General features: G+C 62.9%; 52 protein-coding genes and 2 tRNA genes (1 of these 54 only partly in view). 24 read left to right on the top strand and 30 right to left on the bottom strand.

What is annotated here, in order from left to right:
• Positions 1–133 precede the first annotated feature (133 nt).
• Entirely contained in the window at positions 134–2,194 is a 2,061-nt protein-coding gene (gene parE, locus VB618_RS09095; RefSeq protein ID WP_329796303.1) for a DNA topoisomerase IV subunit B, read from the top strand.
• A gap of 138 nt (positions 2,195–2,332) precedes the next feature.
• Here the strand turns inward: parE and VB618_RS09090 are convergent, their stop codons facing one another.
• Positions 2,333–5,776: a calcium-binding protein gene (locus VB618_RS09090; RefSeq protein ID WP_329796302.1), complete on the bottom strand. Its 3,444-nt coding sequence runs from the start codon at positions 5,774–5,776 to the stop codon at positions 2,333–2,335.
• Positions 5,777–6,971: 1,195 nt separating this feature from the next.
• Here VB618_RS09090 and rnr point away from each other — a divergent pair.
• The 4 genes from rnr (at position 6,972) to rpmG (ending at position 10,823) form a co-directional block, all read left to right on the top strand.
• Positions 6,972–9,290 carry a ribonuclease R gene (rnr, locus tag VB618_RS09085; protein ID WP_329796301.1) on the top strand — a complete coding sequence of 773 codons (2,319 nt, stop codon included), beginning with the start codon at positions 6,972–6,974 and terminating at the stop codon, positions 9,288–9,290.
• Positions 9,291–9,305: 15 nt separating this feature from the next.
• Positions 9,306–9,734 carry a DUF983 domain-containing protein gene (locus VB618_RS09080; protein WP_329796300.1) on the top strand — a complete coding sequence of 143 codons (429 nt, stop codon included), beginning with the start codon at positions 9,306–9,308 and terminating at the stop codon, positions 9,732–9,734.
• A 29-nt stretch (positions 9,735–9,763) separates the two neighbouring features.
• Positions 9,764–10,489 carry an NUDIX hydrolase gene (locus VB618_RS09075; RefSeq protein WP_329796516.1) on the top strand — a complete coding sequence of 242 codons (726 nt, stop codon included), beginning with the start codon at positions 9,764–9,766 and terminating at the stop codon, positions 10,487–10,489.
• 166 nt (positions 10,490–10,655) lie between these two features.
• Complete coding sequence (gene rpmG / locus VB618_RS09070) at positions 10,656–10,823, top strand: 50S ribosomal protein L33 (RefSeq protein ID WP_009491004.1); 168 nt, start codon at positions 10,656–10,658, stop codon at positions 10,821–10,823.
• Between the two features lie 97 nt (positions 10,824–10,920).
• Here the strand turns inward: rpmG and VB618_RS09065 are convergent, their stop codons facing one another.
• The 3 genes from VB618_RS09065 to VB618_RS09055 form a co-directional block, all read right to left on the bottom strand.
• Positions 10,921–11,493 carry a hypothetical protein gene (locus tag VB618_RS09065; RefSeq protein WP_329796299.1) on the bottom strand — a complete coding sequence of 191 codons (573 nt, stop codon included), beginning with the start codon at positions 11,491–11,493 and terminating at the stop codon, positions 10,921–10,923.
• A 203-nt stretch (positions 11,494–11,696) separates the two neighbouring features.
• On the bottom strand, positions 11,697–12,332 hold the full coding sequence (locus VB618_RS09060; RefSeq protein ID WP_329796298.1) for an SGNH/GDSL hydrolase family protein: 636 nt from the start codon (positions 12,330–12,332) through the stop codon (positions 11,697–11,699).
• Complete coding sequence (locus VB618_RS09055) at positions 12,329–12,709, bottom strand: response regulator (protein ID WP_329796297.1); 381 nt, start codon at positions 12,707–12,709, stop codon at positions 12,329–12,331. Before VB618_RS09055 ends, VB618_RS09060 begins: the two co-directional genes overlap by 4 nt.
• A 151-nt stretch (positions 12,710–12,860) precedes the next feature.
• Here VB618_RS09055 and VB618_RS09050 point away from each other — a divergent pair, with 151 nt between their 5' ends.
• Complete coding sequence (locus VB618_RS09050; protein ID WP_329796296.1) at positions 12,861–13,118, top strand: hypothetical protein; 258 nt, start codon at positions 12,861–12,863, stop codon at positions 13,116–13,118.
• Positions 13,119–13,140: 22 nt separating this feature from the next.
• Here VB618_RS09050 and VB618_RS09045 read toward each other — a convergent pair whose 3' ends face one another.
• Complete coding sequence (locus VB618_RS09045) at positions 13,141–13,407, bottom strand: hypothetical protein (protein WP_329796295.1); 267 nt, start codon at positions 13,405–13,407, stop codon at positions 13,141–13,143.
• 258 nt (positions 13,408–13,665) lie between these two features.
• On the opposite strand from VB618_RS09045, the gene VB618_RS09040 reads away from it, so the two are divergent.
• The 5 genes from VB618_RS09040 (at position 13,666) to VB618_RS09020 (ending at position 16,607) form a co-directional block, all read left to right on the top strand.
• Positions 13,666–13,929, top strand: coding sequence for a glutathione S-transferase N-terminal domain-containing protein (locus VB618_RS09040; RefSeq protein WP_329796294.1), 264 nt, complete (start codon positions 13,666–13,668; stop codon positions 13,927–13,929).
• 10 nt (positions 13,930–13,939) lie between these two features.
• On the top strand, positions 13,940–14,314 hold the full coding sequence (locus VB618_RS09035; RefSeq protein WP_329796293.1) for an SPW repeat domain-containing protein: 375 nt from the start codon (positions 13,940–13,942) through the stop codon (positions 14,312–14,314).
• 70 nt (positions 14,315–14,384) lie between these two features.
• Positions 14,385–14,567, top strand: coding sequence for a hypothetical protein (locus VB618_RS09030; protein ID WP_329796292.1), 183 nt, complete (start codon positions 14,385–14,387; stop codon positions 14,565–14,567).
• Positions 14,568–14,640: 73 nt separating this feature from the next.
• A complete protein-coding gene (locus VB618_RS09025; RefSeq protein ID WP_329796291.1) occupies positions 14,641–15,723 on the top strand; it encodes an FUSC family protein in 1,083 nt (360 codons plus the stop codon).
• A gap of 74 nt (positions 15,724–15,797) precedes the next feature.
• Entirely contained in the window at positions 15,798–16,607 is an 810-nt protein-coding gene (locus tag VB618_RS09020) for an alpha/beta hydrolase (protein ID WP_329796290.1), read from the top strand.
• A 4-nt stretch (positions 16,608–16,611) separates the two neighbouring features.
• On the opposite strand, the gene VB618_RS09015 is transcribed toward VB618_RS09020, so the two are convergent.
• Together VB618_RS09015 and VB618_RS09010 are read right to left on the bottom strand one after the other, a co-directional pair.
• Positions 16,612–18,453 carry an adenine deaminase gene (locus VB618_RS09015; RefSeq protein ID WP_329796289.1) on the bottom strand — a complete coding sequence of 614 codons (1,842 nt, stop codon included), beginning with the start codon at positions 18,451–18,453 and terminating at the stop codon, positions 16,612–16,614.
• A gap of 514 nt (positions 18,454–18,967) precedes the next feature.
• Positions 18,968–19,351 (bottom strand): response regulator, encoded by a 384-nt coding sequence (locus VB618_RS09010; protein ID WP_027317281.1) that lies wholly within the window; start codon positions 19,349–19,351, stop codon positions 18,968–18,970.
• A gap of 99 nt (positions 19,352–19,450) precedes the next feature.
• Here VB618_RS09010 and VB618_RS09005 point away from each other — a divergent pair, with 99 nt between their 5' ends.
• Both VB618_RS09005 and VB618_RS09000 read left to right on the top strand, forming a co-directional pair.
• Complete coding sequence (locus tag VB618_RS09005) at positions 19,451–19,741, top strand: DUF3572 domain-containing protein (protein ID WP_329796288.1); 291 nt, start codon at positions 19,451–19,453, stop codon at positions 19,739–19,741.
• Between the two features lie 12 nt (positions 19,742–19,753).
• Positions 19,754–21,022, top strand: a complete 1,269-nt coding sequence (locus VB618_RS09000; RefSeq protein ID WP_329796287.1) for a DNA polymerase IV — start codon at positions 19,754–19,756, stop codon at positions 21,020–21,022.
• An 83-nt stretch (positions 21,023–21,105) separates the two neighbouring features.
• Here VB618_RS09000 and VB618_RS08995 read toward each other — a convergent pair whose 3' ends face one another.
• Positions 21,106–21,945: a cell envelope integrity EipB family protein gene (locus VB618_RS08995; RefSeq protein ID WP_329796285.1), complete on the bottom strand. Its 840-nt coding sequence runs from the start codon at positions 21,943–21,945 to the stop codon at positions 21,106–21,108.
• A 125-nt stretch (positions 21,946–22,070) separates the two neighbouring features.
• On the opposite strand from VB618_RS08995, the gene VB618_RS08990 reads away from it, so the two are divergent.
• The 3 genes from VB618_RS08990 to VB618_RS08980 all read left to right on the top strand — a co-directional run bounded on the left by VB618_RS08990 (position 22,071) and on the right by VB618_RS08980 (position 24,529).
• A complete protein-coding gene (locus VB618_RS08990) occupies positions 22,071–22,541 on the top strand; it encodes a RidA family protein (RefSeq protein WP_329796284.1) in 471 nt (156 codons plus the stop codon).
• The gene (locus VB618_RS08985) at positions 22,538–23,290 is read left to right on the top strand and encodes a glycerophosphodiester phosphodiesterase family protein (protein ID WP_329796283.1); all 753 of its coding nucleotides are present in this window, start codon (positions 22,538–22,540) and stop codon (positions 23,288–23,290) included. Before VB618_RS08990 ends, VB618_RS08985 begins: the two co-directional genes overlap by 4 nt.
• Positions 23,291–23,353: 63 nt before the next feature.
• Positions 23,354–24,529, top strand: a complete 1,176-nt coding sequence (locus VB618_RS08980; RefSeq protein ID WP_329796282.1) for a GNAT family N-acetyltransferase — start codon at positions 23,354–23,356, stop codon at positions 24,527–24,529.
• Here the strand turns inward: VB618_RS08980 and VB618_RS08975 are convergent.
• Positions 24,526–25,104, bottom strand: coding sequence for an NADPH-dependent FMN reductase (locus VB618_RS08975; RefSeq protein WP_329796281.1), 579 nt, complete (start codon positions 25,102–25,104; stop codon positions 24,526–24,528). The two genes, VB618_RS08980 and VB618_RS08975, sit on opposite strands and share 4 nt — an antisense overlap.
• 338 nt (positions 25,105–25,442) lie before the next feature.
• Here VB618_RS08975 and VB618_RS08970 point away from each other — a divergent pair, with 338 nt between their 5' ends.
• The gene (locus tag VB618_RS08970; RefSeq protein ID WP_329796280.1) at positions 25,443–27,788 is read left to right on the top strand and encodes an HWE histidine kinase domain-containing protein; all 2,346 of its coding nucleotides are present in this window, start codon (positions 25,443–25,445) and stop codon (positions 27,786–27,788) included.
• 180 nt (positions 27,789–27,968) lie between these two features.
• Here the strand turns inward: VB618_RS08970 and VB618_RS08965 are convergent, their stop codons facing one another.
• From VB618_RS08965 to VB618_RS08950, 4 genes are all read right to left on the bottom strand, one after another.
• Positions 27,969–28,220: a hypothetical protein gene (locus tag VB618_RS08965; RefSeq protein ID WP_329796279.1), complete on the bottom strand. Its 252-nt coding sequence runs from the start codon at positions 28,218–28,220 to the stop codon at positions 27,969–27,971.
• Positions 28,217–30,679: an ATP-dependent Clp protease ATP-binding subunit ClpA gene (gene clpA, locus VB618_RS08960; protein WP_329796278.1), complete on the bottom strand. Its 2,463-nt coding sequence runs from the start codon at positions 30,677–30,679 to the stop codon at positions 28,217–28,219. The genes VB618_RS08965 and clpA overlap by 4 nt, the downstream gene beginning before the upstream one ends.
• 28 nt (positions 30,680–30,707) lie before the next feature.
• Positions 30,708–31,112, bottom strand: coding sequence for an ATP-dependent Clp protease adapter ClpS (clpS, locus tag VB618_RS08955; RefSeq protein WP_036353324.1), 405 nt, complete (start codon positions 31,110–31,112; stop codon positions 30,708–30,710).
• A gap of 274 nt (positions 31,113–31,386) precedes the next feature.
• Positions 31,387–31,719, bottom strand: coding sequence for a phasin family protein (locus VB618_RS08950; RefSeq protein ID WP_329796277.1), 333 nt, complete (start codon positions 31,717–31,719; stop codon positions 31,387–31,389).
• A 255-nt stretch (positions 31,720–31,974) separates the two neighbouring features.
• Between VB618_RS08950 and VB618_RS08945 the strand changes: the two genes are divergently transcribed.
• Positions 31,975–33,579, top strand: a complete 1,605-nt coding sequence (locus VB618_RS08945; RefSeq protein WP_329796276.1) for an SPOR domain-containing protein — start codon at positions 31,975–31,977, stop codon at positions 33,577–33,579.
• Between the two features lie 80 nt (positions 33,580–33,659).
• Here the strand turns inward: VB618_RS08945 and VB618_RS08940 are convergent, their stop codons facing one another.
• From VB618_RS08940 to VB618_RS08915, 6 genes are all read right to left on the bottom strand, one after another.
• On the bottom strand, positions 33,660–34,370 hold the full coding sequence (locus VB618_RS08940) for a DnaJ domain-containing protein (RefSeq protein ID WP_329796275.1): 711 nt from the start codon (positions 34,368–34,370) through the stop codon (positions 33,660–33,662).
• A gap of 82 nt (positions 34,371–34,452) precedes the next feature.
• Positions 34,453–35,160, bottom strand: coding sequence for a glutathione S-transferase N-terminal domain-containing protein (locus tag VB618_RS08935; RefSeq protein ID WP_329796274.1), 708 nt, complete (start codon positions 35,158–35,160; stop codon positions 34,453–34,455).
• 93 nt (positions 35,161–35,253) lie between these two features.
• A complete protein-coding gene (locus VB618_RS08930) occupies positions 35,254–35,610 on the bottom strand; it encodes a hypothetical protein (protein WP_329796273.1) in 357 nt (118 codons plus the stop codon).
• An 80-nt stretch (positions 35,611–35,690) separates the two neighbouring features.
• Positions 35,691–35,951: a hypothetical protein gene (locus VB618_RS08925; RefSeq protein WP_329796272.1), complete on the bottom strand. Its 261-nt coding sequence runs from the start codon at positions 35,949–35,951 to the stop codon at positions 35,691–35,693.
• A 27-nt stretch (positions 35,952–35,978) separates the two neighbouring features.
• Positions 35,979–36,416 (bottom strand): DUF1489 family protein, encoded by a 438-nt coding sequence (locus VB618_RS08920; RefSeq protein ID WP_329796271.1) that lies wholly within the window; start codon positions 36,414–36,416, stop codon positions 35,979–35,981.
• Positions 36,417–36,470: 54 nt separating this feature from the next.
• Positions 36,471–38,447, bottom strand: a complete 1,977-nt coding sequence (locus VB618_RS08915; protein WP_329796270.1) for an acetyl/propionyl/methylcrotonyl-CoA carboxylase subunit alpha — start codon at positions 38,445–38,447, stop codon at positions 36,471–36,473.
• A gap of 227 nt (positions 38,448–38,674) precedes the next feature.
• Between VB618_RS08915 and VB618_RS08910 the strand changes: the two genes are divergently transcribed.
• Positions 38,675–40,021 (top strand): Nramp family divalent metal transporter, encoded by a 1,347-nt coding sequence (locus tag VB618_RS08910; RefSeq protein WP_329796269.1) that lies wholly within the window; start codon positions 38,675–38,677, stop codon positions 40,019–40,021.
• 224 nt (positions 40,022–40,245) lie between these two features.
• Here the strand turns inward: VB618_RS08910 and VB618_RS08905 are convergent, their stop codons facing one another.
• The 5 genes from VB618_RS08905 to VB618_RS08885 form a co-directional block, all read right to left on the bottom strand.
• On the bottom strand, positions 40,246–42,954 hold the full coding sequence (locus VB618_RS08905; protein WP_329796268.1) for a valine--tRNA ligase: 2,709 nt from the start codon (positions 42,952–42,954) through the stop codon (positions 40,246–40,248).
• Positions 42,955–43,045: 91 nt separating this feature from the next.
• Positions 43,046–43,576, bottom strand: a complete 531-nt coding sequence (locus tag VB618_RS08900; protein WP_329796267.1) for a PopZ family protein — start codon at positions 43,574–43,576, stop codon at positions 43,046–43,048.
• Between the two features lie 157 nt (positions 43,577–43,733).
• Positions 43,734–45,179: a TolC family outer membrane protein gene (locus VB618_RS08895; RefSeq protein ID WP_442931740.1), complete on the bottom strand. Its 1,446-nt coding sequence runs from the start codon at positions 45,177–45,179 to the stop codon at positions 43,734–43,736.
• A gap of 153 nt (positions 45,180–45,332) precedes the next feature.
• Positions 45,333–45,995 carry a protein-L-isoaspartate O-methyltransferase family protein gene (locus VB618_RS08890; protein ID WP_329796266.1) on the bottom strand — a complete coding sequence of 221 codons (663 nt, stop codon included), beginning with the start codon at positions 45,993–45,995 and terminating at the stop codon, positions 45,333–45,335.
• Between the two features lie 22 nt (positions 45,996–46,017).
• A tRNA-Cys gene (locus VB618_RS08885) sits at positions 46,018–46,091 on the bottom strand.
• Between the two features lie 210 nt (positions 46,092–46,301).
• Here VB618_RS08885 and VB618_RS08880 point away from each other — a divergent pair.
• The 4 genes from VB618_RS08880 (at position 46,302) to sseA (ending at position 49,651) form a co-directional block, all read left to right on the top strand.
• Positions 46,302–46,376 (top strand) — tRNA-Asn (locus VB618_RS08880).
• Between the two features lie 84 nt (positions 46,377–46,460).
• A complete protein-coding gene (locus tag VB618_RS08875; protein WP_329796265.1) occupies positions 46,461–47,942 on the top strand; it encodes a cryptochrome/photolyase family protein in 1,482 nt (493 codons plus the stop codon).
• A 104-nt stretch (positions 47,943–48,046) separates the two neighbouring features.
• Positions 48,047–48,766: an alanyl-tRNA editing protein gene (locus tag VB618_RS08870; protein WP_329796264.1), complete on the top strand. Its 720-nt coding sequence runs from the start codon at positions 48,047–48,049 to the stop codon at positions 48,764–48,766.
• A 30-nt stretch (positions 48,767–48,796) separates the two neighbouring features.
• Complete coding sequence (gene sseA, locus VB618_RS08865; RefSeq protein WP_329796263.1) at positions 48,797–49,651, top strand: 3-mercaptopyruvate sulfurtransferase; 855 nt, start codon at positions 48,797–48,799, stop codon at positions 49,649–49,651.
• 74 nt (positions 49,652–49,725) lie between these two features.
• On the opposite strand, the gene VB618_RS08860 is transcribed toward sseA, so the two are convergent.
• The 4 genes from VB618_RS08860 to VB618_RS08845 form a co-directional block, all read right to left on the bottom strand.
• The gene (locus VB618_RS08860; RefSeq protein WP_442931739.1) at positions 49,726–50,442 is read right to left on the bottom strand and encodes an amino acid ABC transporter ATP-binding protein; all 717 of its coding nucleotides are present in this window, start codon (positions 50,440–50,442) and stop codon (positions 49,726–49,728) included.
• Positions 50,443–50,520: 78 nt separating this feature from the next.
• The gene (locus VB618_RS08855; protein WP_329796261.1) at positions 50,521–51,840 is read right to left on the bottom strand and encodes an amino acid ABC transporter permease; all 1,320 of its coding nucleotides are present in this window, start codon (positions 51,838–51,840) and stop codon (positions 50,521–50,523) included.
• Between the two features lie 8 nt (positions 51,841–51,848).
• Positions 51,849–53,060 carry an amino acid ABC transporter permease gene (locus VB618_RS08850; RefSeq protein WP_329796260.1) on the bottom strand — a complete coding sequence of 404 codons (1,212 nt, stop codon included), beginning with the start codon at positions 53,058–53,060 and terminating at the stop codon, positions 51,849–51,851.
• A 125-nt stretch (positions 53,061–53,185) separates the two neighbouring features.
• On the bottom strand, positions 53,186–54,205 hold the full coding sequence (locus VB618_RS08845; protein WP_329796259.1) for an amino acid ABC transporter substrate-binding protein: 1,020 nt from the start codon (positions 54,203–54,205) through the stop codon (positions 53,186–53,188).
• Positions 54,206–54,433: 228 nt separating this feature from the next.
• Here VB618_RS08845 and metC point away from each other — a divergent pair, with 228 nt between their 5' ends.
• Positions 54,434–55,618, top strand: coding sequence for a cystathionine beta-lyase (gene metC, locus VB618_RS08840; protein ID WP_329796258.1), 1,185 nt, complete (start codon positions 54,434–54,436; stop codon positions 55,616–55,618).
• Between the two features lie 44 nt (positions 55,619–55,662).
• Here the strand turns inward: metC and VB618_RS08835 are convergent, their stop codons facing one another.
• Together VB618_RS08835 and VB618_RS08830 are read right to left on the bottom strand one after the other, a co-directional pair.
• On the bottom strand, positions 55,663–56,004 hold the full coding sequence (locus VB618_RS08835) for a lipid-A-disaccharide synthase N-terminal domain-containing protein (RefSeq protein ID WP_329796257.1): 342 nt from the start codon (positions 56,002–56,004) through the stop codon (positions 55,663–55,665).
• Positions 56,004–56,711, bottom strand: the 3' portion of a protein-coding gene (locus VB618_RS08830) for a glycosyltransferase family 2 protein (RefSeq protein WP_329796514.1). 27 nt of this gene lie beyond the right edge of the window; the window shows 708 of its 735 coding nt (coding positions 28–735); its start codon lies off the right edge, out of view; the stop codon is at positions 56,004–56,006. The genes VB618_RS08835 and VB618_RS08830 overlap by 1 nt, the downstream gene beginning before the upstream one ends.

Raw genomic sequence — 56,711 nt, 5'->3', positions numbered from 1 at the left:
TGAACTAGGCTCCAGGTCGAATTTCTGGCTTATAACTGAAAATCACCTTCACGTTTCCGTTTTGTTCTCGTATAAAAACGGGATGAGAAATAGTGTAAAGAAGCGCGAATCATCATCCCGGACCAAGGTCCCAATGACAGATAACGACGATCTCTTCGGGGGCGCCGCGGCCAAGCGCGCCGCGCCTGCCACGGCCCGCAACGCCGCCGTCAAGGTCTCCCGCCAGGCGCCTTCCCAGGGCACGCCGGGCGAGGACGGCTATGACGCGTCGGCCATCGAGGTGCTGGAGGGGCTCGAGCCCGTCCGCCGCCGGCCGGGCATGTATATCGGCGGCACGGACGAGAAAGCCCTGCACCATCTCTTCGCCGAGGTGATCGACAACTCCATGGACGAGGCGGTCGCGGGCCACGCGACCTTCATCGAGGTGGAGCTGGAAGAAGGCGGCTGGCTGTCCGTGACCGACAACGGGCGCGGCATCCCGGTCGATCCGCACCCCAAGTTCCCGAAGAAGTCGGCGCTCGAAGTGATCATGACCACGCTCCACGCGGGCGGCAAGTTCGACTCGAAGGTCTACGAGACATCGGGCGGCCTGCACGGCGTCGGTGTGTCGGTGGTGAACGCGCTGTCCGAGATCCTCGAGGTCGAGGTCGCCCGCGGCCAGACCCTGTACCGGCAGATCTTCTCCCGCGGCATCCCGCAGGGCAAGATCGAGACCGTGGGCCGTGTGCTCAACCGGCGCGGCACCAAGGTGCGCTTCAAGCCCGACTGGCAGATCTTCGGCAAGGAGGCTCTTTTCCAGCCCCGCCGCCTGTTCAAGATGGCCCGCTCCAAGGCCTATCTGTTCGGCGGCGTTGAGATCCGCTGGAAATGCGCCCCGTCGCTGGTCGAGGGCGTCGCCAACGTTCCGGCGGAAGCGACCTTCAAGTTCCCGAACGGCCTGAAGGACTACCTGCTCCACGACATCGAGGGCAAGGACCTGGTCACGGACCAGATCTTCTCCGGCAAGATCACCAAGCCCGGCGGCCACGGCTCGCTGGAATGGGCGGTCGCCTGGATGACGAACGAGGACGGATTCTCCACCTCGTACTGCAACACGGTGCCCACCCCTGAGGGCGGCACGCACGATAACGGTCTGCGCATTGCTCTGCTCCGCGGCCTGCGCGAGCACGCCGAGCGCGTGAACCAGGCCAAGCGCATGGCGGCGGTGACCACCGACGACGTCATGGCGACCTGCGCGTCCATGCTGTCCGTCTTCATCCGCGAGCCGGAATTCCAGGGCCAGACCAAGGACAAGCTGGCGACGGTCGAGGCTGGCCGCATCGTCGAGAACTCGATCCGCGACACCTTCGACCACTGGCTCGCGGCTTCCCCGCAGCAGGCCAACAAGCTCCTCGACTGGGTGATCGACCGGGCCGAGGAACGCCTGCGCCGCCGCCAGGAGAAGGAGGTTGCGCGTAAGACTGCAACCCGCAAGCTGCGCCTGCCCGGTAAGCTGGCGGATTGCTCGAACGCCGGCGCCAAGGGCTCCGAGCTCTTCCTGGTCGAGGGCGACTCGGCCGGCGGCTCCGCCAAGCAGGCCCGCGACCGCGCCACCCAGGCGGTGCTGCCCCTGCGCGGAAAAATCCTGAACGTGGCCTCGGCCGGGCGGGACAAGCTGCACCAGAACCAGCAGATTTCTGATCTCGTTCAGGCGCTCGGCTGCGGCCAGGGCTCCCAGTACCGCGAGACCGATCTTCGCTACGAGAAGGTCGTCATCATGACCGACGCAGACGTGGACGGCGCCCACATCGCCACCCTGCTGATCACGTTCTTCTACCGGCAGATGCCGAAGCTCATCGACGGCGGCCACCTCTATCTGGCGGTCCCGCCGCTCTACCGGCTGACGCAAGGAGCGAAGTCGGCCTATGCCCGTGACGAGGCCGACCGCGAACGCCTGATGAAGACGGTGTTCAAGGGCAACGGCAAGATCGAGATCAGCCGCTTCAAGGGTCTCGGCGAGATGCTGCCGGCACAGCTCAAGGAAACCACCATGGACCCGAAGAAGCGCCTGCTTCTGAAGGTGGTGGTGACCGACGAGGAGAGGCTGGACGCCAACGATGTTGTGGAGCGCCTGATGGGCAACAAGCCCGAGGCCCGCTTCGCCTTCATCCAGGAACGCGCGGCGTTTGCCGACGAGGCGGATCTGGATATCTAAGCGAAGGTCGACGCGGAGGGCACTTCGCGGCTCTTCGTGGCAGAGTTGGCTTCGCATGCCATTCACCTGCATGAATGCGAAGAGCCGGCGATTGCTCGCCGGCTCTTGTGTTGTCAGGTCAGGTTTTGCGAGCCGCCGCTACAGCGTGTAGAGGCTGAAGTTGGCGGCCGACAGGGCCGTGCCGGCGGTGAGCTGCGCGAACTGCACCTGGGCCACATTACCAAGACTGTTGCCTGTGCCGTCCGCATCGTAGAACAGCCCGCCCGTGGCCTGGTTGTACACGATCCGCTGCGCCGACGTGGTGGCCCAACCACCGAGGCCGAAGGCCGACGCCTTGAGCAGATGGTTCACGTAGTACGAGCCATACGTCGTCTCGACAAACGCCACGTCCTGGAAGCCGAAGATGTGCGTCTCCAGGGCGATCTTGTCGCCCTCGGCCGCGCTGAAGTCGGCAAGCGTGTCCACGTTGCCAGCCCCGAGCACCGCATCGAACTGGAACACGTCCGCCGCCGACCCGCCACTCAGGGTATCCGCCCCGGCGCCGCCGCTCAGCGTGTCATAATACAGGCCGCCGCTCAGGAAGTCGGCGCCTGCGCCGCCAACCAGCTCGTCATTGCCGTTCTGGCCGTAGAGGCTGTTGTTGCCGGCATCCCCGATCAGCACGTCGCTGAACTGCGAGCCGTTCAGCGCCTCGATGCTGCCGTAGACGTCACCGTAAGCCTCACCGGAGTTGATGGCAGAGTTGGCCAGGCTGACCCGCACGCCCGTGACGGCATTGAGGTAGGAGGCAAAGTCGTAGCCGTTGCCGCCGTCCATGGTGTCGGCGCCCCAGCCGCCCTCGAGCACGTCGTTGCTGTCGCCGGCCAGCAGGCGGTCGTTGCCATCCCTGCCTGAGAGCACGTCCTCGCCCCAGCCGCCGTAGAAGGTGTTGTCGGCGCTGTTGCCGGTGAGCGTGTCGGCAGCATTCGAGCCGTAGATGCCTTCGATCGACACGAACACGTCGCCGTAAGCCTCGCCGGTGTTGTAGGCCGCATTGGACATGTTGACCGTCACGCCGGTGGTGTAGGCGACAAAGTCGTAGCCGTTGCCGCCGTCGAGCCAATCGGCCCCTGCCCCGCCGTCGAGCACGTCGTTGCTGTCGCCGGCCAGCAGGTAATCGTTGCCGGCCATGCCCATCAGCACGTCCTCGCCCCAGCCGCCGTAGAAGGTGTTATTGACAGCATTGCCGGTCAGCTTGTCGGCATAGTTCGAGCCGTAGATGCCCTCGATGCCCTCATACGTGTCGCCCGCAGCCTCGCCGGTGTTCTGCGACGCATCGGTGAGGTTGGCGGTCACGCCTGTGGTGTAGGCCACGAAGTCGGTGCCGGCGCCGCCGATGAGCCAGTCGCCGTCGGCGCCGCCTTCGAGCACGTCGTCGCCGCCGCCGCCGACGATGTAGTCGCGGCCGGCCAGGCCTACCAGGCGGTCGTTGCCTTCGTGGCCGTAGAGATTGTTGCCTACCCCATTGCCGGTGAGCGTGTCGTTGAACTGCGAGCCGGCCAAGGCTTCGATGCTGCTGTAGATGTCGCCCGCCGCTTCGCCGCTGTTGCGCCAGCTCTCCGAGAGATTGGCCACCACGCCTTCTAACGCAAAGTAGTAGCTCGCAAAGTCGTAGCCTGCGCCGCCATAGAGCCAGTCCGCGCCGCCGCGGCCTTCCAACGTGTCGTCGCCGCCATTCCCGTAGAGCTCGTTGCCCAGGTGGTTGCCGGCCAGTTCGTCCTTGTAGTCCGAGCCGCCGATGCCCTCGATCGACACGTAGCTGTCGCCTGCGGCATCGCCCGTGTTGCGCCAGCTCCGCAGCAGATCGGCCACCACGCCTGATGTCGACGTAAAGTAGCCCGCATAGTCGAAGCCTTCACCGCCATCGAGATAATCGGAGCCAGCTCCACCAACGAGATTGTCGCTGCCGTTGCCGCCATCGAGCGTGTCGGCGCCTAAGCCGCCGTCGACCAGGTCGTTGCTGTCGCCGGCAAGCAGATGATCGTCACCGAGCAAGCCGGAGAGCGTATCCTCGCCCCAACCGCCGTAGATGGTATTGTTGAGGCCGTTGCCGATGAGCTTGTCGGCATAGTTCGATCCGTAGATGCCCTCGATGCTATCGTAGCTGTCGCCCGCCGCCTCACCGGTGTTGTGCCAGGCCTCCCAGAGATTGACCGTCACAGCCGTCGTATAGCTCACAAAGTCGATGCCGGCGCCGCCGATGAGCCAATCACCCTCGGCACCGCCTTCGAGCACGTCGTCGCCGCCACCGCCGACGATGTAGTCGCGCCCGGCCAAGCCGACCAACCGATCGTTGCCCTCATGGCCGTAGAGGTTATTGCCATCAGCATTACCGGTGAGCGTGTCGTCGAACCGTGAGCCTTCCAGCGCCTCGATGCTGATGTAGCCGTCCCCCGCTGCTTCGCCGGTGTTCAAAGCCCTGTTCGACAGATTGGCCACCACACCTGCGGTTGCATGGTAGTAGCTGGCAAAGTCGTAGCCGGCACCGCCGTCGAGCAGATCGGCACTGCTCCGCCCTTCCAGCGTGTCGTCGCCGCCCTTGCCGTAAAGCTCGTTAGCAGCATGGCTGCCTGCAAGCGCGTCGTTGTAGGCCGAGCCTACAACGCCTTCGATGGAAATATGGATGTCGCCGGCCGCGTCACCTCTATTGCGATAGTTTTTGCTTCTTATCAGATCCACCACGACGCGTTCTTTAGCGGTGGTGTAGTCAGCAAAATCGTAGCCTGCGCCACCATCGAGGCTGTCCGCGCCGCTGCCACCGATGAGAGTGTCGTAACCTTCGCTGCCAGACAGGCTATCGTCACCAGCCAAACCGGAGAGCGTATCTTCGCCGAAGCTTCCATGGAGGGCATTGCTAATGTCATCACCGGTCAATTCGTCATTGAACTTAGTACCAGCGATATTCTCAACGCCTGCGTAGAGATCGCCTGCAGCCGAGCCGGTGTTTTGCGAGGCATCGGACAGATTCACCGTCACGGCTTCACCTGCCTCGATGTAGCTTACCATGTCCCATCCGTCGCCGCCGACGAGCACGGAGTCATGGGCGTGGGCATGGAAGGAATCGTCTCCGTCAGCACCATAGAGCAGGCCCTGGCCCTGCATATGGTCATTGCCGACCGTGCCGATATGAGCCTCAATCACGGTGGTTCCGGTGTCCGACACCCGCTTCAGCATGCCATGCTTTTGCGTGGCCGAGGCCTGATCGCCTTCAGCAACGACAACGTCGGCCATCTGCTTATAAGACTCGATATCCCAGTAGGTCGGAAGTTCACCGCCCCTCTCGAATTCTCCCTCTGCAGGCATTCCATCGTCGAAATAGATGATATCGCGCGTCGTACTCGCCTCGTCCGGTCGGCCTGGCCGCTCGACCCTATCGATGGTGAAGACTTCCAAAGCAGGGCGGCCCTCATGCAGAATCGCCGTGGATGTTGACTCGCGGGTTTGGACGGTGTTGTCCGTCGAAGTGTGCCTGTCGATTGAGTGGGCGTACCATTTACCGATTTCGAAGCTCTCGTTCTGATACCTATACTCATAGAGCTTCATCTCCGGTCCAGTTGTTCCACTTCCAGATTCATTCAGATTATCTCCAAGAGTTGCGAGCGTGGTCTCTCTCTCGAAGGCCGTACCATTGATGTAGGTGGTTACAACTGTTCCCCAACTGTTGGCCTCGATCCTCTTTATGAGCGTATCGTTCTTATATTCGCTGCTAGTCACCCTTCCTAATATATAGTCTGCAACTTCAACAGTTGTAATGCCATCAACTGGCGCAGTAATAGTTATAGTTAGTGTAGGCTCGCCTTCCAAAGTTTGGTATTCATGTTGTACAACTGCACCAGGGACGTTCGTATACCTGTATATGAAATTGCCCTCGATATTTGACTCTACTATTACTATAGTGCCGTCAGTCCTAGTTGTCGTTTCAACTGCTGAACCATCGGGATATTCCTGAATAGTCGACACATTCCCGGTGACCACCGTGCCATTCGCGCGAATGCCGATCGGACCAGCTCCATCAGTCCCACCTGTGCCCGTCCCTGCCTGCGAACCACCATAGATGAGTGGCCCTCCGTAACCCTTGATGAGGTTATTAATCTCTTCTGCAAGCGTGTAAGGTCTGAGCATCAGTACCTCCCTGCCCCAATCTCGTCGGCGACGGCCAAGGCTGGGGGCATTCTGAGCAAGTAATTGGGGGCGGGTAACTCTCGCTACAGAGAGGATTGCGGGATTATTTGTCGGCTAAGCGCCTGATAAACGTATCAAAAATTTTATCTTCCCATACGTACCGCAACCCATGATGCGCACTGTCCTAACGACAACTCGTGATGGGTCTGCGGGCGCGCACTACCTGCCAATCAATGTTCCGTTTGACCATTCCTGCGACCAGAAAAAATTAAAAAATTTGGAACCACCTTTGAGCCGACGCGTTGTACAAGCTCACCGGCTCAATCTGCCCCCACGGGCCGGTACCTCAAAGGCTCCCCATCGGGAGCCTTATTTTTTGGCTGAACGGCCTGGCACCTCCGCATGGATCTCTTAGGCATCCCGTGCGTCATGACAATGACAGCCGCCGGGCTAGAGCATCGGACCCGAAAGTGGGGGTCACTTTCGGGTCCGATGCTCACCCTCTTTGCTGGCGCATCGTTCGGAGCGGAAAACCGGGTCCACTTTTCCGCACGATGCGCTGGTCGCGGCCAAGCTTGCATGCGACAAGACCCGGTCAACCGAACGAGCTCCTCCCTTGGCCAAACATCCCAACGCCGACACCCCGACCAGCCTGCCCTCCCGCGAGGATGTCGTGTCCTTCATCACCCATGCCCAGGGCAAGGTGAGCAAGCGGGAGATCGCCCATCACTTCAACATCAAGGGCAGCGACCGCATCTGGTTGAAGCAGATCCTGAAGGATCTCGAGATCGAGGGGGTTGTCGACCGCCGGGGCAAGACGGTCCACAAGGCCGGCCAGCTGCCGCCGGTCGTGATGGCGGACATCACCAAGCGCGACCGGGACGGCGAACTCATCGCGGTGCCGACCGAGTGGGACGAGGAGGAGCACGGCTCGATCCCCACGATCGTCATCGTGGCGCCGCGCAAGCCGCGGCCGGGGATGCCGGTGGCCGGCGTCGGCGATAGGGCGCTCCTGCGGGTCGATCCGCTCCGGCCCGGCGATATCCACCGCTATTCCGGCCGCGTCACCAAGATCATCGCCAAGAAGCAGGCGCAGGTGCTCGGCATCTTCCGCGGCCTGCCCGAGGGCGGCGGAAGGCTGATCCCGGTCGACAAGAAGTCGCGCGACCAGGAGCTGCAGATCAGGCCCGGCGACGAGGGCGAGGCCCAGGACGGCGACCTGATTGCCGTCTCCATCGTCAAGCACGGACGCTTCGGCCTGCCGACCGCGAAGGTGAAGGAGCGCCTCGGCTCCGTGAAATCCGAAAAGGCCGTGAGCCTCATCGCGATCTTCGCCCACAACATTCCCAACGAATTCCCGAAGGCGGTGCTGGACGAGGCAACCGCGGCGAAACCCGCCACCCTGGAGGGCCGCGAGGATTGGCGCACCCTGCCCCTCGTGACCATCGATCCGCCGGATGCCAAGGACCACGACGACGCCGTCCATGCGGTGCCGGACGACGACCCGAACAATTCCGGCGGCTTCATCGTCACTGTGGCGATTGCCGACGTGTCGGCCTATGTGCGCCCCGGCTCAGCCATGGACGGGCAAGCGCAGGAGCGCGGCAACTCGGTCTATTTCCCCGACCGGGTCGTGCCCATGCTGCCGGAGCGGATCTCCAACGATCTCTGCTCCTTGCGGCCGCGGGAGGATCGCCCAGCACTTGCGGTCCGCATGGTGATCGGCCCCGATGGGCGAAAGATCCGCCACAGCTTCCACCGGGTGATGATGCGCTCCGCTGAGAAGCTGTCCTACAGCCAAGCTCAAGCCGCCATCGACGGCCGCCCGGACGAGGTCACGACGCCGATCTATGAGACGATCCTGAAGCCCCTCTGGGCCGCCTACGAGCTGGTGAAGAAGGCGCGTGACATCCGCGAGCCGCTCTTTCTCGACCTGCCCGAGCGCAAGATCGTGCTGAAAGATGACGGCACCGTGGACCGGGTCTTCGTGCCGGAGCGGCTGGAAGCGCACAAGCTCATCGAGGAATTCATGATCCTCGCCAACGTGGCTGCGGCGGAGGCCCTGGAGCAGGCGAGTTCGGACCTCATCTACCGGGTCCACGACGAGCCCTCGCTGGAGAAAATGCGCTCTTTGAGCGAGGTGCTGGCCTCCATCGGCCTCAAGATCCCAGGACAAGGGCCGATCAGGCCGGAGCTGTTCAACCGGATCCTGCGCAGCGTCGAGGGCTCGGAGCACCAGCTCTTCATCAACGAGGTGGTGCTGCGCTCCCAATCCCAGGCCGAATACTCGGCGGAGAATTACGGCCATTTCGGCCTGAACCTGAAGCGCTACGCCCACTTCACCTCGCCCATCCGGCGCTATGCGGACCTCATCGTCCACCGGGCGCTCGTCTCTGCCCTGAAGTTCGGCCGGGACGGCCTGCCCGAGAGCACAACCCGGGCGGAGCTGATCGAGATCAGCGCCAAGATCTCGGCGGCCGAGCGGCGGGCCATGGCGGCGGAGCGTGAGACAATCGACCGCCTGATCGCGCACTTCCTGGCAGACCGGATCGGGGCCACATTCAATGGACAGATCTCAGGCGTGTCGAAGGCCGGGCTCTTCATCAAGCTGAGCGAGACCGGCGCGGACGGCTTCGTTCCGGCCGCCACCATCGGCAACGACTATTATCGCTATGACGAGACCACCCACTCGATGCGTGGCGAGGATACCGGCGAGACCTACCGCCTCGGCGACAAGGTGGAGGTAAAGCTGGTGGAAGCCGCGCCTGTGGCCGGGGCGCTTCGCTTCGAGCTGCTCACAAAGGGCCGATTCACCGGGAAGACCGGTGGCGGCGGCAGGAAGGGCGGCAAGCGGCCGGCCCGCCGGGCCAAGGCGGCGGAAGCCTCGGCCCGCTCCCCGACCAGGGTGAAGGTCAAACGGCGCGGGCGCGCCTGACGAAAAGGACTAGACATGTCTCTGACGATCAAGACCGCTATTCCGGTCGATGCGAACGAGGTGAAGGTCGTGCCCGCCATGCGGCGCGGCTTCCTGAACCGTTGCCCGGCCTGCAATCGAGGCCGCCTCTTCGGGCGCTTCCTGAAGGTCGTGGATCATTGTGAGGGCTGCGGGACGGAGTTTCACCATCACCGGGCCGACGACCTGCCGCCCTATCTGGTGATCTTCATCGTGAGCCATATCATCGGCTACGGCATCCTCATGACCGAGACCAAGATGGAGGTACCGATGTGGATGCATCTGGCCACGTGGCCGGCACTCACCCTGATCCTGTGCCTTGCCCTGCTCCAGCCCGTGAAAGGCGCTGTCGTGGGGCTGCAATACGCGCTAGGTATGCATGGCTTCGGGGCGGCCCGGGCCAAGAACGCCGACGAGGACAACTAAACGTGACGGATATCGAAACCCTGGCGAAGATGGATCGCCTCGTTTCCGCTGAGACCAACCCCAAGGCCCCCGTCCTTCGCCCTGTCGACGCCGCAACCCTCATCATCATCGACCGCAAGCCGAAAACCCCAAAGGTCCTCATGGGCAAGCGCCATGCGGGGCTCAAGTTCATGCCGGGCAAGTTCGTGTTCCCCGGCGGGCGCATCGAGGCCGGCGACCGCTCCATGACGGTGACGGGCGCGCTTCACCCCCGCGCGGAGCAGGCCCTCATGGCCCGGGTGACGCGTCCCTCCGCCCAGCGCTGCCGGGCCCTGGCTTTGGCATCCATCCGGGAGACCTTCGAGGAGACCGGGCTGATGCTCGGCACCAAGGAGTACGGCAGCCCGGAACGCGCGCCGGCCGGCACCGCTTGGACAGCGTTTCAGGAGCAGGGCGTTCTTCCTGATCTCGAATCCCTCCACTTCATCGGCCGGGCTATCACGCCTCCGAAGCGCGTCAGGCGCTTCGACACCCGATTCTTCGCTGTTGACCGGACTGCCATTGCGGACGAGGTCGGAGGTGTCATTGGGCCCGAAGCAGAGCTTGTGGAACTGGCCTGGGTGACCATCGATCAGGCCAAGGCCCTGGACCTGCCACCCATCACCACGGTGATCCTCGGCGAACTGGAGGCCCGCATCGCCGCCGGATTCGCCCCCCGGCTCCCGGTTCCGTTTTTCCACCAGCAGCGCGGCCGGTTCGTAAGGGAGCTGCTGTAGGGCTCCGGGGCCAGGAATTGCATCTCCCCTCGCCTGTCACCCTTGACTGGCTCACGATAATCGGGCATGGGAACCGCACGATTTTCCGGCCGGGTTCGCCCGGCCTTTGCGTTTCGGTGAGGCCTCAAAGCCAACCGAGCGCCTGAACCGAACAAGAGGTCCGACCATGGCCAAAGCCGCAACGATCAAAGTGAAGCTCGTCTCCACCGCCGACACGGGCTATTTCTACGTGACGAAGAAGAACTCGCGCACGATGACCGAGAAGCTCAACTTGAAGAAGTATGACCCGGTCGCGAAGAAGCACGTCGAGTTCAAGGAAGCCAAGATCAAGTAAGGCTCCCGGCAAAAATTCATATAAAAACCGCCCCACAAGGGCGGTTTTTTCGTCTCTGCACGATGGAAGGCAGCCCAGCAGGGGCTGCCTCCTTTGCTTAGCGGCTCGAGCGGGTGTCTTCCCACCGGCGGACCCGGTCCATCTCGCGGTTATGGCGGCGGAGCGAGCCGGTGACGACCACATCCCCGCGAGTGGTTCGATAGTAAGCCGCACGGTCGCGGTCACGATACACAACGCGGCTGCGATAGCGCGGTTCACGATAGACCACACGGGTCGCTACTCGCGGCTGACGGTAGACCACACGGGTCTGGTAGACGGGAGCCGGCTGGTAGACGACTCGTGTCACGGGCGCCGAGTAATACCCATAAGCCGGAGCGCTATAGGCCGGATAGGCTGCAGGATAGCCGTAGCCATAACCGTAGCTCGAACGATATCCATAGGCAGGAGCGCCGTAGGGATAATAGCCATAGCCGTAACCCGGATAGGCATAAGACGGGGTGGCTGCGGCGGTGAGCAGACCGCCGATCACGGCTCCGCCGATCAGGCCGGCCGCAACGGCGCCGCCGTTATTCCAGCCCCCGCGATGATAGCGCCGGTACTGAGCGTCGGCCGACCCAACACTTCCGACAGTGATGATGGCAACACTTGCCAGTAATGCGAACCTCTTCATGGTGAACCTCGTGAGAAGCGGCAAATACCCTTCAATATAAAATTAATTCAGAACTTGAGTTTTGGTTCAAAGCTTAGCTGCCAAACCCTTATCTTTCTTAGTGAAATCACGGTTTTCTGAAAGTTTGTTCAGAATTGCTCCGCGCCTGAAGCAACAGAAGTCCTGGACTCACGAGCCGGCAGCCCCTCGCGAGGCTGAACAGCTCACTGCGCATAGACCTGCGAGCGCGGGAAAATGGTGTTGCCAGCCACCACCTGGGCGATCACGCCGGCGATCTTGTCGCCGCCCTTCGCGGAGGGCTCGATGGGATTGGCGTAGTCGTCCGGCTCGTCGCAGATCAGCCGCAGGTCAATCAACGGGAGCCTGCGGGCAAAGGCCTCGCGGCTGATGACGTCGTTGAAGATGGACAGGGCCATCACGACAAGGCGCTGCTCCTGGGGATCGGGGAAACGGGCATCGTAGATGGTGCAAATAGCAGTCGGCAGGCGCTGATCGAGAATTCGGTCCAGCATGGCGCGGTAATTGTTGGCGAACTCGTCCTGCACGGCCGCAAATCTGCCGATCACCTCGGCAACGGAGCGTGCCTGCTCGCGCAGGATCCCGCTGTTGCGCAGGGCGTCGTTGCCCCCGACGCTCACAATGAGATAGCTTGCGTCCGACGGCACCCGGGATAGTTGGCTCAAGACCCCGGTTGTGACGGCGCCGTCGACCGCGCAGAGAGTTGCCCTCCAGCCTCCCGGAAGCTTCGCCTGAACCTGCTTCACCACATCGGGCTCGCCGCGCCGCACATAAGAGCCGTTGTCGAAGATGCTGTCGCCGAGCAGGACGACGTGGGTCATGAACCTCTCCCGAGCAGCCGGTTCAGGGTTGGGATCAGGTGGGTGGTCAAATACGGCTTGGCAACGAACTCAGCCCCAGGCGGCACAGGACCCGAGGTGGCGTCCGAATGACCCGACATCATCACCACCGCGAGGTTCGGCCAGCGCTTGCGTGCCTGATCGGCAAGCTCGTGCCCATCAATCCTGCCGGGCAGATGAGCGTCGGTTACGAGGCCATGAACCGCGTATGCGTTCTCAAGATGCTTCAGGGCCTCGTCCGAATCCTCTGCCTCCACGACCTCGAAGGAGGCCTCCCGCAGATGGCGGGCGGTGGCCTGCCGGATGGTCGGCTCCTCGTCCACCAGAACGATTACCAGGGATTGATCTTGCGAAGGCACCCGCACGTTCCTTGCCTCAAGAAGAAAGCGTGTCGCGACAACTGAGGCGGAGCAGTCCTTGTTCCGGCGCAGTCTCTGCATGCGTCCCCGGAACGGGGTGTCGCAGGCGGACGTTGATCCTATGCCCGATGTCGGGACGAGGAGAGATCAGATGATCGAAACGCTCAAGGTATCCCTGCTGACCATGATGCTGACTGTCTGGAGCACCATCGCCATGGCCCAGACAACGCCGGGCGGCACGCCTGGCACCCCTGGCGGTGGCACAACCTCTCCTGGGACGACGACGGGCGCTACTCCGGGCGCTGCTGCTGGGGAAGGCATGGACTGGGTCTGGATCATCGTCGCGGTCGTCGTCATTGCGGCCCTTCTCTACTACTTCCTCGGCCGCGGCCGCAGCACGCGGGTCTGATGACCCGCGCGATCAGTGCCGGTCAGGTTGGCGGCGGCTCGCTGCCAGCCTGAAAGAACGGCCGGAAGTTCTCCAGCCAGGATGCAAGCCAGAACTCGAGGGCTGTCCTGGCGGCCTGCTCCGTGGGTCCATAGCCCCACACGTCCTCCTGCAGGGGGGTCGACCAGATCCAGAACCGATTGCTGCCGTCATAGGCCACGCTGCCCACCTCGACGGACCCCACGAAGCCGACATGGCGGTTCAGCGGCACGCCAGCCACCTGATCCTGCCGCCACTCGATCCTGCTCATCCGGCGCTGCGCCCTCTCGCTGATGTCCGGCGAAGTAGAGCGGACGGGTGTCCGCACAAGGTCGAGCCCGCGCGGAACAGGCGCGCGCCCATGACGTTGGCGAACAGACCCTGAGGGAGAGATCCGATGGAAGGCGGCGCCATCTGGCTGATGACGATCGGAACGATCATCGTGCTGTCCGCCCTTATCGTCGGCATCGCCACGCTGCTTCGCCGGCGCCGCCGCTCCCTTAAGTAACAGCCCCGAAAGGACGCGACTTTGAAGCTTGAACTCATCCACAAATGGGCCTGCCCCTACTCGGCCCGCGTGCGCGATTTCATCGAAGAGCGCGGATTGAAAGACCAGATCGCATTCATGGAAGTCGATGAGATGGAAGGCGCGAAGGACAGGTTGGAGCAACTGACAGGAAAGACCCAGGTGCCCTGCCTCGTGGCCGATGGGGAGCCGATCCTGGAGAGCCGTGACATCATTCAGTGGCTCGACCAGAACCTTGGTGGTGCGCAAGGCGCTGCCCAGGCGTGAGAGCGTCATCATGCGTTTCCTCCCCACCCGTGTGCATGGCGTAGTCGATTACCTCTGGGGCATTGCGCTCATGGCAAGCCCATGGCTCTTCGGCTTTGCGGATGTGCCGGCCGCCACACGGGTGGCCGTCATATTCGGCGCGGGAGCGATCCTGTATTCCGTTCTGACGGCCTACGAACTCGGTCTCCTGAAAATCCTGCCGATGCCGATGCACCTGATCCTCGACGGGCTCGGCGGGATCGTACTGGTGGCCTCCCCGTTCCTGTTCGGCTTTGCCGACCGGGTGCTCTGGCCGCACGTTGTCTTCGGCCTGTTCTCCGTCGTGGCGTGCTTTGTCACACGTCTCGAACCCATACTGTCGACGGGCCGCCGGGAACCGGCCTGAATACCCAGAAAGCCTCGTTGACGGGCATTCCGGTCAGGCGCAGCATCATGGCGCCACAAGGGAGGCGGCCATGTTCGAGAGCATCGTCCAGGCGAGTGAGGCCCACCGCGAAAGCGCCCATCGGATGGTGGGATCCCTCAGGATGGCCATGAAGGGCTGCCCTGAATGCCGCACGTCGCAGATGATCGCGTCGCCCAGCCTCGGCATCTGCGACGATTGCGGATTGAGCTTGGTGGTGCTGCCGCGCGAATAGCCTCTCCTGGCTAGCCGCATCCCCGTAGCCTATCCTGTGAACCACCCTCTATGCTCGGCGTTCGGAGAGTCGGATGGCATTGACTGGGTGGATCGATCGGGCGGGCGAACGCATCGGCGCGCGAGGCGCGGAGCTGAAGCTGGCGTTGCGGGTGACCATCGCCGGTATCCTGGCCTATGGGGTCACCCGTTTCTTCGACATGCCACAGGGCTATTGGGCGGTCATCACCGCCGTCGTCGTGATGCAGGCGAGCGTCGGAGGCTCCCTCAAGGCTGCCGTCGAGCGGTTCAGCGGCACTCTCGCGGGAGCGGTCTATGGCGGCGTGATCGCTGCCTTCGTTCCGCACGGATCCGCTGTGACCCTCGGCATCACCATCATCGTGGCCCTGTTTCCCCTTGCGCTCCTCGCGGCCATCAAGCCGGCCTTCCGCGTGGCGCCCATCACGTCGCTCATCATGCTCCTGCCGCCTGCGGGGCAGGCCATCGGCCCCCTCGCCTCGGCCATCGACCGGGTGCTGGAGATTACGCTCGGCAACATCGTCGGCGTGCTCGTCGCCCTGTTCGTACTGCCGGCGCGGGCCCATACCCTGATGACGGAAGCCGCCGCCAAGGTCGTGTCGCTCAACGCGGAGCTCGTCAGCGTATTCATCGACGAGCTGACTGCGGGTCCCGAGGGGCGCGCATCACTGCAGAAGATCCATCCCCAGATCCGCTCGGCCCTTAAAAGGGCGGAAGCCGCCGCCGATGAAGCGGCGCGGGAGCGCCGGACCCACCTCACCGAGGCTCCCGATCCCGAGCCGCTCATTCGCACCCTCTACCGGGTGCGCCATGACCTCGTGATGATCGGACGCGCGGCTTCCGGTCCCCTGCCCGCCCCGGTTCTGGACAGGCTCAGGCCCTCGCTCACGATCCTCCATCAGGCCACCCGCACGCTGCTCCTGAATCTGGCCGACGCCCTCCAGCACCGTACGAAGCCGCCGGATCCGGAAGCCTTTCGAGCCGCCCTGGAGGCATTCACCAGCGAAGCGGACACGCTGCGAGCGAATGCGCTCGTCCGCAAATTGTCCGGAAAGGCGTTCGGACAGGTTTTTGCGTTGGGTTTTTGCCTTCGAGCAGTTCCAGAAGAACCTCGGCGACCTGCTTGCCCGCACCGATGAGCTCGCATCGGGACGCACCAAACTGGCTCCAGGGAGTTGATGTGCCTGTGGCTCGAATATCCAGGTCAGCACCGATGTGGCTTCTCATCCTCGTTCTCGGCATTGCCCTTCTCTATGCGAGCCTGGTGCTTGTCACGGCCTTGTTCCAGACCAGGATGCTGTTCCCGGCGCAGATGGCGGCTGCCAATCGCCCTCCGTTGCCGTCATCCGCGGAACGGCTTGAACTGATGACACCCGATGGCGATCGCCTCGTCGGCACGCGGCTTGGGAACATGTCGGGCGGGAAACCGCTCATGCTAGGCTTCGGCGGCAATGCCTGGAATGCGGATGCCGTCGCTCTCACCCTGCACGGGCTTTTCCCGGATCATGAAGTGATCGCCTTCCACTATCGTGGCTATCCGCCGAGCATCGGCGCGCCGAGCGCGAAGGCGCTGTTTGCGGATGCGCTGACGATCTTCGATCATCTGGAACGGGAGCGTCCCCGAAAGGTTGTGGCGGTGGGTTTCAGCATCGGCAGCGGTGTGGCGGCCTATCTTGCGCACCAGCGAACGGTTGCAGGCTTGATCCTGGTCACGCCGTTCGACTCGCTGAAGGCCCTGGCGCGCGAGCACTTCTCCTGGGCGCCAACGGGTGTCCTCCTGCGCCACCACATGCCGACCATCGATCTGGTGAAGGATCGGCAGACGCCGACAGCGCTGATTATGGCAGGTCGTGACACCATCGTGCCTGCGCGCCGCAGCGAGTCCCTGCGGAGCGCCATTCCCAATCTCGTACTGGATCGAACGATCGCAGATGCGGGACACAACGATCTCTACCAGCATCCCGCCTTCATGGCTGCGATACGCGAAGCGGTGGGCCTCTTCGAAGCCGCCGCTTCGCGCTGAGAGCTTACCCCTCGTAGAGCGGCACCAGTTCCATTTCGGGCACCAGCACCAGCCCCTTGTCGGTGATGCGGATCTCCGGGATCACCGACAACGGGATCAGGTTGAAGCCCATATAGGCGATCTTGCAGCCGGCCTTCTCCCACGCGGCCTTGAGCGTACGCGTCTCCTCGGCCACTTCTGTCACGCGCTTGTCGGAGAGAAGGCCCGCGATGGGCAGCGGCACCATGGCGACGACTTGGCCCTGATCGACCACACAGACGCCGCCCTGAGATTCGATGAGCGTCTCGAGCGCCACGCGCATGTCGGCCTCGTTGGTGCCGGCCACGATCACGTTATGCGAGTCGTGCCCGACGCTGCTCGCCACTGCACCGCTCTTCAGGCCGAAATCCTTGAGCAGTCCATGCGCCACGCCCTTGCCGCCCGTGCGGCCATGGCGCTCGATCACGGTGACGAAGGTGAGGTCGTTCTTCGTCAGCAGAGCGTCCCAGTTCTCTTCCTTCTGCAATTGCATCTTGTCGTGAAAGAGCACGATGCCCGGCAGCGCCACGCGGATCACGTTGGCCGTGCAGGCTTTTGTCGGCAGGTCCGGGATCAGCTTCGGGACGTTCGGAATGTGCACCGTGCGATAAGCTTTCTCCGGGTAGCGGTAGCGCTTGGAGAGCGCCTGATCGAGCACGAGCGTGATCTTTTTCGACTCGACCACGAGTTCGCCGCCGTACCAAGTGTTCTGCACGTCGAGATCGTCGTTGAGCAGCACGAGATCGGCGCGGCGTCCGCCGCCGAGGCCGCCGATCTCGCCATCCATGCCGAAGCGAGTGGCGGGATGGAGTGAGCCCATGCTCCACGCCTGCTCGCGGCTTAATCCCGCGCGGCGCGCTTCGCGTGTCACCCAGTCCATGCCGAACATCATGAGATCGTCCGCATCGCGATCATCGGTGCAGACGCAGATGCGCTTATGCGAGGAGCCGAGCTCCGTGATGGTCTTGATGGCCTCAGGCAGCGAATGCCAGGGCGTCGTGGGCGGGCCACCGCGCAGGAAGATCCACACGCCGGCATCGAGCAGGTCGTCGGCGATGTCCCGGTTGATCGCCTCATGCGTGTCGGTGACGCCGCTCGCCGCATAGGCTGCCACGAACTCGCGCCCGTAGATATGGCCCGACACCGGCTTGCCGCGCTCCAAAGCCGCCGCGAGGATTGCGTGGCTGCGCTCGTCGCCCATGGCCACGGGCACGAAATCCATCTTCTCGCCGAGCGCCGCCGCTTCCGGCCAGCGGTCGAACAGGGCTGCGATCTTTTCGGGGGTCAGGTCACCGCCGGCTGTTTCCAGCTCGGGCGATGTCGCCGGCACGGTGCTCGGCACGGTCAGGAAGATCGAGAGCGGGGCATGGCGCGCGTCTTCCAGCATCATCTCGATGCCGGCTGCATCCATCACGTTGCCGATCTCATGGCTGTCGCAGAAGATCGTCGTTGTGCCGTTGAGCAGTGCCGCCTCCGCATAGGCGCATGCCGTGATCATGCTGCTTTCGATATGGATGTGCGGATCGACCAGACCGGGCGCGATGATGCCGCCGCGGGCGTCATAGACCCGGCCCGGCGTGCCACCGACCTGCCGGTAGGAACCGGCCGGCTTCACGGCGGCGATGCGTCCGCCGGCGATCCACACCTCCCGCTCGGGCGCGATGCGTTCGCTGTAGGTGGACAGCACTCGGGCACCGGTGATCACGAGATCGGCGGGCGCGCGGCCGGATGCGACATCGGCCAGGCGCCGGGTCATGATGGACAAGGGAGAAACGGAAAAGCGGGTCAGCGCCGTCTTGGGCGGCAAGGAAGGTGTGCGGTGGTCCATGATCCCTCATCCCGATTGGAAAGCGTTGCCCTAAGCTAGCAGGGCGGGATCGGAACCGCATCCCGCATTGCACGGGAGGCAAGTTGACCTAACGGCATATTCCCTTACGGCCAAGCTTGGCTTAAACAGGAAAGTAGCTGATTCGTTTGAAGAAACAGGAGGTTCGAGCCGAACCCGCCTGAGGAGACAGCTGGCCAAAACAAAAGGCGCCTTGCGGCGCCTTATTGGAAAAGTTGGTGGCCAGCCGGGAGCAGCGTTGAGGAGGCAACGATCTGCTCCCAGGCTGGCCGTGCCTACGAAGTCCCAGGAGATGCGGCGGACCTGAGCATCCGTAGGGCATTTCTTCCGCTCTGGGCGGAAACTATTGACGAACGTATAAGAAACATGGGGCGATGCAAGCGTCCATGTGGCCAAAAAGCGGCATTTTCCCAGAAAATTTAAAGCCAAGGTATCTCAAGGAGATGAATCCGCTTGCTCAGGCGTCGGATTCACCCCGGCTAAGGATCTGGGCAAGTCATGCCGGCTTGCCGTCTGCCTCAAGGTAAGTTTTCACGGTCGCGATGAACTTGGCGACCGAGATTGGCTTGGACATATAGGCTTCGCAGCCGCCTTCCCGAATCCGCTCCTCGTCGCCTTTCATGGCGAACGCCGTGATGGCAATCACCGGGATCGACTTGAGCTCTTCATCCGCCTTGAGCCAGCGGGTCACCTCGAGACCGGAGACCTCAGGCAACTGGATATCCATGAGGATAAGATCCGGCTTGTGAGCCCGGGCCAGCTCCATGGCCTCGATGCCATGGCTGGTCTTGAGGGTCGCATAGCCATGGGCCTCGAGGAGATCGTTGAAGAGCTTCATGTTGAGTTCGTTATCCTCAACAATGAGCACGGTCTTCTTCATTGGCACTATCCCGGGGCCCAAAACGCACTTCACCGGCCCGAATTTTCGTCTGATGGTATAGTTAGGTCCAAACCTATTGATGAAATGCAAACTGACAGCATGAACACACCCTTAAAAAGAGTTACCCGCGAGGAGGCCGAAAATGTCGCAGTGGGGGCCTTTGCCTTCATCACGAGCGACGAGGAGCGCCTTGGGCGGTTCCTGGCCGTCTCAGGCCTCGGGCCGGACACTATTCGCTCCGCCGCCTCGTCTCCGGGCTTCTTCGCAGGCATCCTGGACTATGTTGTGTCCGACGAGCCGCTGCTGATCGCGCTCGCCAAGGAGATGAACACCAAGCCTGAGCACATCATGGGGGCCCGCTGGACCCTGTCTCCCTCCGAGTTCGAATAGCCTCAACAGCCCATGAGCGACGCGCCCTTCTGCCGTGACTGCCTGACACTGGCCGCCAGCCCCCTGGCGGCACGGTGCACGGCCTGCGGGTCCCCTCGCCTGCTGCGGCACAAGGAGCGTGACAGCCTCTCCATCGCGCATGTGGATTGCGATGCCTTCTTTGCCGCCGTGGAGAAACGGGATGATCCGAGCCTCGCCGACAAGCCGGTGATCATCGGCGGCGGCAAGCGCGGGGTCGTCGCGACCGCCTGCTACGTCGCGCGCACCTATGGGGTGCGCTCCGCTATGCCCATGTTCCAGGCCCTGAAGCTCTGCCCGCACGCGGCGGTGATCAAGCCGAACGGAGAGAAGTACAGCAAGGCAGGCCGCGAGGTCCGCCAGCTCATGCTGGAACTGACCCCGCTGGTGGAGCCCGTCTCCATCGACGAGGCCTTCCTGGACCTCACCGGAACGGAGCGGCTCCATCACGGCAGCCCCGCCCTGACGCTGGCGCGCTTTGCCCGCAAGGTGGAGAACGAGATCGGCATCTCGATCTCGGTCGGGCTCTCCTACAACAAGTTCCTGGCCAAGATCGCATCCGATCTCCAGAAGCCGCGCGGCTTCTCGATCATCGGCCGGGAGGACGCTGCCGACTTCCTGGCTGACAAGCCGGTCGGGATCATTCCCGGAATCGGTGGCTCAGCCCAGGCCCGACTCGCCAAGGTGGGCGTGACGCAGATCGCGCACCTGCGGGATGTCGATTTGAAGACCCTGTTCGGGGCGCTCGGCCGCGACTCGCAGCGCCTGTCCCGGCTTGCCTGGGGCGAGGACCACAGGAGTGTGACGCCGGAGCGGGAGACCAAGAGCATCTCGGCGGAAACAACCTTCGAGACGGACCTGCGGTCCTTCGATGATCTCGAGCCGATCCTCTGGCGGCTCTCCGAGAAGGTCTCGCGCCGCCTCAAGAAGGCGGGTTTGGCCGGGCGCAGCGTGACCCTGAAGCTGAAGGACAAGGACTTCCGGCTACTCACCCGGACCCGATCAGGTCTCGCCCCGACGCAGCTCGCGGCCCGCCTCTTCGACCCCGCGCGACAGCTCCTCAAAGCCTCCTGCGACGGCACCGCCTTCCGCCTCATCGGCATCGGTGCTGCCGATCTGTGCGATGCAGTGGACGCGGACAAGGGCGACCTCGCCGATCAGTCCGTGGTGCGGCAGGCCCATATGGAGGCTGCCATCGACAAGATCCGCGACAAGTTCGGTGTGGGCGCCGTGCAGAAGGGAATCGTGCTGCGCAAGCCTTAGAGCATCGTGCGGAAAAGTGGACCCGGTTTTCCGCCCGAACGATGCTCTAATTCAAAGAGAAAGCATCGGTCAGAGGCAGTGGGTCAGCGCGCGCAGCCGCTCGTCTTCTGGACGTCGAGGCTCTTGAGCTCGCCCTTCAGGGCGAAGTCGCCGTAATCGAGCTTGAGGTCCCGGCTGATACCGTTCTCGAAGAGTTCGAAGGAGATCCGGTAGACCGGGGTCCGATCGGCCTTGCCTTCCTCGAAATAGCTGATGGTGACCGGCCAGCGCGCCAGGGAGGCGAGGTCGTCCTTCCGGACGGCCTCCTCCAGCGAAGCGAGGGCAGCGCCCGGCTCGATCTTCCGTCCGATCAACCCGAGGGTGTCGTAAACCTTGTCGCCCTTGTTGGAGCCGTCATAGACCCTCACCGACAGGGTCGTATCGCCCCGGCGACCGGCCTCAATGAGGCGCTTAAGGTGCTCGGTCGGAAACACTGTCTCGCCGGTAGCACCAAACGCAGTCTTCTTCGGCTGCTTCAGGTCGACATTGAGCGTGCCGTCCGGGGTGATCTTGGCATCACCGTCGACCTCGCTGTCCTTAATCAAACCCTGCCGGAGCGACGTGGACTTGAAATGCATGGTGCGGCCGTCGCCGGTCTCATAGGTGGCCGTCTGGACGTCCATGGTGTTGGCGCCGGACTCGCTGCTGTTGAGGATCGTCACCTGACGGTACTTGAGGGTGTACCCGTCGCAGGCATCGCCGCCGAATTCCATGGCGATGCGTCCCCTCGCGCTCTCGACCCCATTGGATCCGCCCGCCCGCAGGAGCGAGAGATCATAGACGGCCCGATGGGGGGCCAATTGAACCGGGGTTTTCGCCGTTTCCGCGAAAGCGGGCATCAGCGAGGCGATAGACAGGCCGAAGGCCACAACGAACAAACGCATATCTTCTCCCGACGCAACGGTAGCCAAGATAGGCCCCTCTTGCGGACAGGGCAATGTTCCCGCTTGCGTCCTTCCGGCTCATCCGCCACTACTCCGTCCGGATGATGTCACACACGAGGCATTCAATGAGCGCAGTCGACAAGAAACTTCAGGAATTGGGGATCACCCTGCCGACCCCGGCGGCACCGGTGGCGAATTACGTGCCGTTCGTCCGAACCGGCAACTTGGTCATCATCTCCGGGCAGCTCTGCCTCGGGCTCGACGGCAAGATGGCCGATGCCCACAAGGGCAAGGTCGGGGCGGAGGTTTCGCCTGAGGTTGGCCAGCAGGCGGCCCGCCTTTGCGCCATCAATCTTCTCGCCCAGCTGAAGGCAGCCGTCGGCGACCTCGACAAGGTCACCCGCTGCGTGCGCCTCGGCGGCTTCATCAATGCGGTGCCGACGTTCGCCGCTCTCGCCCCCGTCATGAACGGCGCCTCGGACCTGATGGTCGAAGTGCTGGGCGATGCCGGCCGCCATGCCCGTTCCACCGTCGGCGTCGCCGAGCTGCCGCTCGATGCCTGTGTCGAAGTCGAAGGGATGTTCGAAGTCCAATGAGCATTCCAGGCTGGCTCGTCGCGAAGCCCATCGCCCATCGCGGCCTTCACAACAAGTCTGATGGCATCATCGAGAACACGGTCTCGGCCGCAGAAGCCGCCATTGCGCGCGGCTTTCCCATAGAGCTCGACGTTCAGCTGACCGCCGATAACGAGGCTGTGGTCTTCCACGATTTCGAGCTCGACCGCCTCACCGGCCAGACTGGACTGGTGGCCGAGCGCACGCTCTCAGACCTGACCCGGATCGGCATCGCAGGCGCCAAGGGGGGAGACAAGATTCCCTCGTTTACGGACTATCTCGGCACCATCGCCGGGCGCACGCCGCTGGTCGTCGAGATCAAGAGCAAGTTCAACGAGGACATGCGGCTGACGAAGCGGGTCATCGACATCCTCAAGGACTACAACGGCCCGTTCGTCATCAAGTCCTTCGATCCGGATATCGTCGCGCATCTGCGCGAGCATGCACCGCATATCACCCGCGGCTTCATCGGCGAGCTGGAATATGCGTCCAAGGCGGACAGCTACCTGACGCCTGAGAAAAAGCACCGTATGGCCAACCTGCTCCATTTCGGGGAGTCGCAGCCGCACTTCCTGTCCTGGCGCGTGAAGGACATCCCGTGCGCCTCGACGCATCTCAGCAGGCTCCTGGGCAACCTGCCCGTCATGACCTGGACCGTGCGGACGCCCGAGGAACGCGCCCATGCCGAGAAGCACGCGGACCAGATGGTCTTCGAGGGCTTCCTGCCCTAACGGTTGCAAGGACTCCGCCGAGTGATTAGCTCTTAATCCCTAACGGCGGGGTCCCTCCACCCAGTGAGCTTCCAAGTCAAAATCGCCCAGGGTCTGAAGGCGGTTCCTGCCGCCGATTGGGATGCCTGTGCCCAGGGCACAGGATCCGGCGACGACGATCCGTTCAATCCCTTCGTCTCCCACGCATTCCTCTCCGCGCTTGAGGATTCCGGCTGCGTCGGCGCCAAATCTGGATGGGCGCCCCTGCATGTTCTCGTCGAGGACGAAGTCGGGACAATGCTGGGCGCCGCGCCCTGCTATCTCAAGTCCCATTCCCAGGGCGAGTATGTCTTCGACCATTCCTGGGCGGACGCCTATAGCCGCACCGGCGGGCGCTACTATCCCAAGCTCCAGGTTTCAGTGCCGTTCACGCCGGTCACAGGCCCTCGCCTTCTCGTGCCGAGCGGGCCGCGGAGTGCAGAGATCCGCTCTTATGTGATCGCCGGTCTGCGGGCGCTCCGGGATCAGACCGGCGCCTCGTCCATCCATGCGACGTTCCTGCAGCAGGACGATCTCGAAGCACTCACCTCCGAAAATTTCCTGCGGCGGGACGACCAGCAGTTCCACTGGTTCAACGAAAGCTACGGCAGCTTCGAGGACTTTCTGGCGGCGCTTGCCTCCCGCAAGCGCAAGGCGATCCGCCGTGAGCGGCGCGATGCTCTTGGCCCTGGCATCACCATCGAGTGGGTGACGGGCAAGGACATCACGGAGGCGCATTGGGACGCGTTCTTCGCCTTCTACATGGATACCGGTTCCCGCAAATGGGGCAGGCCGTACCTCAACCGCCTCTTCTTCTCGCTCATCGGCGAGCGCATGGCCGACCGGGTACTGCTCGTCATGGCGAAGCGCGACGGCCGCTATATCGCAGGCGCAATCAACTTCATCGGCGACAAGCGCCTCTATGGGCGCAACTGGGGCTGCATCGAGGATCACCCGTTCCTGCATTTCGAGGTCTGCTACTATCAGGCCATCGAGTTCGCCATCGCACGCGGACTCGACCGGGTCGAGGCAGGAGCCCAGGGCGAGCACAAGCTGGCGCGAGGCTACAGGCCCGTGCTCACCTCATCGGCGCACGACATCGCCGATCCCGGACTGCGCCGCGCCATTGAGGCCTATCTCGATCAGGAACGTCTCTACGTGTCCGAAGCGGCGGAAGAGCTGGAAGAGGCTACCCCGTTCAAGCACCGGGAAGAGGATTAAGCCCTGGTAGCAGGCGCACCTTGCCGGGCAGCACGCGCGAAGGCGACGAAGCCTTCGAGAAATTTCCGAAGCTGATCCTCGATCTTCTGGTCTGCAAGGGTGCCGTCTTGATTGAACACGGTCCCGGCCCGCGACACCATCAGGCGACCGCCGGACCAGAAGTCGGCTTTCAGCGTGCGCAGGACCGGGAGCCATGCATTCTGGGACAGAATGGTGCCGAACCCGCCGGGCGAAGCACCTATCACAGCCACGGGCTTGTTCCCGAAAACGCGCTTGATGTCCGCGTCCGGACGGGACAGCCAGTCGATGGCGTTCTTGAACACGCCCGGGATCGAATTGTTGTACTCCGGCGTCACGAGAAGCAGGCCATCGGCAGCGGCAATCACATCCTTCAGAGCGGTCACCCTTTCCGGGATTCCCTCGGCCTCCAAGTCCGCATCGTAAAGCGGAATGCCCCGGATGGTCTCGACGACGAGTTCCGAACCTTCCGGCATCATGCCGGCGGCACTGCGAAGGAGTGCGGTGTTGTACGAGGCTTGCCGCAGGCTTCCCGATAGGCCGATCAGTTTCGTCATAGGGACCTCATGGCCATCCGAGCCCGTCGAGGATATTCCGCTGCGGAATCGGAGGCTCATTCAGGCTAGGGGCCGCTTGAGGTGAGGTCAAACCATGGAGGCTGGGCGAGACACTGCCGCTGGTCTCAAGGCGAAGACAAGTCAACGATGGAGTCCTAGAAATCACGGGATAACAGTTCATATGTGTCCTGCGGACCTCGAACCCTTCTTCCAACGTGTCGAGATTTCATGGAATTGTCTCCTCCCAGTCCCCGGTGCAGCCCAACAGAGACGATTGTCTGCCGCTTCAGGTTTCTAAATCCTTGGATGACGTCGAGCCAAACCCGCCGGAAGCTCCCATGATGCAGCATCGTCTCGCACCTCTGCCGGACTTCCTTGCCAATGGCGGCGCCATGGGCGAGCGCATCCGCCGTTTTGACTGGTCATCGACACTGATTGGCGCCATCGAGACATGGCCGCATTCCCTTCGCACGGCCGTGAGCATGATGCTCCATTCGAAGTTCCCGACCTTCATGGTCTGGGGACCGGAGCTGACCGCCTTCTACAATGACGCCTACAGGCCGATGCTGGGCACCAAGCCGGAGGCCCTCGGCCGCCCGTTTCGGGAAATCTGGTCGGAAGCCTGGAGCGTGATGGGGCCGATTGCCGAGCGGGCTCTCGCCGGCGAGGCAAGCTATTTCGAGGATCTGCCGATCATCCTCGAGCGGAAAGGATACCCGGAGCAGACATGGTGGACATTCTCCTACAGCCCGGTCCATGAGGAGACCGGCGATGTGGCGGGCGTTCTCTGCATCGTGCATGAAACGACCTCGAAGGTGCTGAGCGAGCAGCGTCTTGAGTTCCTTGTTCGCCTTAGCGACCGCCTACGCGGCTTGAACGAACCGATCGAGGTCATTACCGCTGCGCAGCAGATGCTGGGCGAGCACCTTGGGGTCAGCCGTGTTGGGTTCGGTGAGGTCGAGGAAACCGCTCGCTACTTCACCTCCGAGCGCAACTGGACGGATGGTACGGTAGCCCACCATACGGGAACCCATGATCTTGCGGCGTTCGGTCCGGAGATCCTTGGTGCGATGAGGCGCGGTGAGACCCTTGTCATTCATAACGCTGCGGAGGACCCCCGCGCCAACTCGCCGGAGCACCTGGCCACCTTCACCTACCTGGAATTCTCAGCCGCCATAACGGTCAGCCTGATCAAGCGGGGCCGCATGGTCGCGGCGATCTACGTGCACAACCGGACGCCACGCTTCTGGACCGATAGCGAAGTGAAGCTCATCGAGGACGTGGCGGAACGCCTCTGGGACGCCCTTGAGCGCGCCCGCGCGGAGACGGCGCTGCGGGCGAGCGAGGATCGCCTGCGACTGGCTATCGACGCGGGCCGCATGGCCGTGTGGGAGCATGAAACGGCGACCGACCGCATTACGGCGAGCCCGGAGCTCAATCGCATGCTCGGGTATCCGGTGGATGCGGAACTCGATATCGACGACCTTCGGACGCGGTATTACCCCGGAGACCGGGAGCGGCTGAGCGCCACCGCGATGGGTGCCCTCAAAAAGGGAGAGCGGTTCTTCGAGGTCGAGTATCGGTACTACCGTGTCGACGGATCGTTGCGCTGGCTTCTGATGCGCGCCGAGATGCTGCTCGGTCCAGACGGCTACCCGACCAGAACGATCGGCGTTCTTCTGGACATCACCGACCGCAAGGAAGCCGAGGAGGCGTTGATCGAGAGAGAGGCGGAGCTGATGGCTGCCCTCGAGGCCGGCTCGCTCGCCATCTTCGACTTCGATCACATCAAGCGCAGGATGAATCCCTCACCGCGCCTCAGTGAGCTTTACGGCTACCCGCCCGATCATGTGCTGACCCTTGCGGATATCCGGGCCCGCTATCATCCCGATGACATCGCGAAGATCCTCGACAAACGCGACAGGGAGCAGGAGGACACCAGCCTCCGCAATTTCGAATGGACGCTCCGCCTGACGATGCCCGACGGCACGATCCGGTGGGTGAACGGGCGGGGTGAGTATGTGCGGGACGAGAAGAACAGGATCATAAGATCCCGCGGCGTCGTCATGGACATCACCGAGCGCAAGCGGGCGGAGGAGCACCAGCAGCTCCTGATCCACGAGCTGAACCACCGGGTGAAAAACACCCTGGCCACTGTCCAGTCCATCGCTTCCCAGACCCTGCGCAATGCCGACACCACGGAGGGCGCACGCTCAGCCATGGAGGCGCGCCTGCTCGCCCTCTCCCGCGCACACGACGTGCTCACACGCGAGAACTGGGAAGGCGCAGGCCTCCTTGAGATCGTCCGGGAGGCCATGGCGCCCTACAGGCATGAGCGCGAGAGGCGCATCCATATGGATGGACCGGACGTCCGCCTCTCACCGCGCACGGCGCTGGCCCTCGCCATGGCCCTCCAGGAGCTCGCCACGAACGCGGTGAAGTACGGTGCCCTTTCCAATGAAGGCGGCGAGGTTCGGATTGCCTGGTCGGTGAGCGATGCCTCGGAAAAGCGCCTGCATCTTACCTGGGCCGAGGCAAACGGCCCATCGGTCAGAGTCCCGCAACGCAGAGGCTTCGGCACCCGTCTCATCGAGCGCAGCCTTGCTCAGGACCTCCATGGGCAAGCGACAATCGACTTCGCCCCGACCGGGATCGTCTGCACCGTCGATGCTCCGATTGCCTAGAGCATCGGACCCAAAAGTGGATTTGCACTTTTGGGTCCGATGCTCATGTCATTTGAAGAGCGCATCGTTCGGGCGGAAAACCGGATCCACTTTTCCGCACGATGCGCTAAGGCCAAAAGAAAAGCCGTACCGGACAGTGATCCGGTACGGCTCTATATGGACTCGGCTGGAAATTCCGCCTTAGAGGGTGGCTATAATGGCTTCGATGCCTTCCATGATCGCCGCCGGCGATGTGCCGAGAGCGCTCAGTCCCACTTCCAGAAACCAGTAACAGCCGAGGACGATTACCGGGACCAAGACCCACCCGAGGACCTCCTCGAGCCAGACGCGCCGGCGACGGCGCTGGTAGCGCTTCTCGCGCCATGACAGCTTCGCCGGAGCATCCAGGGTGCGGGACCCCTGGAGGGGTCCCTCGTGAATTTCAGTCGTCATGCTTTAACCAACGGAACCTTCGGGACGGTGCGGACACCTCCACCCCCATTACCATCGGACCCCTTCGGCTTCACGGACTTTTTTGCCTTTGAGGATGCGGACTTCGCCTTGGGTTTCCTCTTGGCGCTCTCCACGACCTTCTCGGGCTTCGGCTTCACGGGGCCTTCCATATACTCGAAGCCGAGGCTCTGCAGACCGATCTCGTCGGTCTTGACCACGACCTTGACCGCTCCGCCGTCCTTGAGGCGGCCGAAGAGAACCTCGTCCGCCAAGGATGTCTTGATGGTCGTCTGGATCAGACGGCCCATCGGGCGGGCGCCCATGGCCTCGTCGTAACCATGCTCGACGAGCCAATCGCGAGCCTCATCGGTGAGCTCGATCGACACGTTGCGGTCGGCGAGTTGGGCATCCAGCTGCATGACGAACTTGTCGACGACCTTCTGGACCACTTCCTTCGGCAGGTGACCGAACGAGATGATGGAATCGAGACGGTTGCGGAACTCCGGCGTGAACAGCTTGTTCACGGCCTCGGTGTCGTCGCCCTCCCGCTTGGTGCGGGTGAAGCCGTAGGCCGGACGGGCCATGTCGGCGGCGCCCGCATTCGTGGTCATGATGATGATCACGTTGCGGAAATCGACCTGCTTGCCGTTGTGGTCCGTCAGTTTCCCGTGGTCCATGACCTGGAGCAGGATGTTGAACAGATCCGGATGCGCCTTCTCGATCTCGTCGAGCAGGAGCACGCAGTGCGGATGCTGGTCGATGCCGTCGGTCAGGAGACCGCCCTGGTCGAAGCCTACATAGCCGGGAGGTGCGCCGATCAAGCGGCTGACCGTGTGGCGCTCCATGTATTCCGACATGTCGAAGCGCAGGAGCTCGACGCCAAGCGATACGGCGAGCTGCTTGGCCACCTCGGTCTTGCCGACGCCCGTGGGGCCGGCGAAGAGATAGGAGCCGATGGGCTTTTCCGCATCACGCAGGCCGGCACGGGCCAGCTTGATCGCCGAGGAGAGCGCCTCGATGGCCTTGTCCTGTCCGTAGACGACCCGCTTGAGGGTGTCCTGCAGGTGCGCGAGCACCTCCGCATCGTCCTTCGACACGGTCTTGGGCGGGATCCGGGCCATGGTGGCGATGGTCGCCTCGATCTCCTTGATGCCGATCGTCTTCTTGCGACGGCCCTCGGGCAGAAGCATCTGCGACGCGCCGGTCTCGTCGATCACGTCGATCGCCTTGTCCGGCAGCTTCCGGTCGTTGATGTAGCGGGCGGACAGCTCCACCGCCGCCTTCACGGCCTCGTTGGTGTATTTGAGCTTATGAAAGTCCTCGAAATAGGGCTTCAGGCCTTTCACGATCTCGATGGTATCCGGCACGGACGGCTCGTTCACGTCGATCTTCTGGAAGCGACGCACGAGAGCCCGGTCCTTCTCGAAATACTGGCGGTATTCCTTGTAGGTGGTCGAGCCGATGCAGCGGAGGCTGCCCTGAGCAAGGGCGGGCTTCAGGAGGTTGGAGGCATCCATGGCGCCACCGGAGGTGGCGCCGGCGCCGATCACCGTATGGATCTCATCGATGAACATGATGGCGTTCGGATGCGCCTCGATCTCCTTCATCACCTGCTTCAGGCGCTCTTCGAAGTCGCCCCGGTAGCGGGTGCCGGCGAGCAGCGTGCCCATGTCGAGGGAGAAGACGGTCGCGCCCTTCAGAACTTCCGGCACCTGGCCCTGGACGATCTTGCGGGCGAGACCTTCCGCGATGGCGGTCTTGCCGACGCCGGGATCGCCGACGAGGAGCGGGTTGTTCTTCTGGCGGCGGCACAGGACCTGAATGGTGCGCTGGACCTCGGATTCACGACCGATGAGCGGATCGATCCGGCCTTCCTTCGCCTTCTTGTTGAGATTGACGCAGTAAGCCTCGAGCGCATCGCCCTTCTTCTTAGTCCGTGCATCGCCCTCGTCCTGGGTCGGGCGCTCGGTCGACGGCTCCTCTTCGGAACCGCGCGGAGAGCGGCTCTCGGTAAGGCCCGGGCGCTTGGCGATGCCGTGGCTGATGTAGTTGACCGCGTCGTAGCGGGTCATGTCCTGCTCCTGCAGGAAGTAGGCGGCGTGGCTCTCGCGCTCGGCAAAGATGGCGACCAGCACGTTGGCGCCCGTCACTTCATCCCGCCCCGAGGACTGGACATGGATCACCGCCCGCTGAATCACGCGCTGGAAGCCGGCCGTCGGCTTGGAATCCTGGCGCCCGTCGGCAACAAGGTTGGCGAGTTCGCTGTCGACGTAGTCCACCAGGTTGCGGCGGAGAACGTCGATATCGACATTGCAGGCCCGCATGACGGCGGCCGCATCCTGGTCGTCGATCAGGGCCAGGAGAAGGTGTTCGAGGGTTGCGTATTCGTGGCGGCGCTCGCCGGCAAGAGCGAGGGCTCGGTGAAGGGCTTGTTCAAGACTGCGAGAAAAGCTCGGCAACGGCTTGTCCTTTATGAGCGGGGCTCGGCTAATTCTTTTCCATTACACACTGCAGAGGATGCTGGTGCTTCCGGGCGAAATCCATCACCTGGGTCACCTTGGTCTCGGCAATTTCGTAGGTAAAAACTCCACATTCCCCGACGCCGTTCTGGTGTACATGCAGCATGATCCGGGTCGCATCCTCCCGGTTCTTGTTGAAGAAACGCTCCAGCACATGCACCACGAACTCCATCGGGGTGTAATCATCGTTCAAGAGGAGAACGCGGTAAAGGTTCGGCCGTTTCGTGCGCGGCTTGGTTTTCGTAATGATGGCCGTGTTGGAGCGACCGCCATCATCGCCTCCAGGATCTCTCCCAGGAGGCTGCGACCCGCCAGCAGCCGAAATCGGAGACTGCCCCGACAGAGTCATTGTACCATAAGCTAACCGCAGCATCGTCGGACGACCGCCCCTTCTTCTCAACCTGGCTCTGGCCCGCAGGCACCATCCCGGTCGGAGCCAGAACACAAAGTCAAATGTATAGTCGCTCCATCCGGTTCGCCAGATCAACCAGATGGGTGGTCGCAGTATGGATGAAAAGAGCGACATCTTGGTCACGCCTTCGCGACCGGACCAAGCGACAACCAAACTCAGGTTCAGACCCGCCCAACGCAAAACGCCCGGCACGAGGCCGGGCGTTTCATCCTAAAGGATAGGGAACCTGGTTGCCTTAGGCAGCGGTCTTGGGCAGGAGGCCTTCGTAGGGCTTCAGCGCCTCAGTGGCGAGATTCGAGTAGAGCGAGCCCATCTTGGTCGACTGGCTGACAAGGTTGTCATAGGCGCCCTTCACGTAGGCCGTCTGGATTTCCACTGCCTTGTCCAGGGTCTGGACGCCGAGAAGCTTCTCGACCGTGGATGAGGTGTGCTCGAACGACTTGCGGGCGAACTCGGCTGCCTCGGTGGCAATGGCCTGAGAGGTGCTGGAGAAAGCGCCGAGCGCCTTCATGGTGGCGTCCAGGTTGTCCTGGCCGAGCTTCTGAATCTGGGTGAACGGCTGAAGCATTGTGAACCTCGACAATAAGGCGTTTAATGATGGTCGGCGCTGCTGAGCAGCCGACGGAGTCTTGTATGTGCACTGCACAAAAATTTGTCAAGTTCTATTGTGCACTGCACAAAAATCCATGCAAGAGAATCATCCCTGTTAACGCCCCCGTAACCGCAACCTCTTACCGTCAGAGGATGTGTTGCGCCGGCAACGGTTCCTTTTAGAGAGCCGGGCGCAAGGGCCTAAAACCAAACGAAACAGGGAATTTTCAGCATGAATTCGGTTTGGACAGGACACCGAAAGGCATGGGCTCTCATTGGTATCGCTGCCTCGTTTGCTGTCACGATCACCTCTCCCGCTGAGGCGGCCCGCCGCAGGGCTCCTGCCGGCGGCGGCTACGGCCCGCCCGCCGCGTCCATTGTCGTCGATGCCAAGACAGGCAAGGTCCTGCAGGGCGAGAATATCGATGCACCCCGCATTCCCGCCTCCATCACGAAGGTCATGAGCCTTTACCTGCTCTTCGAGCAGCTCGAGCGAGGCCGGATGAGCCTCAGCACTCCCCTGACGGTTTCGTCCTATGCCGCCAGCCAGCCGCCGACCAAACTCGGCCTGCGGCCCGGCTCGACCATTGAGGTCGACGATGCCATTAAGGCGATGGTCACGCTCTCGGCCAACGATGTCTCGGTCGTGGTAGCCGAGAACATCGCCGGGTCGGAAGAGGCATTCGCCCAGATGATGACCCGTAAGGCCCGGGAACTCGGCATGAGCTCGACTGCCTTCTACAACCCGCACGGCCTGCCGAACGATCCGCCGAACATCACCACCGCGCGCGACCTGTCGGTTCTCGGCCGCGCGATCCAGGACCGTTTCCCAAGATACTTCGCTTATTTCGAGACCCGCTCCTTCCAGTACGGAAGCCGCACCATCCGCGGCCATAACCGGCTCCTGGGCAAGGTCGAGGGCGTGGATGGGATCAAGACCGGCTATACACGTCTGTCGGGATTCAACCTGCTGACCTCGGTCAACACCGACAGCCGCAGCATCGTCGCCGTGGTGCTCGGCGGCCGCTCCGGGGCCTCGCGCGACCAGAAAATGGCCGGCTTGATCGACAATCACCTACCCCGCGCCTATGCCGGTGCCCGCATCACTCCGCCGGTGGTCGAAGGCTCCGCCCAGCCCGCCATGGTGGCCGAAGCTCCAGCTCCGCGTCCGGTCGAGCCGGCTCCCGTCCAGGCTCCGATCAGGGTCGCCTCTGCCACGCCGGAGGCTCCAATGGCCCAGGTCACGACGCCTCAACCTGCCCCGGAGCGCAAGCCGCTCGACCTGAACACCCTGCGTCCCGTGGTGGCATCCGCGACCGGCGCAAGCTCCACTACGACCCCCTCCTCCACCTCTTCGGTGCGCTGGCAGAAGGGTCAGGAGCCGCTGCCGCTGAACGCCCAGGCCTATGCCGCGCTGTCGCCTCAGGCTGCTCCGGCCCAGATCCCGGCATCGCAGAAGGCTGCTCTCGTGGCCAAGATCGAGGCGAAGCCCATCGAGGCAGTTCCCGCCGCATCGACCCCGACTGTGACCAAGACCGCTTCGCTCAAGGTCGAAGCCCCCGAGCCGAAGAAGGTCGAGCGCCCGGCAGTGTCTGGTTGGGTGATCCAGCTCGGCGCCACGGATGATGAGACAAAGGCCAAAGAGATGCTCGACACGGCCCGCAGCCGCTTCGGCAAGCTGCTGGGCAAGGCCTCGCCCTTCACCGAGAAGGTGACCGTTGACGGCAGCACCCTTTACCGCGCCCGCTTCTCCGGCTTCTCGGAATCGGATGACGCCGCGAAGACATGCAAGCAGCTCAAGAAGAGCGGCATGAACTGCTTCGCCTCCCGCGGTTGAGTCGGGATTGAAGAACCCTGAGACGGTGCGTGTGTTTGCATCGTCTCAGCTTGAATACCAACCGGATCGCGTGTGGAGTATCAGCGATGTCGGCCCAGCAGGACTTCTCTCGCCTCGTTGACGCGAGCCGCGAGGTACGCCGTCCCCCCATGGTCGGGATGGAGCCTCTTCATCAAGGTCCGATGCGCTTTTCGGATCTCGTCGAGGCTCGCACCCGGCTGAAGCCCCAGGATCTGGTAAGCTTCTTCTTTCGTCATTACGCCCGATTGCGCATGAGTGCGCGTCCGCGTGTCACGATCTCCCTGAGCGTTTTCACGCCAGCCGGTAAACCGGCGATCAAGATACGCCTCTAGCAGGGGGACGCCCTGCGGATCGTGGGCGCAGCATTCGTCATAGAGTCGGCGCAGGCTCGCCGGATCGAGGCTGGAGAGGCGCCTGCCCGCGAAGGCTCCGACCAGGACGCTGCCCTCGACGGCACCCGTTCCGTGATCGATCTCCATCTCGATCATGGCCGAGCGGATGCGGGAGAAGCGGCCCGGCTGGGGCTGAAATCGACGCCAGGGCCCGGAAAGGCTGAGGACGTTCCATCCCAGCGCCCAAGCGCCGAGCCCGCCGATGAGGAGCGCAAGGCCGGGCTGGCCTTTGACCCCCACCCACACGGCCGCGCCGAGAGCGGCCACTCCGCCGACAGTCCTGATGGCCTTCGCCAGTGCCTTTGGGTCTGCGCGCGTGTAAGTCTTGCCCAGCCACCACAGAAGGGCGAGGGCGGCGATTCCGAAAAGAAGCATCATGGTTCTACGTCCCCACCCCAACATGTGGGCCGGGATGGGGCGGTTGTAAATCGCCGCCTCAAAGAATGCGGCAGCCGCAGGCTCACTCCGGGCGTGCCGGAATGGCAAGGCCGCGCTGAACGGCCGGACGAGCCAGACCCCGCTCCAGCCACGCCGGCACCCGCTTGAGGCTGTCGAACTCGACCAGCTCCCCCGCGCCGTAGAAGCCGATCAGGTTGCGCACCCAGCCCAGCATGGAGATGTCGGCGATGGTGTAGTCCTCGCCCATGATCCAGTCGCGACCCTCGAGCCGGGTCTCAAGCACGCCGAGCAGGCGCTTGGACTCGTTGCGGTATCGTTCCAGCGGCCGCTTGTCCTCTATCTCGCGGCCGGCGAACTTATGAAAGAAGCCGAGCTGACCGAACATGGGGCCAACAGATGCCATCTGGAAGAACACCCACTGGATGGTCTCGTAGCGGCGCACGGGTTCGGACGGCAGGAGCTGACTGGTCTTTTCGGCGAGGTACAGGAGGATAGCGCCCGACTCGAACAGGGCAAACGGCTTCCCACCGGGGCCGTTAGGATCGATGATGGCCGGGATCTTGCCGTTCGGGTTCAGCGCCAGGTATTCGGGAATCCAGGTCTCGTTCTTGCCGATATCGATGAAGTGCGGCTCGTAGGGCAGTTCGGTCTCCTCCAGCATGATGGAGACCTTCACGCCGTTCGGCGTCGGCGTGGAATAGAGCTGGATGCGGTCGGGATGCTGGGCCGGCCAGCGGGTAGAAATCGGGAAGGCTGAGAGATCGGCCATGAAAACTCCATCATCGACATGAGTCGTGGTGGAGCGATGCTAGTGAGAAGGCAGCGGCTTGCAATCGCGAAGCCGCTGCCTAGCGATCAAGTTTCAGTGCAGCAGACGCACCGCGCCGCGCTGGCTTTCACGCTCCCAGGCCTGAACGACGATGCCGTTGATGCCGGAATCGTGCAGCCGGTCGCTCAGATCGATGAAGTGACGCTCGGTGGCTTCCACATCGAACTCGATCTGCTCGTCCTCCGACTGCTCCAGCTCGCAGGCTGCATACCTTTCATAGGCCGCCGACATTTCGGCATAGGCGAAGGCGACCGGAAGGGTGCGGAAGATGGTGGAGAATTCTTCATCCAGCTCCCCGGTCGTCAGGTCGCGCATCTGGACGAGATACCCGTCGTCATGCTCGCAGACCTCGTAACGCCAGTGCCGGCCTTCGGATGCACACATCAGCATCGGAACCTCCACTCAACTGAACTGCTGAGCCAATGCGCATCGCGCCAGCGAGGTTCCAGGAAGATCCCCAGCAAATAAGTCTAACGGCGAACACCGTATTCCGCCCGGACGCGGCCGCTGATCCGCACCTGCGTTCCGTTGCCGAGATCGATGAAGCCTTGCTCCGCCCTAAGGCTGTCGCGCCTTTCCCCCTTGGCGGGGCGAGCCGGGACAGGCTCCTCGCAGCCGGGCGGCAGCCTGACTTCCATGCCGGGCGGGAGGTGCGGCGTGCGGCACTCTTTCGCAAGCGCCGGGCCGGCTGCGCCAATCAGCAGCAGGGACAAGATGATCGGGAGCCTCATTGCAGCGCCTCCAGAGATTCACATAGGTTAGAGAAGGCCCAGTTCGGCCAGTTCCCGACGCATGTCCTCGGGCATCTTGGCGAGATCACCGGCCTTGCCATCGATATCACGTGGGGCGTCCTTGGCAACGAGATAGCGCCAGCCCTGGAACGGCCTGTAGGGCCTCGGCTCCACGGCGACCACCTTCGGGTCCAGCACCAACCGGCAACGGCCGATGCCGTCCCCGTCGGTGAAGGGCCGAACATCGAGAAGCGTCTGTCGAGCCGCAACCTGCCCTTTGATGACCCAGTACAGCGATCCGCCGCCCAGAAGCTCGTCCACACGCTTGGGCACCATGCGGGTCGTGTGCGTCTGCTCGTAATCGCGCCCGAGTCGGCGATGAACCGCGCGGTTCTCCTCGATCCATTCCTCGAGATCGGTGATCGAGTCGCAGCCGACGCAGAGTTTGATCAGGTGAAGGGCCATGTTCGCTTTCAACCATGCAGCTGCAGGACCGGAAATCCGGCGATGCGCCGCAGGCTATTCCTCTGTCTTTAGCACGATCAGTCGTGCGCCTTCCGCCACCTGCGCACCCGGTTCGGCGGCGATCTCCACCACCTCCGCATCGGAGGGCGACACCAGCACATGCTCCATCTTCATCGCCTCGACGATGGCGAGCCGCTGTCCCTTCTCGACCCGGTCGCCCGGTTGCACGAATACCGCAATCAGCTTGCCATGCATCGGGGCCTTCACCGAACCGCCCTCGTCCATGTGCTCGAGATCGACATCGAAGGGGTCATAAGGCTGCACCAGCGTCTGGCGTCCATGGCGCAGGATGTAGAAACCGTGCGGCGCCTCGATCTCCCGATCGATGTCCTCGTCGGCCCAGGGATCGCTCGTGCCGACCGCAACTGTGCTAGCGCCATGATGTTCGGCACTGAACACCTCTCGCACCTCGACTCGTTCGCCATCGACGAGAACAGGCACACCGGCGCTGCGGGCTCCGAGCAGCTGGAAGCCATCCGGGCTCGACCAGGGCGAGGACGGCTCGTCGCTCTTCTGCAGTTCGGCCATGCGCAGCCGCTCAATCTCCCGCGAGATGAGCGCCGCCGCGCCGAACGACACGGCGACATCGTCCCGCGGCTGAGGCCCGACACCGAGGGCGTCGAGATTGCGGTCGATGAAGCCCGTGTCGAACTGTCCTGCCCTGAAGCCTTCCGCCTCGCAAAGCTTTTTCAGGAAAGCCGCGTTGGTCTTCGGGCCAGCGACGATGGTGTAGCCAAGCGCCTCCGCAAGCCGGTCCAGCGCTTCCTCACGGGTCGCGCCATGCGCGATGACCTTGGCGATCATCGGATCGTAATAGGGCGTGACCTCCGCTCCGGCCTCGACGCCGGTGTCGATGCGGATGCCCTCGCCTTCCGGAAATTCGAGCGCCCAGAGCTTGCCAGTCGAAGGCAGGAATTCCTTCTCCGGATCCTCAGCATAGAGCCGCGCCTCGACCGCATGGCCGTTGATGGAGAGGTCTTCTTGCGAGAAAGGCAACGTCTCGCCGGAGGCGGCACGGAACTGCAGCTCCACGAGGTCGAGCCCCGTGATCGCCTCCGTGACCGGATGCTCCACCTGGAGGCGGGTGTTCATCTCCATGAAGTAGAAGCGATCCGGCCGCAGGCCCTCGCGTCCGTCGGCGATGAACTCGACGGTGCCAGCGCCCACATAGCCCACAGCGCGGGCGGCCTCGACGGCGGCCTGGCCCATCACGTCGCGCATTTCGGGCGGCATGCCGGGAGCCGGCGCCTCCTCGATCACCTTCTGATGGCGGCGCTGGAGCGAGCAGTCGCGCTCGAAGAGATGCACCACGTTGCCGTGGCTATCGGCGAAGACCTGGATCTCGATGTGGCGTGGCGAGAGGATGTATTTCTCCACCAGCACCCGCGGATCGCCGAAGGCGCTCGATGCTTCGCGCTGAGCACTTTCCAGGGCGGCATCGAAATCGGCAGCCTTCTCGACTCGCCGCATGCCCTTGCCGCCGCCACCGGCAACCGCCTTGATGAGGACTGGATAGCCGATCTCATAGGCTTTCTGGCGCAGGAAGTCCGGATCCTGCTTGGCGCCGTGATAGCCCGGCACCACCGGCACGCCGGCCTGCTGCACAAGGGCCTTGGCGGCATCCTTGAGGCCCATAGCCTTGATGGCGGAGGCCGGCGGACCGACAAACATGATGCCGTTCGCCGCGCAGGCCTCGGCAAACTCCGCCCGCTCGGACAGGAAGCCGTAGCCGGGGTGGATGGAGGCAGCTTTCGTGCGCTTGGCAACCTCGATGATCCGGTCGATCTGGAGATAGCTCTCGCGGGCGGGCGGCGGGCCAATGAGATGAGCCTCGTCGGCCATCTGCACGAACAGCGCGTCCGCATCCGCTTCCGAATAGACCGCGATGGTGCGCATTCCCAGCTGCCTGGCGGTGCGGATGATGCGGCACGCGATCTCACCGCGATTGGCAATCAGGACGCTCTCGAGCATGTCCATCCCTTATCTGATGTCCGTTCAGGTTTTGGGCAACCTAGAGCAAACCTCAAGCCTCTTGTCACGTAGGAACCATGACCATGGCTCCTCCTCCAACAGGCTGGATGACCCATCCGGGCTAAAGCCCCGGTGCTAATGCAACTTTGTGCAACTCTCCTCTTGCCGGGACGTTTGTTCCACGCTAGCCTTCTCTTGCAAATAATTTGCAACTGCAGAAAGTGACCATGGATCAGCCGGCCCCAGTTTCCCTCGTGCAGAAGGCCGCATGGCGGCGCTCTTCGGACCTGCCCTCCCTGCCCGAAGTCAACCGCTCGATTGCCGTGCGGCCGGGATCGACGTGGCGACGGGCGGCAGCCTTCCTCGGGCCCGGCTATCTGGTGGCCGTGGGCTACATGGACCCAGGCAACTGGGCGACCTCCCTCGCCGGCGGGTCGAAATACGGCTATGCGCTGCTCTCCGTAGCGCTGATCTCCAACATCATGGCGATCATCCTGCAGTCGCTCTGCGCACGGCTCGCGGTTGCCACCGGCCGCGACCTCGCCCAGGCCTGCCGGGACGCCTATCCGAGACCTGTCGCCTGGGGGCTATGGCTGCTGGCGGAACTCGCCATATGCGCCACGGATGTTGCCGAGGTCATCGGCACGGCCATCGGCCTCAACCTGCTCTTCGGCATCCCGCTGGAGATCGGCGTCATCATCACGGCGCTCGACGTGTTCCTGATCCTGTATCTGCAGAATCTCGGCTTCCGCTGGGTCGAGGCCTTTATCATCACTCTGCTCGGCGTGATCGCCGTCTGCTTCGGCATTCAGATCGCTATGGCCGATCCGGATTGGTCCGGCGTGATCACCGGCTTTGCCCCGACGACACAGATCGTCACCGACCCGGATATGCTCTACCTCGCGCTCGGCATCCTCGGCGCGACCGTGATGCCGCATAATCTCTACCTGCATTCCGGCATCGTGCAGACCCGCGCCTATGGCGACACCCTCACTGAGCGGCGCGAGGCCCTGCGCTTCGCCACCTGGGATTCCACCATTGCGCTGATGTTCGCATTGACCATCAATGCATCGCTGCTCATCCTGGCGGCCGCCGCCTTCCACGGTACGGGACGCACGGAGATCGCCGAGCTCGGCGAGGCGCACACCCTGCTCCAGCCGATCCTCGGCAGCGCCATCGCGCCGATGCTCTTCGGCCTGTCGCTCCTGTGCTGCGGCCTGAACTCCACCGTGACAGCCACCATGGCGGGCCAGATCGTCATGGAAGGCTTCATCAACTTCAAGATGGCGCCCTGGATGCGCCGTCTCGTCACCCGCGGCATCGCGATCATCCCGGCCGCCGCCGTCACCATCGCCTATGGCGAGGGCGGCACGGCGAAACTGCTGATCCTGAGCCAGGTGGTCCTGAGCCTCCAGCTCCCCTTCGCCATCATCCCGTTGGTGACGATGACCGCCTCGAAAGCCAAGATGGGCGCCCTCGTCACCCCGCGCTGGCTCACAGCCCTTGCCGGCTTCATCGCGGTGGTGATCGTGGCGCTGAACGTGAAGCTGCTGGTGGATTTCGTCCTAGGGTGAGGAAGTCCTCCGGAACATCTGCCTGTCATCCCCGCGCAGGCGGGGATCCATAACCACGACATCTAGAGAATGGGTGACGAGCCTCACGCATCGTTCTGCAACGTTAGCGTTTATGGATTCCGGGCTCCGCTGCGCGGCCCCGGAATGACAGCGGAAGCGCCTCACTGAAATCAAAAATGCCTGGCACTAAGGCCGGGCATCGGGTTCTCTTAGAGGCGAGCCTCTTACGCGTCCTTCAAACGCCCCAACGCCTCTTCCATCTTCGCCTTGCGCGTCAGGGAGTCCTCGCGGCGTTCGCGCTGCTCATCGACCACCTCTTCCGGCGCGCGTTTGATGAAGTCCGTGTTCCCGAGCTTCGCGTCGATCTTAGCCACATCCACATCGAGCTTCTGGATTTCCTTGGCGAGGCGGGCGCGCTCGGCATCGAGGTCGATCACGCCCTCCAGCGGCAGGGCCGCCATTTCACCGCGGATGAGGAGCTGGATTGAGCTCTTCGGAGCCGTATCGACAAAGGAGATGTCGGAGATGCGCGCCAGGCGCTTCACGATATCGCCCCAGCGGCCAGCACGGGCCTGCACATCGGCTGAGGATGCCACGAGCACCAGCGGGATCTGCGCGCCCGCAGGCACGTTCGTCTCAGAGCGGGCGGATCGGATCTCGTTGACGAGATCCACCACCCAACCGATCTCGGCCTCAGCCTGCGGATCAATCAGATCATCGAGGTTGGACCACGGAGCGAGCGCCAAGATCGTCTCGCGCCTCGGACCCTCCTGCCCCTTCACCGCCCACAGCTCCTCCGTGAGGAAGGGCATTATGGGGTGCAGAAGCTTGCAGATCTCGTCGAGAATGAACGCAATGGTGGCGCGAGTCTCATCCTTTGCAGGCGAGTCCGCGCCCTGCAGCACGGGCTTGGAGAGTTCGAGCGTCCAGTCGCAGAACACGTTCCACACGAAACGGTAGGCTGCGCCTGCGGCTTCATTGAACTTGTAGCTCTGGATTCCCGAAGCGACCTCGTTGATCGCCTTGGCGCATTCGCTGAGCGCCCACTTGTTGAGCGTCTCCTTGACGGCCTTCGGATCAAAGCCCTCGGAGCGGCGGCACTCGTTCATCTCGGCGAAGCGGGCCGCGTTCCAGATCTTGGTCGCGAAGTTGCGGTAGTTCTCGACACGCTGGACCGACAGCTTGATGTCGCGCCCCTGGGCTGCCATCGAGGTCAACGTCATTCGCAGAGCATCGGCGCCGTACTGCTCGATGACGTCGAGCGGATCGATGACGTTGCCTTTGGACTTCGACATCTTGGCGCCCTTCTCGTCGCGGACGAGGGCGTGGATGTAGACGGTGTCGAAGGGTACTTCGTCCATGAAGTGCAGGCCCATCATCATCATGCGGGCGACCCAGAAGAAGATGATGTCGAAGCCCGTGACCAGCGTGTTGGTCGGGTAATAGCGCTTCAGCTCCGGCGCATCGTCCGGCCAGCCCAGAGTCGAGAACGGCCACAGTGCGGACGAGAACCACGTGTCGAGCACGTCCTCGTCGCGCTTGAGCACAACGTCCTTCCCGTGCTTCGCACGCGCTTCGGCCCGAGCTTCCTCTTCGCTCATAGCCACGTAGGCATTGCCCTCATCGTCGTACCAGGCCGGGATCTGGTGACCCCACCAGAGTTGGCGCGAGACGCACCAGGGCTCGATGTTCTCCAGCCACTGGAAATAGGTCTTCTCCCAGTTCTCAGGCACAAACTTGGTCTGGCCCTTGCGCACCACGTCGAGAGCCCGGTCGGCGAGCGGCTTCACGTTCACGTACCACTGGTCCGTGAGGTAGGGCTCGATCACCACGTTCGAGCGGTCGCCGTGCGGCACCACGTGGGTGTTCGGCTCGATCTGGACGAGGATCTCGCGCTCTTCGAGCATGGCGATGATGCGCTTGCGTGCCTCGAAGCGATCCAATCCATCGAGGGCGAGAACGGCCTTGAGATCGTCCGCCTGCGCGAGCCCATCGAGGAAGTCTTCGTTGCCGGCGAGCGCGAGTTGCGCTTCCGTGCCGAAGATGTTGATGAGCGGCAGCTTGTGGCGCTTGCCGACCTCGAAGTCGTTGAAGTCGTGCGCGGGCGTGATTTTCACCGCGCCGGTGCCCTTCTCAGGGTCGGAATACTCGTCGGCGACAATCGGGATGCGGCGTCCGACGAGCGGGAGGATCGCGAACTGGCCGATCAGGTCCTTGTAGCGCTCATCCTCCGGGTGGACGGCCACGGCCACGTCGCCAAGCATCGTCTCGGGACGGGTGGTGGCGACCGTGATGGAGCGGTCGGGCTGGCCGTCGATGGTATAGCGGATGTGCCAGAGATTTCCCTTCACCTCGACCTGCTGCACCTCGAGGTCCGAGATGGCAGTCTGGAACTTCGGGTCCCAGTTCACGAGGCGTTTGTCCTTGTAGATGAGGCCCTGCTTATAAAGGTCTACGAAGACCTTCAACACGGCCTGGGACAGGCCCTCGTCCATGGTGAAGCGCTCGCGCGACCAGTCGCAGGAGGCGCCGAGGCGCTGGAGCTGGCTCTTGATCCTGCCGCCGGACTCTTCCTTCCAATCCCAGACGCGGTTGATGAATTCCTCGCGGCCGAGGTCGCGGCGCTGGATCTGGCGCTCGGCCAACTGGCGCTCCACGACCATCTGGGTGGCGATGCCGGCATGGTCCATGCCCGGCTGCCAGAGCACGTCCTTGCCACGCATCCGCTCGAAGCGGCAGAGTATGTCCTGGATCGTGTTGTTGAGGGCATGCCCCATATGGAGCGAGCCGGTCACGTTCGGCGGCGGGATGACGATGGTGTAGGGGACAGCGTTCTTGCGATCCTCGCGGCCGGCCTTGAAAGCCTCAGCCTCCTCCCAGTGGGTGGAAATGCGTGCTTCGACAGCGGAGGGATCGAACGTCTTGTCCATCATGATAGATACCGGCCTGTTGGCGCGAACAACGCGCAAGCAAGACGGCTACAAACCGGACGGACCGGCCGAAGTCAACAGACGTGAGGCAATCTCAGCCCCGGCTGCGGGTCACCCGTTCGATTTCGGTCCGGACCAAGCGTTCGACCATAGAAGGAAGATTGTCATCGAGCCATGTTTTCAGCATCGGCCGCAGCATTTCCTTCATCAAATCCTCGACAGTCTGAGGCTGCGCGGGCCTGATCGTCTCGCTCAGGCGACTGAAGGCGCTGGAGACCGAGGCACTGGTCTCGCCGGACAGGAGCCTATCGGCGGCGGCTGGAGCTGGCTTGACCGCAGACTTCAGGACAGGCTCAGGCACGACGATCGATGCGGGCGACGGCTCTTCCGGTGTATCAAAGGCCTTCCAGTCGAGATCGGATTCCGCCTCGGGAGCATCGCCTCGGCTCCAGGGGCCCAGAAGCGGCTCATTGGGACTCGTGCCAATAAGGGGAGACACATGGAGTTCCGCAATGTCCAGCACGTTCTTCAGGGGTGAGGAACTCGGCTCCTGGGGTTCGGAGGACGGCGGAACCTCCTGGTCATCGGAGATGATCCGCCGGATGGAAGCCAAAATATCTTCCATCGATGGCTCGTTAACTTTCAGGCTCGATGAACCCATAGCCGCATCCAAATCAAATTACGCTAAGAATCACATTCTCATGAATGTTCGTTAAGTATTTTACTCAAGCTTTAAGAAAACAAGCAGGGCCAGAACTAAAAAGCTCTGGCCCCGAAACTTATCAACGACCGTCAGGTGTAGATGTGCCGATCCAGAGATCCTTGACCTGATCGTAATGGATCTTCGGGCTGTAGTGATTCACCTTCAGGGCAAGGGCGCGGGAGTGGAGCCGCCCCATGGCATTAACGAGGCTGTAGGAAGCAACCACCCGGTCGCGCTGCGCCTGAATGAGATTGACGCGGGCGGTGAGAAGTTCCTGCTGGGCATTCAGCACGTCGAGGGTCGTGCGCTGGCCGACGCGGGCCTCTTCGCGCACGCCATTGAGCGCGGTTTCAGCGGCATCGATCTGTGCCTGAGCCGCCTGGATCTGTGCGCGGGCAGCCTCCAGGCGCCCCCAGGACGACTGCACGGCAGCGCGGACTTGGTCACGAACCGAGTCGGCCTCGAGGCGACGCTGCCCAGCCTCCTCCTTGGCCTGCCGGGTGGCCGAATAAACCTGACCACCCTCGTAGATCGGAACTGTCAGCCGCGCGACCACGGAAGCGGAAAACGTTTGATCTCCAGCCGACTGACTAGAATAGCGCTGGTCCACGGAACCAGCCACGCCCAATTGCGGCGCTAGCGCACCCTGGGCCACCTTCACCTGCAACTCGGCCACATCCACCGCATGCTGACGCGCCTTGATCGCCGGATGCTCGTTCAGGGCGACCTTCACAGCTGCATCGACCGACCGCGGCGTCAGACTGTCCAGAGGCCGTCCGGGCGCCAGTTGCTGGGGCTCAACCCCAACGACTTGGCGATAGACGGCGATGCTGTTGCGCAGATTGGCTTCGGCCAAGCTGGCCTCGGATCGGGAGGCGGCAAGGCGAGCCTCCGCCTGGGCGACGTCAGTCCGAGTCACCTCGCCGACATTGAAGCGGTCTCGCGTCTGCCGCAGTTGCTCGTCAATGACTTCGACATTGTTGCGCTGCAGATCGAGGATGGCCGTATCACGCAGGACGTCCATATAAGCGGTCGCGGCATCGAGCAGAACGCTCTGCTCGCTTGTGTTGAGCTGTTCTCTCGAGCCGAGCACACCAGACTCGGCCGCGCGAACGCGGTTGCTGGTCTGAAATCCGTCGAAGATCGACTGATTGATCTCAACACCGAATCCCCGAGGGGTGATTATATTACTACTTCTTGTTGCCCCCCCAAACACGCCTTGTCTACTGGCATCTGTATAGGTCTGGCCGTAATCCGCCGTTGCATTGACCCGCGGGCGATAGCCCGATTTCGCCTGTGCGACGTCCTCGTCCCGAACCCGGACGCCAGCCCGCTGGGCGTTCAATTCTGGATTGTTGCCATAGGCGCGCACCAAGGCGCTCTCCAAGGTTTCAGCCGACACCCCGCTGGCGCCCATCAGCACGAGCACCGGGGTCATCGCCCCAAAGAGCAAGCGATACGTCTTCTTGGAATTCTTTTCGTTCACGCGCACCTGCCCTACCGATTCAAAGCCATCGACCGCCATCGAGGCCATTTTAGAAATCGTTCCGACTCAAAGCGCAACAATAACCAAGGGAACGGAGTCGGCAACAACGCGCTGCGTTCAATTCCATTTTTGCGCTGGAGTGGCGCAAAAAAGCGACACCGGGAACCCTGGAAATTAAGGACTTAGAAAGGATTAGAACGTGAATCCCGGGGCCTGAACGAAAGGCGCCAGCAGGGGAGCTGCCGCTTCGAACAGGGCACGCTCGCCGATGGCATCGCCCGTGCGCACGTACAGGGTCGCCCGGGCCGCACGCCCGCGGCCTTTCACGCAGACGAGACGCCCACCATCGGCAAGCTGCTGGAGCAGTGCCTCCGGACGAACCTCAACGGCGCCATTGATAAGGATGGCGTCATAGGGAGCATTGGCCGCATGGCCCTGATCCAGAGGGCCCGTCACGACGGTGGCGCTTCCTGCGCCGGCCGCGCTCAGGCTCTCTCGCGCGACACCGGCAAGAGCATCGTCGGACTCGAGCGCCGTCACCCGGGCTCCAAGCTCACTGAATACAGCTGATGCGTAGCCGCGGCCGCAGGCCACGTCGAGGACGCGGTCCCCCGACTCGATCCCGAGAGCCTGAACCAGGCGTCCCAGGATCATGGGGGAGAGCATGTAGCGCCGCTCGGCACCGTCGCCGACGAGAATGTCTTGATCGATATAGGCAAGCTCTTCACGGCCCGGGAGCACGAAAAGCTCGCGCGGAACCGTGTCCATCGCGTCGAGCAGAGGCATGTCGTTCACATCGAAAGTGCGCAGCTGGCCATCAACCATGATACGGCGCGCTTGAGCGAAATCGACCATCGACAGTGCCTTTAGAAATTGATGGAGGCCTCGCCCGGAATCGAACCGGGGTGCAAGGATTTGCAGTCCTCTGCGTAACCACTCCGCCACGAGGCCGTCCGGGGCGTGCCGCGAACGCGACGGCTGCTCCATAGCAAGCGTCCCCCCAAAGAGCAACAGGCCCTTTTGAACTCCGGCGCCCCAACAAGGGGGTTGCAACGCTCGAAACCCGTGCTATATGCCTCCCACCTCGCCGGGGAACGGTCTTTGAAGACACCACGGCGCTCAAGACGCTGACGTTTCAGCTTCTTTGGAGGTTAGGCTTATTCCGGCGTGGCGCAGCGGTAGCGCAGCGGACTGTTAATCCGTTGGTCGTAGGTTCGAATCCTACCGCCGGAGCCAACCTCCCCTCTGCCCCGATCACAAACTGTCGATCTTATTGCCTTACGGTGTCGCGTCCTGCAAGCGGGGCTGTATTGTGCCGCGATGAACAGCGATTCACATGCCCCCGTCCTCGTCTGGTTCCGCGACGATCATCGCCTGAGCGACAACCCTGCCCTGACTGCAGCGACAGCAACCGGGTCGCAGGTTCTATGCTTCTATGTGCTGGACGATGTCTCAGAAGGAATTCGCCCGCTCGGAGGCGCTGCCCGGTGGTGGCTTCACGGATCGCTGAAGGCACTTGGCGATGCTTTGGAGCACGCCGGCTCCAACCTTCTTATCCTAAGAGGCCCCGCGCTCGAGCAGGTCGAGAACGTCGTGCGGGCAACCGGCGCTTCGGCTATCTACTGGAATCGCCGCTACGGCGCGGCCGAGATCGCCGTGAACAGCGCCATCAAGGCGCGCTTAGCCGATCGCGGTATCAAGGCTCACAGCTTCAATGGCCGCCTTCTGCACGAGCCTTGGGAGATCACCAACCAAGCCGGCAAGCCGTTTCAGGTCTTCACGCCCTACCTCCGGGCCTTGAACGCCCGGTCCATCAAGCCGCCGGTTCCAGCGCAACGACGACTTAAAGGGGGCGTCTGGCCGCCGTCGATCCTCGATAAGGCCGTTCCACTGGCGGAGCTTGGCCTCGAACCCTCGTCCCCTGATTGGGCCGTCGGTATCAGGCAGGAATGGCAGCCGGGTGAGCACGCCGCTCAGGCCCGGCTCTCCCAGTTCATCGAGACGGGCCTGAAGGGCTATGCCAAGGGGCGGGACAGGCCTTCGCAGGCGGGGACCTCGCGCCTGTCGCCGCATCTGCGCTTCGGGGAAGTCAGCCCGCGGCAGGTTTGGCATTCGGTCATGAACGCGGCCGCCGCCGAGCCCGGCCTGGGGCAGGATTCGGAGAAATTCCTGAGCGAACTCGCTTGGCGCGACTTCACCCACCAGCTGCTCCATTTCCACCCTCATCTGCCGGACAGGCCGCACAGCAGCCGGTTCGAAAACTTCCCCTGGATTGAGGATCGCCCGGTCCTCAGGGCTTGGCAGAAAGGACTCACCGGCTACCCCATCGTCGATGCCGGCATGCGCCAGCTCTGGCAGACGGGCTGGATGCACAACCGGGTGCGCATGATCACCGCCTCCTTTCTGGTGAAGCACCTGCTGACCGACTGGCGCCGGGGCGAGGCCTGGTTCTGGGACACGCTCGTCGATGCGGATCCCGCCAACAATGCTTTCAGCTGGCAGTGGATCGCAGGCTCCGGTCCGGACTCGGCTCCCTTCCACCGGATCTTCAATCCGGTGACGCAAGGCGAAAAGTTCGATCCCGAGGGGGAGTACATTCGGACCTATGTGCCCGAGCTCGCGCAGCTGCCGCCTGCCTTCATCCACAAGCCATGGGAGGCTCCGTCTGCAGCGCTTCACGAAGCAGGCGTAGTTCTGGATGAGACCTATCCAAAGCCGATCGTTCCCCATGGCCCCGCACGGGAACGCGCCCTTGAGGCCTTTCGCAGCCTACGAGGCCTGGCATCCAAACCCTCCGCATGACATCGGACGATGAGAATGGCTTGACCCGCCGCGCGCGTTGCCGTCAGCATTGCCCTCGCCTTTTCCGATAGGGCCACGCCGCACTTCCAAATGTTGAGACGCTCATGACCACCACGCTGCTTTTCCGCGACGATGCCTATGCCACCTCCTGCGACGCGCGGGTTGTCGGAACCACGCCGGAGGGCGGCGTTATTCTCGACCGCACGGTGTTCTACGTCCAGGGCGGCGGGCAGCCGGGGGATGTTGGCGCGCTTGTGAAGGCCAATGGCGACACGATCGAGATCACCAACACCGTCTACGGCGCGGACCGCTCGCAGGTGGCGCATCTGGTCGGAGCCGAGGCGGCATCCCGGCTGGCGGAGGGCGATACCGTCTCCGTGCAGCTCGACTGGCCGCGGCGTCTCAAGCGCATGCGCGTCCACACGGCGCTTCATCTGCTCAGCGTCGTGCTGCCCTACCCGGTCACCGGCGGCTCTATCGGTGATGGTGACGGGCGGCTCGATTTCGACATCCCGGATGCAGGCCTCGACAAGAGTGAGATCACCGAGAAGCTGAACGCGCTCGTCGCCCGCGATGCTCCCGTCACCGAGCGCTGGATCACCGACGAGGAGCTCGATGCCAATCCCGGCCTCGTGAAAACCATGTCGGTGAAGCCGCCGCGCGGGTCCGGACGGGTGCGTCTGGTGGAGATCGAGGGAATTGATCTTCAGCCCTGCGGCGGCACCCATGTGCGACGCACAAGCGAAATCGGAACTGTTGTCATCACTGACATCGAAAAGAAGGGCAAGCAGAACCGCCGCGTTCGCCTGTCCCTCGCCGACTGAACCCTGTCTCCCATTCGAGAGGAGTGGCCCATGTCTCAACCCTTCGTGTCGACCGCATGGCTGCAAGAGCACCTGAACGATCCGAACCTCGTGGTTGTCGACGGCTCCTGGTATCTCCCGACCCAGAATCGGGATCCGCAGGCCGAGTACCTCGCGGGTCACATCCCCAGCGCGGTCCGGTTCGATATCGACACCGTGAAAGACACCTCGTCGTCCCTGCCCCACATGCTGCCCTTGCCAGAGGATTTCGCGAAGGCCGTGGGTGCGATGGGAATCAGCGAGGACATGACCATCGTCATTTACGATGGCGCCGGCCTGTTCTCTGCCCCACGCGTCCGCTGGACCTTCCAGGCCTTCGGCGCGCGCAACGTCTCGATCCTGGACGGCGGCTTTCCCGCCTGGAAGGCTGAAGGGAGGCCGGTCGAGACCGGACAGGAGCAGCCCCGTGCTCCCCGGACCTTCACACCAGCTTTCAACGCTTCCGCTGTTGCAGATGCAGCGGCCGTGCAGGAATCGCTGCAATCGAAGGCAGCCCAGGTGGTCGACGCCCGGCCGGCCGATCGCTTCAAGGGCGAAGCTCCCGAACCGCGCCCCGGCCTTCGCATGGGACATATTCCGGGCAGCCTCAACCTGCCCTTCGACCGGATCGTCGAGAACGGCCGGCTGAAGGACAAGGCGGGTCTCGAGAAGGCCATTGCCGAGGCCGGCATCGATCCCAGCCAGCCGGTGATCACCAGTTGCGGCTCCGGTGTCTCGGCCGCCATTCTCGGCGTCGCCTTCGAGGTCGCAGGCCGTCCTATCAAGGCGATCTATGACGGTGCCTGGGCAGAATGGGGCGCGCGGGAGGATTTGCCGGTGGCGACGGGACCGGCGAAGGAGGACTGAGATCCTCGATTGCAGCTTCACAAACGAACAAGGCCCCGAGATCGCTCGGGGCCTTTTTTGTTGTGGGATCCGCCTCAGTGCAGGATCTGAGACAGGAAGAGGCGAGTTCGCTCGTGCTGCGGATTCTTGAAGAACTCCTCCGGCGTATTCATCTCCACGATCTGCCCGTAATCCATGAAGATCACCCGATCCGCCACCTGACGGGCAAAGCCCATTTCGTGGGTGACGCACAGCATGGTCATGCCCTCATCGGCGAGCCCCACCATGGTGTCGAGCACTTCCTTCACCATCTCGGGGTCCAGCGCCGAGGTCGGCTCGTCGAACAGCATGATCTTGGGGCTCATGCAAAGCGAGCGGGCGATCGCCACGCGCTGCTGCTGGCCGCCCGAGAGCTGGCCCGGATACTTGTTGGCCTGCTCCGGGATCTTCACCCGGGTCAGGTAGTGCATGGCAACCTCCTCGGCCTCCCTCTTGGGCATCTTCTTCACCCAGATCGGCGCGAGCGTGCAGTTCTCCAGGATGGTCAGGTGCGGGAAGAGATTGAAGTGCTGGAACACCATGCCGACCTCCCGGCGCACCTCGTCGATGCGCTTGAGGTCGTCCAGCAACTCGACGCCGTCGACGATGATGCGGCCCTTCTGATGCTCCTCAAGGCGGTTGATGCAGCGGATCATCGTGGACTTGCCGGAGCCCGAGGGGCCGCAGATCACGATGCGCTCGCCGCGCTGAACGTTCAGGTTGATGTCGCGCAAAACGTGAAACTCGCCGAACCACTTGTGGACGTCGATCATCTCGATGGCAGGCTGAGCCTGCGGATCGATTGTGGTGGTGGGGATGTGCTGAGCAGACATTGTCGTTGCCATGAATGTTTACCGTTTCTGACCAGCCGCAAGGCGGCGCTCGACTCCGAGGGAATATCGCGACATGCCAAAGCAGAAGACGAAGTAGAACAGGGCCGCAAAAGCATAGCCCGTGAGGCCGATGGTGGGTGCCGCCCAGGCCGGATCGATGCGGGATGCCTCGATGGTCTTGACCAGATCGAAGATGCCCACGATCGCCACCAGCGAGGTATCCTTGAACAGGCCGATGAAGGTGTTCACGATACCGGGAATCACGATGCGCAGGGCCTGCGGCAGGATGATGAGCGACATCATCTGCGGGTAGTTGAGGCCCAGGGACATCGCGCCTTCGTACTGCCCCTTCGGCATGGCCTGAAGGCCGCCGCGCACCACCTCGGCCATGTAGGCGGAGGCGAAGAGTGCTGTGCCGATGAGCGGACGCAGCAGTCGATCCACCGTCATGTCGCCCGGCAGGAAGAGCGGCAGCATGGTGTTGGCCATGATCAGAACCGTGATCAGCGGCACGCCACGCACGAACTCGATGAAGATCACCGAGGCCATTCGCACGATCGGCAGCTTCGAACGGCGCCCAAGAGCCAGCACGATGCCGAAGGGCAGCGAGACCACGATGCCCACTGTTGCCACCAGCAGTGTCACGAGGACGCCGCCCCACAGGGACGTAGGAACATGGGCAAGGCCGAAATCGAGATCGACCAGGGCCAGCGTAATGCCGATCACCGCCACGATGCCGCCACCCAGGATGAGGGCTGGACGCAGGGAAGACTTGAGCAGAGCAGCCACGAAGGCGAAGAGCCCGATCACCAGCGCGCCGAAGATGGCGAAGCCGATCCAGAAGCGTCCGCTGAAGCTCTCGTTGCCACCCGTGAGCAGCACATAGGAGACAACCGGGAACAACCAGAAGAAATAGACAGCCCCCAGGTCCCGGCGCGGCGCCTTCAGCCACAGGAGCCACACGACGCCGATGGCCAGGAGGGCGAAGAAGATGTTCACCCGCCAGCGCTCCGAAATCGTGTAGGAGCCGTAGATGAAGTAGTTGAGCTTGTCCCAGATGAAGGCCCAGCAAGCACCGCTCTCGCTGCCGCCCGTGTCGGCGCGGCAGGCAGCCCGGTCGGTGCCGGTCCAGACGGCATCGATTATGAGGAACTTCATGAGCGGCGGAACGCTGACATACAGCAGGTAGAAAACCACCAGCGTCAGGATCGTGTTGAAGGTGCCGGAAAACAGATTCTCCCGAACCCAAGCGATAGGTCCGCGGGCCAGATTGGGCGGAGGCAGAGCCTCCACCTGTCTGGCGCGGACGAAAGTGGGAATATCGACGGCGGTGCTCATAGGATCTCCTACCGTTCGACGATCGCCACACGGCGGTTGTAGATGTTCATGATGAACGACGTCAGCAGGCTGATGGTCAGGTACACACCCATGGTGATCACCACGACCTCGATGGCCTGACCTGTCTGGTTGAGAACGGTTCCCATGAAGACCTGCACGAGATCCGGGTAGCCGATGGCGACCGCAAGCGACGAGTTCTTGGTCAGGTTCAGGTACTGGCTCGTCAACGGCGGGATGATGACCCGCATGGCCTGCGGAATCACCACCAGACGAAGAGTCTTGCCCGGCGGAAGACCAAGAGATCCCGCGGCTTCCGTCTGCCCTTTCGAGACCGCGAGGATGCCGGCGCGGACGACCTCGGCGATGAAGGCGGCCGTATAGGTGACGAGGCCGAGAAGCAGCGCCACGAATTCCGGCAGGATCTGCATGCCGCCGGTCAGGTTGAACGTGCCCTTGCGCGGAAGCTCAAAACTGATCGGATTGGCGCCGAGCAAAGCCAGCACGATCCAGGTGAGGATCGGCAGGCCGAGGACGAGAGCGAGCGTCACCTTGCCGACTGGAGATTGCCGACCCGTCTGCTCCTGCTGCTGCCTCGCCCAGCGGCGATAGATGAAGGTGCCGACCAAGCCGATGAGGAGAACGGCGACGAGGATCCCGATGTTGGACGCCCAGAGGGGTCTCGCCATGAACAGGCCGCGGGAATTCAGATAGAAGCCTGCGCCCATTTCTAGTGAATTGCGTGGCTGCGGCAGAGTGCCGAGCACGGCGATGTACCAGAACAGGAGCTGGACCAGCAGCGGGATGTTGCGCAGCGTCTCCACATAGACCATGGCGACCTTCGCCACCATCCAGTTCTTGGACAGGCGCGCGATGCCGACCAGGAAGCCGAGGAAGGTCGTGAAAAAGATGCCGATTGCCGAGACCACCAGGGTGTTCAGAAGGCCGACGATGAAGGCGTCACCATAGGTGCCGCCAGCCGCGCTGAACTGGATCAGGGTCTGGCTGATGTCGAAGCCGGCCGTGTTGTTGAGGAAGCCGAAGCCTGAGGCGATCTTGGCGCGCTGCAGGTTCTCGATAGCGTTCGTCGCGGCCACATAGAACAGGAAGATGATCGCGGCGACGAGTACGACCTGATAAAAAGCTCCACGAACCTTTGGATCGTAGAGAAACGATTTCTTGGGGGGCGATGTCTGACTGACAGCGGTCTGCACTGAGTTCATCCTCTGACGGCTCTCGATACCCGGCCGTCCTACCCTGTTCGTGCCCGGGTCAAGCGGCTTTTTTTATTGTTGACGTGTATTCTTGAAGGGCGCCCGGAAGATCCGGACGCCCTGTTTTGGATCGCTTAGCGAACCGGGATGCCGTATTGCAGGCCGCCCTTGGTCCAGAGCGCATTCTGGCCGCGCTTGATCTTCAGGCGCGAACCTTCGCCGACGTTCTTCTCGAACGACTCGCCGTAATTGCCCACGTGCTTGATGACGCGGACGGCCCAATCGTTGGTCAGGCCGACGGCCTCGCCGAACTTGCCCTCGGTGCCGAGCAGACGCTTGATCTCCGGATTGTCGGAAGTCTTCATCTGGTCTGCATTGGCCTTGGTCACGCCGAGTTCTTCAGCGTTCAGCATGGCCATGTGGGTCCAGCGGACGATGTCGCCCCAGTTGCTGTCGCCGTGGCGAACTGCCGGACCAAGCGGCTCCTTCGAGATGATCTCGGGCAGAACGATATGATCGTCCGGAGCCGAGGCGCGCAGACGCTCGGCATACAGGCCCGAGGCGTCGGTGGTGAAGGCGTCGCAGCGACCGGCGTCATAGGCCTTGAAGGTCTCGTCCGAGGTGGCGAAGGCCACCACTTCGTACTTCATGTTGTTGGCACGGAAGTAGTCGGCGAGGTTCAGCTCGGTGGTTGTGCCCTGCTGGGTGCAGATCGAAGCGCCGTTCAGCTCCTTGGCGGAAGAGACGCCGAGCTTCTTGCGGACCATGAAGCCCTGGCCGTCGAAGTAGTTGATGACCGGGAAGTCGAGGCCGAGCTGCGTGTCGCGCGACATGGTCGCGGTCGAGTTGCGGGACAGCACGTCCACTTCGCCCGACTGGAGCGCCGTGAAGCGGTCCTTGGCGGCGAGCGGGATATAGCGGACCTTGGTCGGATCGTCGAAGATCGCGGCCGCAATAGCGCGGCAGAGGTCGACGTCGAGGCCAGTCCAGCTGCCCTGGGCGTCAGGCTGGCCGAAGCCGGCGAGACCCGTGTTCGAGCCGCAGGTCAGAAAGCCCTTCTGCTTCACGCTGTTGAGCGTTGCCTGGGCCGAAGCGCCAGTGGCGAACAGGCTAGCCGTCAGACCGAAGGCAATCGATACGAGAGCCTTTTTCATGTTGGTATGTTCTCCCAATAGTTCCACATGACTCGACGGATCTTGGTGACCCCCCAGCCGAGCCTTGGTTAGACCGTTCCGCGCCGTCTCGGTCGAGACGGCATCGGGATCCATCAAATTCAATGATTGATCACTGGTCAAGTCTTGATGGAAGGCAATTCGTGCCTGACTTGACGCCAAAGGCTGGGCAGTCTCAGATCGGGGCCTCCTCAGCAAGCCCTTGAAGCAATGTCAAAGCTCCCCCCAAAGCCTGAAAACGTCTCGGAACGCACCCGCCTCGTCCATGCCGGAAGGCAGCCCTTCGACCAGCACGGATTCGTGAATACGCCGATCTACCGCGGCTCCACGGTTCTGTACCCCACGACCGACGACCTGCTGCACCGGCGCGGGCGCTATTCCTATGGAACGAAAGGGACTCCGACCACCAGTTCCCTCGAAATTGCCTGGACCGAACTGACCGGCGCCGCGGGAACGGTCCTGGCGCCTTCGGGCCTTGCGGCGGTCACAGTCGCCCTCATGTCCTGCTTCAAGGCCGGCGACCACCTGCTGATGACGGATTCGGTCTACCTGCCGACCCGGCATTTCTGCAACGGCATCCTCAAGAAATTTGGTGTGGAAACCACCTATTACGACCCGCTGATCGGTGCCGGGATCGAGGCTTTGCTCCGTCCGAACACGACGGCCGTGTTCACGGAGGCCCCGGGATCGCAGTCGTTCGAGATGCAGGATATCCCGGCCATCGCCGAGGTGGCGCACCGGCATGGGGCCGTGGTCCTCATGGACAACACCTGGGCGACCCCCTTGCTCTTCCCTCCGCACGAACGCGGCGTGGACATCGCCATCGAGGCCGGCACCAAGTATCTCAGCGGCGGATCGGACCTGCTGCTCGGCATGGTCTCGGCCAATGAGCACTGCTTCAAGGCCCTGCGCGACACCTATGATGCCTTCGCCATGTGCCCAGGCCCTGAGGATGTGTTCCTAGGGTTAAGGGGTCTGCGCACCATGGCACTGCGCCTTCGCGAGCACGAGAAGCAGGCTTTGCAGATGGCCCGCTGGTTCGAGGCCCGTCCCGAGGTGGCCCGGGTGCTCCACCCGGCGCTCGAGAGCTATCCCGGTTACGAGATCTGGAAGCGGGACTTCAAGGGTTCGTCAGGCCTGTTCTCGATCGTTCTCAAGCCCTGCTCAGACCAGGCACTGGCCGCCATGCTCGATGGCCTTGCCCTCTTCGGCATGGGCTATTCCTGGGGCGGGTTTGAGAGCCTCGTGATCCCCTTCAACTGCGCCAGCTACCGTACGGCAACCCGCTGGGAGCCCGGCGGACACGCCCTGCGCTTCCACATCGGGCTGGAGGATCTAGAGGATCTGAAACGGGATCTTGATGCAGGCTTTACCCGCCTGCGCGAAGCGGACTGACGGTCAAAGGTCGAGAATTGCAGACGCCAACGGGATAGAACCCGTCACGTCGGCAGCTCGGCCTCAGCCTTCCGCCGCTTGTCCTTGGCAATCAGCATCAGGTTGCGGATGTAGATGAAGATCGACAGGGTCTGGGGCAGGATGATGACGATGTCGCGCCGGGCAAAGCCGTAGACCATCGTCATCAGCCCGCCGGCGATGGACAGGAACCAGAAGCCTATGGGGATCACGCTCTTTTCCGCCTTTTCGCTCGCGATCCACTGGACAATGAAGCGCGCGCCGAAGACGAGCTGGGCCAAGACCCCGAAAGCGGCCCAGAGATCGAAGCGGGCGACGATGACGTCGTAGAAATAGAGGCCCAGGTCGTGGGACAGGCGCATCAGCATCAGACGATTTCCTGGGCAGCGGGAACGCGGCGGCGGCGCCGGATCAACCACCAGACCCCGGCCAAGTCAAGAATGCCCACCCACAGCCGGTCGAACATCCCGTAATTCGAGTGCCCCGCATGACGAGGCCGGTCGACCACGTCCACATGGGCGATCTGGTACCCCTCGCGCTTGATTAAGGCCGGCATGAAACGGTGCAGGGCGTCGAAATACGGCAGGCGCAGATAAACGTCACGCCGGAAGGCCTTGAGCCCGCACCCCGTATCCCGCGTGCCATCCTTGAGGATCCGTCCCCGAACGCCGTTGGCGACGCGGGACTGCCACTTCTTGTAGGTGCCGTCCTTGCGCCCGATCCTCTGCCCGGCTGCAAGGGCAACAGCCGGATCGTCGAGAGCTGCCACGAGCTGCGGAATGAAGGCCGGATCGTTCTGCCCGTCCCCATCCAGGGTGATCACGACAGGCGCACGGGCTGCCTGAACCCCAGTCCGGACGGCCGCGCTCTGGCCGCAGCTCGCCTCGTGGCGCATGAGGCGCAGCCACGGCCGCGTCGCGCGGGCGCTCAGGACCTGCTGCCCGGTATCGTCGGTCGAGCCATCGTCCACATAGATCACCTCGAAGGTGCCAAGCGCAGCGCAGGCCTGCTCGATCTCCTCCACCAGAGGGAGGATGTTGAGCACCTCGTTCTTGACGGGCACCACGACGCTGAT

Origin of the sequence: Microvirga sp. CF3062 (assembly GCF_036314045.1) — a bacterium.
Lineage (GTDB): Bacteria > Pseudomonadota > Alphaproteobacteria > Rhizobiales > Beijerinckiaceae > Microvirga.
Note: the sequence above shows the minus strand (reverse complement) of the source record. Positions and strands in the feature narration are given on the sequence as shown.

Bases quoted from the DNA above. Each gene is read 5' to 3' on its own strand.
- VB618_RS08850 (WP_329796260.1), bottom strand. From the start codon at position 53,060: ATGAACTCAGTGCAGACCGCTGTCAGTCAGACATCGCCCCCCAAGAAA.
- VB618_RS09065 (WP_329796299.1), bottom strand. From the start codon at position 11,493: ATGAAGAGGTTCGCATTACTGGCAAGTGTTGCCATCATCACTGTCGGA.
- VB618_RS08910 (WP_329796269.1), top strand. From the start codon at position 38,675: ATGGATCAGCCGGCCCCAGTTTCCCTCGTGCAGAAGGCCGCATGGCGG.
- clpS (WP_036353324.1), bottom strand. From the start codon at position 31,112: ATGCTGCGGTTAGCTTATGGTACAATGACTCTGTCGGGGCAGTCTCCG.
- VB618_RS09045 (WP_329796295.1), bottom strand. From the start codon at position 13,407: ATGAGCAGGATCGAGTGGCGGCAGGATCAGGTGGCTGGCGTGCCGCTG.
- VB618_RS08860 (WP_442931739.1), bottom strand. From the start codon at position 50,442: ATGATCGACGTCCACAAGTGGTTCGGCGAGTTTCACGTTTTGCGCGAC.
- VB618_RS09015 (WP_329796289.1), bottom strand. From the start codon at position 18,453: ATGGACCACCGCACACCTTCCTTGCCGCCCAAGACGGCGCTGACCCGC.
- VB618_RS09030 (WP_329796292.1), top strand. From the start codon at position 14,385: ATGTTCGAGAGCATCGTCCAGGCGAGTGAGGCCCACCGCGAAAGCGCC.
- VB618_RS09025 (WP_329796291.1), top strand. From the start codon at position 14,641: ATGGCATTGACTGGGTGGATCGATCGGGCGGGCGAACGCATCGGCGCG.
- VB618_RS09005 (WP_329796288.1), top strand. From the start codon at position 19,451: ATGAACACACCCTTAAAAAGAGTTACCCGCGAGGAGGCCGAAAATGTC.
- VB618_RS08950 (WP_329796277.1), bottom strand. From the start codon at position 31,719: ATGCTTCAGCCGTTCACCCAGATTCAGAAGCTCGGCCAGGACAACCTG.
- parE (WP_329796303.1), top strand. From the start codon at position 134: ATGACAGATAACGACGATCTCTTCGGGGGCGCCGCGGCCAAGCGCGCC.
- VB618_RS08975 (WP_329796281.1), bottom strand. From the start codon at position 25,104: ATGACGAAACTGATCGGCCTATCGGGAAGCCTGCGGCAAGCCTCGTAC.
- VB618_RS08915 (WP_329796270.1), bottom strand. From the start codon at position 38,447: ATGCTCGAGAGCGTCCTGATTGCCAATCGCGGTGAGATCGCGTGCCGC.
- VB618_RS09060 (WP_329796298.1), bottom strand. From the start codon at position 12,332: ATGACCCACGTCGTCCTGCTCGGCGACAGCATCTTCGACAACGGCTCT.
- VB618_RS09035 (WP_329796293.1), top strand. From the start codon at position 13,940: ATGCGTTTCCTCCCCACCCGTGTGCATGGCGTAGTCGATTACCTCTGG.
- VB618_RS08970 (WP_329796280.1), top strand. From the start codon at position 25,443: ATGATGCAGCATCGTCTCGCACCTCTGCCGGACTTCCTTGCCAATGGC.
- VB618_RS08920 (WP_329796271.1), bottom strand. From the start codon at position 36,416: ATGGCCCTTCACCTGATCAAACTCTGCGTCGGCTGCGACTCGATCACC.
- VB618_RS08925 (WP_329796272.1), bottom strand. From the start codon at position 35,951: ATGAGGCTCCCGATCATCTTGTCCCTGCTGCTGATTGGCGCAGCCGGC.
- VB618_RS08855 (WP_329796261.1), bottom strand. From the start codon at position 51,840: ATGAGCACCGCCGTCGATATTCCCACTTTCGTCCGCGCCAGACAGGTG.
- VB618_RS08890 (WP_329796266.1), bottom strand. From the start codon at position 45,995: ATGGTCGATTTCGCTCAAGCGCGCCGTATCATGGTTGATGGCCAGCTG.
- VB618_RS08895 (WP_442931740.1), bottom strand. From the start codon at position 45,179: ATGGCGGTCGATGGCTTTGAATCGGTAGGGCAGGTGCGCGTGAACGAA.
- VB618_RS08870 (WP_329796264.1), top strand. From the start codon at position 48,047: ATGACCACCACGCTGCTTTTCCGCGACGATGCCTATGCCACCTCCTGC.
- VB618_RS08930 (WP_329796273.1), bottom strand. From the start codon at position 35,610: ATGCTGATGTGTGCATCCGAAGGCCGGCACTGGCGTTACGAGGTCTGC.
- VB618_RS09090 (WP_329796302.1), bottom strand. From the start codon at position 5,776: ATGAAGCTCTATGAGTATAGGTATCAGAACGAGAGCTTCGAAATCGGT.
- VB618_RS08965 (WP_329796279.1), bottom strand. From the start codon at position 28,220: ATGACGACTGAAATTCACGAGGGACCCCTCCAGGGGTCCCGCACCCTG.
- VB618_RS09080 (WP_329796300.1), top strand. From the start codon at position 9,306: ATGTCTCTGACGATCAAGACCGCTATTCCGGTCGATGCGAACGAGGTG.
- VB618_RS08995 (WP_329796285.1), bottom strand. From the start codon at position 21,945: ATGCGTTTGTTCGTTGTGGCCTTCGGCCTGTCTATCGCCTCGCTGATG.
- VB618_RS08990 (WP_329796284.1), top strand. From the start codon at position 22,071: ATGAGCGCAGTCGACAAGAAACTTCAGGAATTGGGGATCACCCTGCCG.
- VB618_RS09010 (WP_027317281.1), bottom strand. From the start codon at position 19,351: ATGAAGAAGACCGTGCTCATTGTTGAGGATAACGAACTCAACATGAAG.
- VB618_RS09020 (WP_329796290.1), top strand. From the start codon at position 15,798: ATGTGGCTTCTCATCCTCGTTCTCGGCATTGCCCTTCTCTATGCGAGC.
- VB618_RS08985 (WP_329796283.1), top strand. From the start codon at position 22,538: ATGAGCATTCCAGGCTGGCTCGTCGCGAAGCCCATCGCCCATCGCGGC.
- rpmG (WP_009491004.1), top strand. From the start codon at position 10,656: ATGGCCAAAGCCGCAACGATCAAAGTGAAGCTCGTCTCCACCGCCGAC.
- VB618_RS08845 (WP_329796259.1), bottom strand. From the start codon at position 54,205: ATGAAAAAGGCTCTCGTATCGATTGCCTTCGGTCTGACGGCTAGCCTG.
- VB618_RS08940 (WP_329796275.1), bottom strand. From the start codon at position 34,370: ATGATGCTTCTTTTCGGAATCGCCGCCCTCGCCCTTCTGTGGTGGCTG.
- VB618_RS09000 (WP_329796287.1), top strand. From the start codon at position 19,754: ATGAGCGACGCGCCCTTCTGCCGTGACTGCCTGACACTGGCCGCCAGC.
- VB618_RS08905 (WP_329796268.1), bottom strand. From the start codon at position 42,954: ATGATGGACAAGACGTTCGATCCCTCCGCTGTCGAAGCACGCATTTCC.
- VB618_RS09075 (WP_329796516.1), top strand. From the start codon at position 9,764: ATGGATCGCCTCGTTTCCGCTGAGACCAACCCCAAGGCCCCCGTCCTT.
- VB618_RS08935 (WP_329796274.1), bottom strand. From the start codon at position 35,160: ATGGCCGATCTCTCAGCCTTCCCGATTTCTACCCGCTGGCCGGCCCAG.
- VB618_RS08900 (WP_329796267.1), bottom strand. From the start codon at position 43,576: ATGGAAGATATTTTGGCTTCCATCCGGCGGATCATCTCCGATGACCAG.
- VB618_RS08945 (WP_329796276.1), top strand. From the start codon at position 31,975: ATGAATTCGGTTTGGACAGGACACCGAAAGGCATGGGCTCTCATTGGT.
- VB618_RS09050 (WP_329796296.1), top strand. From the start codon at position 12,861: ATGATCGAAACGCTCAAGGTATCCCTGCTGACCATGATGCTGACTGTC.
- metC (WP_329796258.1), top strand. From the start codon at position 54,434: ATGTCAAAGCTCCCCCCAAAGCCTGAAAACGTCTCGGAACGCACCCGC.
- sseA (WP_329796263.1), top strand. From the start codon at position 48,797: ATGTCTCAACCCTTCGTGTCGACCGCATGGCTGCAAGAGCACCTGAAC.
- VB618_RS08875 (WP_329796265.1), top strand. From the start codon at position 46,461: ATGAACAGCGATTCACATGCCCCCGTCCTCGTCTGGTTCCGCGACGAT.
- VB618_RS08835 (WP_329796257.1), bottom strand. From the start codon at position 56,004: ATGCTGATGCGCCTGTCCCACGACCTGGGCCTCTATTTCTACGACGTC.